This window comes from Nonomuraea solani (assembly GCF_900108335.1).
Classification (GTDB): domain Bacteria; phylum Actinomycetota; class Actinomycetes; order Streptosporangiales; family Streptosporangiaceae; genus Nonomuraea; species Nonomuraea solani.
Genome location: NZ_FNVT01000001.1, coordinates 550977 through 608647 on the forward strand (window position 1 = coordinate 550977; position 57671 = coordinate 608647).

A 57671-nucleotide genomic window follows, 5' to 3' on the forward strand; every position below is an offset into this window, starting at 1 on the left:
GTCTGCCTGCCGAGCTGCGCTCGGAGTGCTGTGATGGATGTCCTCGCTACGCTGCGGATCCATCACAGCCACGTCCTAGGTCTCACAGCGTTGGCTTGGTCGATCAAGGCGTGACGCTCCTGGCGAGTTTCGGCGGCTACGGCGAGTTTGCGGAAGATGGTCTCCAGGCGTCTGCGGAGCCCTGGTTCGGTGAACGGGGCGTCGGCCAGGCGCAGGTCCTTGGGCGGTGATGGGCTCGTCTCCAGCCAGTCCAGCGCCGAGCTCAGCACCTCCGCCGTCAGCAGGTCGCGGCGGCGCGGGTCGAGATCGGCCTGGCCGCTCACCCGGTCCGCCGCCCCCACCAGGTCGGACGGCTGGAGCGCGCTCAGGTCGGGCCGCCGCACCACCGAGGCCGCCAGCGCCACCTGCGCCGCCACCCGGTAGACCGAGCTGGCAGGCACCTCGTCGAGCACGCCCGTCCGGCCGCTCCTGGCCAGCCCGAACGCCGCGCTGACGTAGGTGTGGTCGGTCCGCCAGACGCCCTCGTACCAGGTGGCCGCCGGCTGACCCGCGCACTCCAGCGCGAACGCCAGCGCCAGCTTGGGCGCCGGCTCGCCCGGCAGCTCGGACAGGCACGCGTCGAACAGCGCCACCGCCTGGTCCGCCTGCCCCGTGGCCAGCGCGAGCACCCCCTGGTACCAGGTGACCCGCCAGTCGCCCGGCAGCTCCCTGGCCAGCTCGTTGAGCACGATCGGCGTCTCGGCCGCGGCGTCCTCGGCCAGCAGCCTGGCCCGCATCAGCTTCGTCTCGGGCGTCTGCGGCATCGCGGCGAGCTGGTCGAGCAGTTCCTTGCCGTCGCGCCCGAGCAGCCCGGCCAGCGCCCCGGCGGCCGGGTCGGCCGGATCGACCAGCGGCACCGGCAGCGCGCCCGCCACCGCCGCCGGGTCGAGCGGCCCGAACACCTGGTCGCCCGCCTCCGACAGCGCCGTCCCCACCGCGGTCCGCTCGGGCCCGAACATCGTCGAGGGCGCCGGGTACGGCACCCCGTTCTCCAGGGCGCTGACCTCCCGCAGCACCCCGACGAGCTGCTCCTCCATCTCCCACGCGCTCTGGAACCTGTCGGCCGGGTTCGGGGCGGTCGCCTTGCGCAGCCACCGGGTGAACGACGGGTGCCCGCAGTCCACCGGCAGCGGGTTGGCCTTGCCGCCCGACGCCGGGCTGAACCCGGTCATCGCCAGCACCGCCAGCGTCCTGCCCACGGTGTAGAGGTCGGAGGCGACGGACGACGGCTGGGAGTCCAGCTCGGGGGCGTGGTAGCCGGTCGTGACCCAGGACGAGCCCACCGGCGAGCCGAACGGCTGGACCGCGCCCAGGTCGATGAGCTTGAGCCGCTTGCCGACCCTGATCACGTTGGCCGGTTTGAGGTCGCAGTAGACCAGGCCGTTCTCGTGCAGGTAGCCGAAGGCGTGCAGGATCTCCCTGCCGTACATCAGGACCTCGCGCAGCGGCAGCGGGCCCTGGCGGCGCAGCTCGTGCAGCGACTGGCCGCCGACATATTCCATGACGATGTAGCCGAGCCCGGCCGAGCGCTGGAAGTTGAAGATCTTGACGATGTTGGGGTGGTCGACCGTGGTGAGGAACTTGCGCTCGGCCTCGGCCGCCGCCAGCGCCTCGGCGTCCATGGTGTTGAGCAGGCCCTTCAGCACGACCCACCGGCCGTCGAGGTTCTCGTCGGAGGCCAGGTAGATCCAGCCGAGCCCGCCGTGGGCCAGGCAGCCCAGCACGCGGTACTGGTTGGCCACCAGTTCGTCCTTGGCCAGCTTGGGGGTGAAGGAGAACTGCGTGCGGCAGTGCCGGCAGAACCCGTCCGTGAGCCCGGGCCGGCCGTCCCTGGAGCGGCCCACCGGCTGGCCGCACGCCGGGTTGGCGCAGTAGCGCTTCTCCTCGGGCACCTCGGGGTCGGCCATCACGGCGGTGGCCGGGTCTCGGTAGGGGACCGATGGCAGGTCCGCGAGGGTGGCCAGCACGCCGGCCCGTGACCTGCCGCTGCTCACCGGCGAGCTCACCGACCTGCTCACCGGCCGGGTGTTCTCAGGGGTGGAGATGGAGACGGACGCGGACGAGGGCACGGAGGCCGGTGAGGCGGTCTCCGCGTGCCCGCACAGGTCGCAGTAGCCCTCTTCGATCGTTCCCGTGCAGCCGGGCTGCGCGCAGCGGGTCATCGTGCACCTCCGTGTATCGCGCGCTGGTAGTTCTCGACGGCGGTGGCCGCCTTCGTCAGATCGCAGGGCGCACTCCACAGGATCGCGCGCGCCCGCTCGTACAGGTGCCCGGCGGCCGGGTCCTCGGCCAGCCCCTTGCGCACCGCCATCGCCTGGCAGGCGCCGAGCCGCCCGCGCAGCTCGTCACGCCGGCCGACCAGCCCGTACAGGGCCCTGGCCGTGGCCAGCGACTGGTCGGCGGCCTTGCGGGCCTCGCCCTCCAGCGCGGACAGCCGCCTGGCCCGCTGCACCCAGGTGTCGGCGGAGGCGTCGAGCGCGTCCATCTCGGCCACCAGCGCCTCGACCCGGCTGCGCGGCTGAGCCTGGGGCGGCAGGGCGATCTTGACGACGACCGAGCCGTGGGCCAGCCTGGCCTCGCTCTCGGCCCCTCGCACCCGGTCCAGGGCGGCCACCAGGTCTTCGCGGCGCCTGGCGTATTCGGCCTTGACCACGACGGCCAGCTCCAGCTCGGCCTGGAGGCCGGTCAGCAGCCGGGCCATCCGGTCGAGGTCCTGTTCGACGGCGGCGCCGAGCGGGTCCTCGACCACGTCGGCGCGCATCCGGCGCAGCTCCGTCTCGTGCGTGGCCGGTCCGCCGCCCTCGCCCAGCTCGCGTTCGAGCTCGCGGATCCGGCGCAGGGTGGCGTCGGCGTCGTCGAGGCGGGGCAGCACGGTGTTCCACACCGCGTCGATGTCGTTGAGCGTGGAGGTGACCTCGCGGAAGGCGTCGTCCATCCGGGCCACGGTCTGGTCGAGGGTCAGGCGTTCGTCGGCCTGGGGAAGGAGTGAGCGCTGCTCGACCGGCTTGGCGGCGGCCCGCAGCAGCACGGAGGCGCCCGTGAGCAGCTCGGTCAGCCGGGCGAGCTGGTCGGCGCCCAGCCTGGCGCGCTCGGCCCTGATCTGCTCGGCGTCGCGCAGCACGGCCCGGTAGGCGTCGTTGAGTGACCACAGCGTGGCCAGCGCCTCGTGCGCCGCGCTCCAGCGTCGTCCGGTGGCGCCGCGTAAGGAGGCGCCCTTCAATAAGCGATAGGTGGTGTGGGATTCGAGATCGAGCAGGTCGCCGGAGATGCGGTCGCGTTCGTCGGCCCGAGCTCGCAGCGCGTGCTCGGCGCCTTCCCTGCTCATAGGTGGTCCCAGGCTCATCACGCTCCCCGTGAAGAGGCCCCCCGATGCCCCTTTATATCGGCTCAACGGCGGTGCCAGACGATTAAGTTCCTTTGGCTCGGGGGGACCCCTGAGTTGTCCCTGATTCAACCCTGTACCACCTGCAATCCGCTTAAAGGATCTCGTAGCGTTCCATGCATGGGACGCATACTTCTGATCATCGCGGCGATCGTCGCCGCACTCGTACTGCTCGGCCCCCTCGTGGGCTTCGCTCTCACGCTGCTCAAGTGGGGCCTCATCATCGGCGCCGTGGCGTTCGGCGTCCTTCTCCTGTCGAAGTGGGCCAAGAGGACATAGCTTCTGGAGTCATCCTTCGTCATAGTTGGGTGATGGAAGCGCGGCCCGCGGTCGACGATGCCGCGCTCGGGCGCGAGGCACTCGACGTGCTCGAGGCGAACTGGACGGGCGCCGGTACGGTGCCCGCGCCGGGGCTTTACCCGCACCAATGGAGCTGGGACTCGGCGTTCATCGTCATCGGCCTGGCCAGGCACCGCCCTGATCGGGCCCGCGACGAGCTGGTCAGCCTGCTGCGCGGGCAGTGGGCGACCGGGATGGTGCCGCACATCGTGTTCCACACGCGGGAGGCGTACTTCCCGGGGCCGTCCGTGTGGCGCTCGCAGGACAACGACGCCGCGCCGACCGTGATGACCTCAGGGCTCACCGCGCCACCGCTGCACGCGCTGGCGCTCTGGTGGCTCTACCGGCACACCGGTGACGCCGCGTTCGTCAGGAAGGCGTATCCGCTGCTGGTCGCCCAGCACGAATATCTCGCCTCGGCCCGCGACCTCGGCGGCGCCGGCCTGGCCGCGATCGTGCACCCGTGGGAGTCGGGCATGGACGACAGCCCGGCCTGGGACCAGCCACTGGCCAACTTACCCGTGATCCGGTACGGCTACCGCAACGTCGAGCTGGACGAACGCCACCCCGACAGCGACCACGACCGCTACGTATGGCTCGCCATGCGTTACCGGGACGCCGGCTACAGCCCCGAATACCTGCGCGACGAGCACCCGTTCGCCATCGAGGACCCGATGTTCAACGGGATCTGGCTGGCCTCCTGCCAGGCGCTGGCGGAGCTGGCGCCGCTGGCGGGCGCCGATCCCAAGCCCCACGCCGAGCAGGCCGAGCACATCAGGCACGCCATGATCGACCGCCTCTGGGACGGCTGCTACTTCGCCAGGGACCTGCGGACCGACCGGCTGATCAAGGTGTGCACGGTCGGCGCGTTCGGGCCGCTGCTGGATCCCGGGCTGCCCGCCGCCCAACTCCAGGCGGCCGTCGAGGTCCTGGAGTCGGCCCGGTTCATGGGCGCCACCGGTTATCCCGTGCCGAGCTGCGAGATCAGGGCCGCGCAGTTCGACCGCACCCGCTACTGGCGCGGGCCCTCCTGGGTGAACACCAACTGGCTGCTGCGCAGGGCCGCCGCCGTGCACCAGCTCGACCAGCTCGCCCAGCAGCTCACCAACGGCACCCTGCGCCTTGTGCGGCAGGCCGGTTTCCGTGAGTGCTTCGACCCCTTCGACGGCAGCGGGCGCGGCTGCCGGGACTTCTCGTGGAGCGCGGCGCTGACCCTCGATCTGCTCGCCGATAACGTGGTGGAATGAGCTTTTTCCGCCGCCTGCCCGCCGACGTGCGCAAGTCCCTGAAGATCGATCCGGGGGAGCGGGTGCTGACGTTCGCCCTCACCGAGGAGGGTCACGTGGTCGCCACGAACCTCGCGCTCCACCTGCCGGACGGGACGCGGGTGCCGTACGAGGAGATCGACAGGGCGTCCTGGGACGAGGAGGGCCTGCGCGTCGTCACCACGAGCGGCGGGCGGCACGTCGAACGGATCACCGAGCCGCGCTCGCTGCCCGAGACCGTGCGCGAGCGCGTCAACTCCACGATCGTGGTGAACAAGCACGTCAGCCTGCCCGGGAGGGGCGGCGTGCGGCTGGTGGCCAGGCGCCCGCCCGGCGGCGAGGTGCTCGGCTGGACCTTCGTCTTCGACGAGGGGCTCGACCCCGAGGACCCCGGCCTGCGCGCGCAGGCGGAACAGGCCCTGGAGGGGGTCCGGCGCAGCATGGGCGTGTGAGCCGCAGGCGTGCGGGGGTGTACGGCTCACGCCCATACCGCGATCAGTAGGGAATGCCGCTCTCGCTGGGCTTCTGGTTGATGCCCTCTTCGCCGGGCCAGCCGGTGCCGGTGTCGTGACCGTCGGAGTGAAGGAACGGGATCCGCTGCTGCAGCGTGTCCCCCACCCTCATCCTGGCCATCCCGGCGACCTTCGACGCCTGCGCGCCGAACACTCCCGCGGCCTCCTGGACCCGGGGGTTGTCGGCGACGCGCTGGGCCGCCCGTTTGATCTGCTCGTACCGTTCGCGCCCTGCCCGGCTGCCCAGCACGTAGCCGATGGCCAGACCGACGGCAAATGTCATTCGATAACGCATTTTGCACCTCCGCTGTCTCCGGGCCTACCCCGATCGCGATGCGACACGCACTCCCGGAGTGCGCTAATCTATTCATGCGCACGACGGAGGGGCCCAACCGCCCCGGCGAAGTGCGCGAAAGCTCGATCCCGCGTAGCTCAATGGCAGAGCAGCCGGCTGTTAACCGGCAGGTTAGAGGTTCGAATCCCCTCGCGGGAGCCAGTAGGAAAGGCCCCTCCCAGACCCTGGGAGGGGCCTTTCGCTTGTGCTCAGGAGGTGCGGTCGCGCCTGCCGATGAGAACGCCCGGCCCAGGCCGAGGATGATTCGGGCGGCGGCCGTTCATCGGGGACTGCTGGTGTACGGCAAGCCGGGCGTCTCCGGCCGCGATGGGCCTGGGGCTTGGGCGGAGGCGTACCTGAAGGGCGCTTCGGGCGCCTTAAGCCTCGCTTCAGGTGCGGCGCGGCACCCTCGGGAGCGTTCAGTCGTCTCGGGGAGGAGATCCCAATGGTGAAGCGACGCCTCGCGATCGTCGTCACGGCCGCCGCGCTCGGACTGGGCGCCCTGGCCGCGCCCGCACTGGCCGACGACGGCTCGGTGAGGGTGCACGGCGGGTCGGGCGAGTACGGCGGTCCGGACGAGCGGGTGAGGTTCGGCGGCGAGCTCCGCTGCTGGATGAAGGACGGCAAGGTCGTACGGTTCCCCAGGGCCAAGGTGACCGAGCTCATCGACGAGCGGTATCTGGAACCCGAACTGGCCGAGACCGTCGTCGAGAACGGCGTGACCGTCGTGCCCGCCGACCGGCTGTCGATCACCGTGCCGGCCAGGGAGCTGCCGCACCGGGTGATCGGCAAGCGGTGGCACAAGGGCCGCGTCATCCACCTCACCTGCGTGTGGACCGAGGACTTCAGGAGGTAAGCGGCCGGGCGTCTCCGGATCTTCCGGAGGCGCCCTTCTATTTCACGCTATGTAACGCGATCATCACACGTTCTCACGTTAGCGGGACAGAAGCGCGCCGCCCCGGGGAAAATGGCCGGGCCGGTCCCTCGCGGGCCGGAGCCGCGGGCAGTCGTTGACGGAGGCGAGGAGAGGGCGCCTCCACCAGGACGTGCCGCCGACCCGGAATCGGCGGGGCGCTCCGCTGACGGAGAAGTGCTGGTTGACGCGTGCCTACCTGGATCAGGTCCCTTCGTCCCTTCGATGCCCTCGCCGCGCGGGCGGTGCTCGAACGCACCACCGACCTGCGGGAGGCGGAGCGGTTCATCAGGCTGTACCACGCCGAGCATCCCTCGCTGGGAGGGCTGCATGCCCGGCTGCGCGACGTCGCCAGGGACGTGGCGCGTTACGGGACCTACACGCACACGTACGAGGAATTGGCGTTCGGGGCCCGGGTGGCCTGGCGTAACAGCAACCGGTGCATCGGCCGGCTGTACTGGCGCTCGCTGCTGGTGCGCGATCGCAGGCAGGTGAGCACGGCCGAGGGGGTGGCTCTTGAATGCGTGGCCCACCTGCGCGAGGCCACCGGGACCGGGAAGATCAGGCCCACCGTCACCGTCCTGCCCCCCGACACCCCGGCCCTGCGCGGCCCCCGGGTGCTGAACGACCAGCTCATCCGTTACGCCGGGTACCGCACGTCCGGTGGTGTGGTCGGCGATCCGCGCAACGTCGCGCTCACCAAGATCGCCGAGTCGCTGGGGTGGCGTGGGCGGGGTGGCCGGTTCGACGTGCTGCCGCTGGTCATCGATCCGGGGATGGGGGATCGGCTGCTGTGCAACCTGCCGGGGGACGTGGTGCTGGAGGTGCCGCTGGTCCACCCCGAATATCCGTGGTTCGCGGAGCTGGGGTTGCGGTGGCACGCGGTGCCCGCCATCTCGGACATGTGCCTGGAGATCGGGGGCGTCTGCTATCCGTGCGCGCCCTTCAACGGCTGGTACATGGGCACCGAGATCGGGGCCCGCAACCTGGCGGACGCCGACCGGTACGACCAGCTCCGGCAGGTGGCGGAGCGGCTGGGGCTGGACACCACCAACGAGCGCTGTCTGTGGCGGGATCATGCGCTGGTGGAGCTGAACGTGGCGGTGCTGCACTCGTTCGAGCTGGCCGGGGTCACGATGACCGATCACCATACGGAGTCGCGCCGGTTTCTCACGCATCTTTCGCGGGAGGAGGAGGCGGGGCGGGTCTGCCCGGCGGACTGGTCGTGGATCGTGCCACCGCTGTCCGGCAGTGCCACCCCCGTGTTCCACCGCTACTACGACGGCCGGGTCCTGACTCCGGCCTTCGTCCACCACCGCTGACCCACCGCACTTCGGCTGAGGTCCTTTGAGGGACGGGGGAGGGAGCGGAGGTCCTTCAAGGGCGGAGGTTCCTCCGGAGGGGCGAGGAAGGGCGGAGGCCTCTCTGAGAGGGCGGGGAGGTCAGGCGGTCTCGGAGGGTGGTGAGTTCGGTGGGGGTCAGGCCGGCCGACGTCAGGTACGCCTCCGCGTCGAGTTCGCGCAGGAGCGACCCGATCACCTGGTCCGTGGTGGTGCCGGCGGCGGTCAGGCGGGCGCGTACGCGGAGGGCGTCGTCGGGCTGGCCGAGCAGGGCGTAGAGAGGGCTCAGGCGGGCCGTGGAGCGCTCGTAGTCGGCCAGGATGTCGCCCGGTGCCACCCCGGCCAGCGCGAGCAGCAGGATGGCGATGAGCCCGGTGCGGTCGCGGCCGGCGACGCAGTGCACGAGCACTCCGCCGGGCGGCGCCTGGGCGATGGCGCGCAGGACGCGGGCGCAGCGGTCGGGAGCGTTGTCCAGGAACGGCCGCAGATAGAGCGGCGTCCCGCCGTGCAGGTCGCGGCCCGTGTTCATGGGCACGCTGACCACGGTCATCCCGGGCGGCCGGTGGCCGGGCTCCGCGTGGTGCTCGCCGGGGGTGCGCAGGTCCACGATCGTCCGTACGCCGTGCGCCGCGGCCGCCGCCCACCCCTGCTCGGTGAGCCGGTCGGGGGTGTCGGCGCGGACCACGGCACCCCAGCGGGTGCGCCGCCCGGCCGCGGCCAGCAGGCCGCCCAGGTCGCGTACGTTGTGACAGCCGTCCCACACCAGATCCCGGTCCACATCGCCCACCGTATCCTTGCCTTCCCCGCCTAGAACATGGTTCTGTTAGCCCATGGCGGAACTCGTGCTCTCAACGCTCGACCAGGGCGTGCTGACGCTGACCTTCAACCGGCCGGACACGCTCAATGCCTGGACCGACGCCATGGGGCGGCGCTATTTCGACCTGCTGGCCGAGGCCGAGCAGGACCCCGGGGTGCGGGCCGTGGTGGTCACCGGCGCGGGCAAGGGCTTCTGCTCGGGCGCCGACTTCAAGACGCTGGCCGCCCTCCAGGCGGGCGACTACGACGAGACGCCCGACCCGCGGCCCCACACCTTTCCGACGACGATCCGCAAGCCGGTCATCGCCGCCGTCAACGGGGCCTGCGCGGGGCTCGGCATGGTGCACGCGCTCGTCTGCGACCTGGTGTTCACGGCCACCGAGGCCAAGTGGACGACCGCGTTCCCGCGCCGCGGCCTGATCGCCGAGTACGGGCTGTCCTGGGTGCTGCCCCGGCTCATGGGGCAGCAGCGGGCCATGGACGTGCTGCTGTCGGGCAGGGTGTTCAGCGGGCGGGAGGCGTACGAGATGGGCCTGGTCAACCGCGCCGTGCCGCTGGAGTCGCTGCTGGCCGAGACCCAGGAGTACGCCAGGGAGCTGGCCCGGCACAGCTCGCCGGCGTCGATGGCGGTGATCAAGCGGCAGGTGTGGCACGACTGGGACGTCACGCTGGAGGAGTCGGCCAAGACGGCCACCCAGGAGATGATCGCCTCCTTCGGCCGTCCCGACTTCGCGGAGGGCGTCGCCAGTTTCCTGGAACGCCGCCCGCCGAACTTCCCGCCGCTCTGAAGCCCTTCAGGCGTCCCGCCGCTCTGAAGACCTCAGGCCACCCGGCGGGCGCCCGGCGCCGGGATGGCGGGCAGGTAGCGCGGGGCCTGGAAGCCACGCTCGGCGTAGGCGGCCGAGACCGACTCCTGGACGCTCTCCAGGCGCTCCACCGGCACCAGGGCGATGGCCGAGCCGCCGAAGCCGCCACCGGTCATCCTGGCGCCCCGCGCGCCGCCCCTGAGGGCCGCCTCGACGGCCACGTCCAGCTCCGGCGACGACACCTCGTACTGGTCGCGCAGCGACAGGTGGGAGGCGTTCAGCAGGGCGCCGATCTCCGTGACGGCGCCCGCGCGCAGCAGGCCGATGAGGGCCTCCACGCGGTGGTTCTCCGTCACGACGTGCATCGTGCGCTTGCGCTCGTCGCCCTGCAGTTGGTCCAGGGCCCCGGCCAGGTCGGTCACGTCGCGCAGAGCCGCGACGCCGAGCTTGCGGGCGGCCGACTCGCACTCGGCGCGGCGCTTGGCGTATTCGCCGCCCGCGTGCTCGTGGTGCGCCTGCGTGTCGATGATGAGCATGCTCAGGCCGTGGGCGGCCAGGTCGAGCGGGATGTTCCTGGAGCCGAGCGAGCGGCAGTCGAGGAACAGGGCGTGGCCCTCCTGGCACAGCGCCGAGGCGGCCTGGTCCATGATGCCGCAGGGCATGCCGACGAAGTCGTTCTCGGCCTTCTGGCCGAGCAGCGCGATCTCCATGGGCGTCATGCCCAGGCCGTGCAGGTCGTTGATCGCCGAGGCGACGGCCACCTCCAGGGCGGCGCTGGAGCTGAGGCCCGCGCCCTGCGGGACGTCGCCGTCGATCGCGATGTCGGCGCCCGCCACCCGGTCGCCCAGCATGTCGAGGACGCCCACGACGTAGCGCGTCCAGCCCTTGGAGTCCGCGTGCGTCGCCATCGTGACGGGCTCGCCGGAGGACTGGAGCGACAGCAGGCGGATCGTGCCGTCGGTACGCGGCGTGACCGCGGCCGTCACCCCCCACGGCACCGCGAAGGGGAGAACGAACCCGTCGTTGTAGTCGGTGTGCTCGCCGATCAGGTTGACCCGGCCCGGCGCGTGCCAGACGGTCTGGGGGGACGAGCCGTAGGCGGCCGTGAAAGCTTCAATAACGCGCATAACCGAACACTCCTCAACAAAGGCCCGACCGTAGACTAGCGCCATGGAGGAACTCCTGGATCCAGGGCTCGGCCAGGTCCGGGTGTTCCTGATGCACGACGACAACAAGCCGCGCAAACTCAAGTACAACCTGGGCCATCGCAGGCTGCTGACCTTCGGCGGCGCCTACTCCAATCACATCAGGGCCGTGGCCGAGGCGGGAGCGCGGCACGGCATCGAGACGATCGGGGTCATCAGGGGCGAGGAGCGCCTGCCGCTGAACCCGTCCCTGGCCCACGCGGCCGCCTGCGGCATGACGATCACCTACCTCGACCGGGCCGCCTACCGGCTCAAGCACACCGACGAATCGCTGGCCGCGCTGCGCGCGCGGTGGGGCGACGACGTGGTGATCCTGCCGGAGGGCGGGAGCAACGCGGCGGCCGTGCGCGGCTGCGCCGAACTGCCGGGGGAGATCACCGAAGACTACGACGTTGTCTGCTGCCCGGTCGGCACCGGCGGCACGCTGGCCGGGATCTCGGCGGGGCTGCCCGAGGGCCGGCGGGCGCTCGGGTTCGCGGTGCTGAAGGGGGCCTCGTTCCTGGAGGGGGAGGTGGCCAGGCTGCAGCGGGAGGCGTACGGGCGCACGTGGGCGAACTGGTCGGTCAACCTGGACTACCACTTCGGCGGGTACGCTAAGTCCACGCCCGTCCTCGACGGATTTATCGCGAAATATCGCGTCGAAGGGATCTACGTGGCCAAGATGCTCTACGGGATCCTCGACCTCGCCCGGCAGGGCGCCTTCGCCCCCGGCACCCGCGTCGTCGCCATCGTCACCGGTCAGCCTTCCACGTTCGTGGCCGAATGAGGCGCCCCGACCGGCTTCGACTCCGGTGAGCCCCGCTGGCGCAGATAGATCGACAGCACTGCCATCGACAGCACGGCCAGCAGCTCCGACTGCCAGTTCTGCAGGCTGCGGTTCCAGAACTCGGGCGAGGTGACGTACGCGCCCCAGGCCACCGGATCGCGCAGGTCGCCGAGCCGCTCCGCGTTGTACGCCGCCTGCCCCGCCACCGACTGGGCCAGCCACGACAGCAGGAAGATGGTCCCCATCACGAGCCCGAGCGAGTTGCTGAACAACCACAGCCGCGGCCCCCTGACCTTCGCCCAGCGGGGGGCGTCGGGGCCCGCGTAGGGTCCGACCTGCTGCTTCTCGTCCGACTCCGCCCCGGCGTCCTCCGGCTTCTTGGACTCCGGGGAGCCCTTCTGCACGAGCCAGACGGTGAACACGATGAACAGGAAGAACTGCAGATACTCCGACTGCCAGTTCTCGGCCACGTCCACCGCGAACGACGAGGAGATCACGTACTCCAGGAACGAGACCGGCTCGGCGCCCTCGGCGACTTGCAGGTCGTTGAAGTCGAGCAGACCGGCCACCGCCTGCCCGCCCAGCGCCACCAGGAACATCACCAGGAACGCCAGGGCCAGTGAGTTCTCCTTGATCCACCTCAAAGCCTCGACCACCCGATGGCGAAGAAGGAGGCCAGGCCGACCACGATCAGCAGCAGGGTCAGCGTGAACATGACGCGCATCAGTCGTCCACCTCGCAGTCGTAAGGCAGGTCGCCCTCCGGCTCACAGCCCGCGGCCCTGATCCGCCAGCCGTCGCTGAAGCGGTGCAGGAAGAGCGTGTCGCCGGCCAGCCGGACCTGGGCCTCGTCGCCCCACACGCTGACCGCGGACACCGGGCCGCCCGGGCCGAACCCCAGCTCCCGCAGCGCCTCGGCGCAACTCTGGCCGCGGCCGGGCAGCTTCTCGGCGGTCCTGCGGGCGAGCAGCGCGCAGGCGGACTCCTCCTGGTGGGCCGCCAGGGCGGTGTGGAAGCGCTCGGCCGTCCGCGCGGGCCCCTCCGTGTCCACGGCGCAACCGGCGGCGGCCACGGTGGCCATGGTGGCCACGGCCAGCACGAGTGCGGCGAGCGGCATCCTCATGCGCCTCTCGCTACCCCGGAGGAACGCGTCTATCCCAGCTGGTCGAGCACGGGCGCCACCAGCGCGTTCAGCTCGCGGGCCAGCACCGTCACCGCGCGGTGGGCGCGCTGCTCGACCTCCTCGTGCGGCCCCTCGGGCTCCGGCGGCAGGTCGTCGAGCGGCACCGGGGCCTCGACGAGCAGCGTGGCCCGCAGGAACGGGATTCTCGCCAGGTCCTGCTGGGTCGGCTCGACGTACTGGCCGAAGGTCTCCTGCCAGCCCAGCCAGCCGCGGTCGCGCCACCAGGCCCGCGACCGCCGCAGCTCCTCCGGCAGCGGCGAGACCACCCTGACCCGGGCGTAGAGCCCGCCGTCCCAGGTGTTGCGGTGGCAGGTCGCCTCGAGGACGCGGCGGTCCCAGCGCACGAAGCCGGGGGTCAGCGACGGCGGGGTGGCGAGGTCCCATGCCGTGCAGGCGAACCGTACGGGCGCGATGTCACCCCACTCGAACTCGTCGAGGTTCTTTCGCACGTGTACGGCGTAGCGCCCGTCACGGTCTCTGTCGAACTCCTGATCGATCCAGAACGCCTTGCCCATGAGTTCTACGCTACGGCGCTCCCGGACTTCCCGGCGGAAGGACGGGAGATCTCGGAATGCGGTGTGACCCACGTGACACATGTGTAGCTTTTTCACATTGTTGTATGACCTTGGAGTGATGATGGCGTCAGAACAGCTCGACGCGGCCATGGACCATTGGAAATCGGGAGACCTCAACGCGGCCGCGGTGCTGTTCAGGCAGATCGCGGCCACAGGGGACCCGGAGGCGTCCCACCTGCTGGCGGGCCTGCTACAGGAACAGGGGGACCTGGACGGCGCCGAGGCGGCGCACCGGTCGGTGATCCAGTCGGGCGACCCGGTCTTCGGGCAACGCTCGGCCATCGCCATGGGGATGATGCTGGTCACCGCCAAGGAGTGGGCGGCGGCGCACCGGGTGCTGACGATCGCCTCGGACGGCGCCGACTTCGAGGTGGCCGCGCTCGCCGACACGGCGCTGGTGCTCGTGCTCACCCAGCTCGGCGACGCGCAGGGCGCCCAGGAGGCGCTGGAGCGGGCCCGCGTGTGCGACAGCCCCGCCGTGGCCGAGCTGGCCGCGCGGCTGGAGCTGCCGGAGTTCGACCAGGACCCGGCCTCGGCCCGCGACCTGTACGACGCCGCCGAGGACGAGGACGACTACCGGGCGCTGCTGACCAGCGGTGACCCCGAGGTGGTGTCGCTGTCGGCGTTCCGGCTGTACCAGCACTACGCCGAGGAGGAGGAGTTCGACTCGGCCCGCGAGGTGTGCGAGCGCGCCATCGCCGTCGGGCACCCCGACCACCTGGCCATGGCGCACAAGCTGCTCGGCGCGGTGCTCGTGGACCTGGGCGAGTACGCCGAGTCGGCGGCCGCCTACCGCGTGGCCGCCGAGGACCCGAGGCCCGACATCCGGCTGCCCTCGCTCATCGAGCTGGCCAAGGTGACCGCGCAGCTCGGCGACGAGGAGGAGACCAAGGCGATCTTCCGCCGGGTGATCGCCAGCGGCCAGCGCGACTACGCCGTGCAGGCCCAGGCGTGCCTGGCCCAGATGCACACCGAGGCGGGCGAGCCGGCCGAGGCCCTCGCCGCGCTGCGCGCCGTGCTGGAGGCCGGCGAGGACGAGTGGGCCTCCATCAGCGTCACCCTGCTCGGCCTGCTGCTCGAACAGCACCCCGAGGCGCACGACGAGATCATGGAGCTGGCCGGGCTGGCCGCCGGGCACGACGACCCCGACGCCGCGTTCAAGGCCGCGCTGCTGCTGGAGCACGCCGCCAGGCAGCAGCCGCTGGCCGACCCCGTCGAGGAGCAGGCGCTCCAGGACACCGACGACGGCCTGGCCCGGCTGAAGGCGGGCGACCTGGGCGAGGCCAGGCGGCTGCTGCGCCAGGCCATCGACTCCGGCGCGGCCGTCCAGTCGATCAGGGCCATGGTGATGCTGGCCGAGCTGGAGCTGGGCGAGGGCGACCGGGAGCAGGCCGACGAGCTGCTGACGTACGTGGCCGAGGGCGACGACGTGCTCCAGGGCTTCAACGCGGCGTTCCTGCTGCACCTGCTGCGCGAGTCAGGCGCGGAGACCCATCCCGTGCTCGGCGCGATGCTGGACCACCAGCGGCTGGGCCGGGAGGAGGGGCTGGTCCGGTACCAGGCGGCCATGGGGCATCATGACCCGGCGGTCTCCGCGATCGGCACCGCCGTGTTCGCGCAGGTGCTGGCCTCGATCGGGTACGACCTGTCCGACGCGGCCAAGCTGTTCAGGGCGGCGGCGGACAGCGGGGATCCGCTGGCGCTGTCGTACACGGCGGTGATCTGCAAGGACGTGCTGACCGACGAGGACGAGGCGGGCGGGCTGCTGCGCCGGGCCAGGGGCGAGGGGCATCCCGTGCTGGCGCCCTGGGTGGCGTACATGCTGGGCGGGCTCGTCGCCGAGGACGACCCCGGGGAGGCGCGGGCGGCGTACACGGCGGCGATGGAGAGCGGGCACAAGGGCCTGCGGATCGAGTCCGCCGCCGAGCTGATCGGGCTGTTCGAGCGGCAGGGCGACCTGCTGGCCGCCTGCCGCCTGCACGAGCGGCTGATCACCGAGGGCGAGCGGGAGCGCAGCGCGCTGCCGCTGGCCTACACCAGGGTCCGGCTGGACGACGTCGAAGGCGCGCGGGCCGCGCTCGACCTCGTCACGGACGAGCTCGGCGCGTTCGGACGGGCGCTGCTCGACGAGGACTTCGAGGCGGCGGCGCGGGCGTTCCCCGGCGGCGAGGCCGCCGTGATGGCGACCGCGCTCGCCATGGAGTGCGCGCACTCCTGGCAGCGCACGCGGCGCCCGGTCGCCGCCGACGGGGCACTTTCGCTGGTCGCCGCGGCCGGTCCGCCGGATCAGCGCCAGCGGGCCGGCTGTTTTCTCGGAGCCCTGCGCAACGACTCGGGTGACAAGCGCGGCGCCATCGACGCCTGGCTGGGGGCGGTGGGCGACGACGAGCACCTCAACGGGGTGGCGCTGCGCGCCGCGGGCAACGTGCTGAGCGAACTCGGAGAGTACGCCGAGGCCGCCGGCATCTACGCCCGCGTGCCGGACACCGGCGACGAGCGGCTCCGGGCCGAGGTGGCGCGGCGGCTGGGCGAGTCGCTGGCCGCCGGCGGCCGCGCGGAGGAGGCCCGCGAGGTGCTGGAAGGGGCGTTCGGCGGCGACGCCACGCTCCACCTGGCCCGGTTCCTGCGCGACCACGGCGACCACGAAGGCGCGCTCGCGGCCATGACCGCCGCGCCGCCCCGCATCTCGGGCGAGTCCGAGCGGCTGCTCGGCGGCCTGCTGGCCAAGACGGGCGACCTGGAGGCGGCCAAGGCGGCCTTCGAACGGGCGGCGGCCCTCGACCCCGAGTCCGAGCCGGAGACCATGCTGGCGGCGGGCCGCAGCCTGCTGGCGGCCGGCGACGCGGACGCCGCGCACTTCGCGCTCGAACGGGCCGCGGCGCAGGAGCACGACACCTACGCAGCCGCCGTCTCCCGCCACCTGCTCGGCCGGTCCCTGCCGGACGAGCTGCCCTGGGTGCTGGCGGCGGAGGGCGACCGGCGGGGCGCTCTGGCCGTCCTGACCGAGCGGGCCGGGTCCGAGCTGATGGCCGGGGTGCTGCTCGCGCTCGACGAGGAGGACGTACGCGAACTGCGCCGCCTGCTGGCGGAGGCCGCGCCCGGCGACCGGGCGGAGGCCGTACGGGAGGTCATGGCGAAGGCGCAGGCCATGGAGGACGACTCGGGCGAGCCGTTCTTCCAGCTCGTCACCGAACTGGGCGAGCCCGAGGCCGCGGCGGAGGCCAGGATCGAGCTCGGCGCCATCCTGGCGACCGAGGGCCACTACAGTCGCGCCGAGCTGTGCTTCCTGCCCGCGACCCGGCCGATCGCCGGCGCGGAGCCCGCCACCGTCGAGATGGCCTGGCGCAACATCGCCGTCGTCCGGCACCGGCGCGGCGACCTCGACGGCGCCGTGGAGGCCGCCAGGACCGCGCTGCCCGCCACCGCCGTCCTCGTCGCCGAACTGCTGGCCGAGCGCGGCGACGAGGCGGAGGTCCGTCAGGTGCTGGCCGGCGGAGCGGCGGACGGCGACCTCGACTGCCACCGCCGGCTCCTGATCCACCTGCTCCAGGAGCACGACTACGACGCCCTGGCGGCCGAGGCGGAGCGTGCCGTGGGCACCGGCGACCCGGAGACCGTCGCGCTCGGCTACTGGACCTGGGGCGACGCCTTCAAGGCAAGGGACGACATGGAGAACGCGGCCCTCATGTACGGCAGAGGCGTCGAGACCGGCCACCCCGGCACCACCCCCGGCCTGCGCGTCGACCTCGCCAGGGCACTGCGGGAGCTGGGCGACAAGACGGGCGCCGACCGTGAGGTGCGCGCGGCCATCGAGTCGGACGACCTGAACTCCGTGGCCAGAGGCGGCATGCAGCTCGGCATGTGGCTGCACGACGAGGGCGACGACCTCGCCGCCGCGCGGGCGTTCGCGGCGGCCGCCGGCACCGGCACCGACCTCGCGCAGACCGCGATGAACAACCTCGACGCCCTCGCCTACCAGGCGTGCCGGCGCGGCGAGCACGACGTCGCGATCGAGATCCTGTCCCTGATGGACGAGCGGGCCGCCGCCGAGCAGGGCCGCGAGCTGGGAGACCTGTGCGAGGACCCGGAGGCCGTGCGGCGCTACTACGAGCTGGCCGGTCCCGGCCCGTTCACCGAGCTGCGGGTGGCCGAGCGCCTGGAGGCCCTGGGCGAGCCGGCGCGGGCGCGCGCGATCTACGAGGGGCTGAACGACCACGAGGACGCCGACGTGCGGTTCGTGGCCGGGGGCAGGCTGCTCTCGCTGCTCGACGCCGAGGGTGACTCGGAGGCGTTCTACAGCCTGGCCGAGCGGCAGGCCGGGGACGCCGACAGCCCCGTACAGGGGGTGTTCGGGAGCCTGCTCGGCATGCTCCAGGACCGTCAGGGCGACACCGAGGGCTCGCTGCGCACGCTGCGGGTGGCGGCGGAGAGCGGGGAGCCGACCGCGCTCAGCGTGCTGGCGCAGACGCTGGTGAACGCCGGGGAGGTCGAGGAGGCGCGGCAGACGTACCTGCGGGTGCTGGAGGCCGGTGACGACGACCTGGCGGCGCGGGCGATGATCGCGATCGGGCAGACGTACCACGACGAGGACGAGACGCACGCGCGCGACTGGTACCACCGGGCCGTCGAGGCGGGCGAGGGGCACACCAGCGCGCTGGGCGCGATGTACCTGGGGTCGCTGGCCAAGCGGAAGCGGGACTTCGGCGAGGCGCTCACGTGGTACCAGCGGGTCATCGACGCCGGCGACTCGGAGTCCGGGATGGCCGCCGCGCACCTCGGGGAGCTGTGCTACTGGCTCGGTGACCGCGACGGGGCGCTGCGCTACTACGAGCTGACGCTGGGGCTGACCGAGCAGGACGACCTGGTGGCGGAGGCCGCCTTCCGCCTGGGCGAGATCCGGTACGAGCGCGGCGACCTGGACCTGGCCAGGCGGCTGCTGCGGACGGCCTCGGACACCCGTGACCCGGCCTTCGCCCCGGAGGCCGAGACGCTGCTCGGCAGGCTAGGGTAGCCACTTGCCCAACATTAAATGACCGATTAACCTCATTTGGTCAAATAAATGAGGTGAGACGATGGCCAGAGTCGGACGGCCGCCACAGGATCCCGCGCGTCAGCTCGAACGGGCGCACCGGATCCTCGACGCGGCCACCGAGCTCATCTTGCGCTGGGGCTACGACAAGACCACGATCGACGACGTGGCCAAGCGCGCCGAGGTCGCCAAGGGCACCATCTACCTGCACTGGAAGACGCGCGATGACCTCTTCGCCGCGCTGCTGCGGCGCGAGCGGGTGCTCATGCTGACCGACGTGCGCGACCAGAAGCCCGCGACGCTGAGCGAGTTGTTCGGGGAGTTCTCCCGGGCGCTGTTCCGGCGGCCGCTGCTGCGGGCGGTGCTGAGCGGCGACTCCGAGGTGCTCGGCAAGCTCACCCGCCGCAAGCGGACCCGCCCGACGGGGCTCGAACTCGGCGCGCCCTTCGACACGTACGTGACGGAGCTGGCCGAGCTCGGCGCGGTGCGCGACGACCCCGGCGACCACATCACGGTGATCGGCTCGATCGTCTACGGCTTCCTGTTCCTGCCGGACGGCAGGCCGGAAGGGGTCAGGCCGTCCGAGGACCGGATCGCCGACCTGGTGGCCGACACCATCGAGCGGACCCTGGGCGCGGGCCGCCCGCCGTCTGACGCGGACGCCGTCGCGCGGGCCACCCTCACCTTTCTCGACGCCACGGTGGAGGTCGCGCGGCAGCGGCTGGCGGACTCCCTGGGCTCTAAGGAGCGTGTGCAGTGAGGGTCGTTCTCCCTCTCGACGACGCCACGGCCGATCTCGCGACCGTAGGTGGCAAGGGCGCCTCCCTGGCCAGGCTGACCAGGGCGGGGCTGCCCGTCCCCGGCGGATTCCACATCACGACCGACGCCTACCGCGCGTTCGTGGCCGGTTTCCGCGAGGAGATCCTTCAGGCCGGTGACCCGGATCGCGTCGCGGCGCTGTTCGCCGGGCACGACATGCCGGGCGACCTCGCCGGCGAGATCCTGCGGGCGTACGCGGCGCTCGGCGACGACGTGCCCGTGGCCGTGCGGTCCTCCGCCACCGCCGAGGACCTGCCGGACATGTCGTTCGCCGGCCAGCAGGACACCTATCTCAACATCAGGGGCGACGCGCTGCTCGACGCGGTGAAGCGCTGCTGGGCCTCGCTGTGGAACCCGCGCGCGATCGCCTACCGCGACCAGAACGGCGTGCCGCACGACGACGTGGCGCTGGCCGTGGTGGTCCAGGAGCTGGTCGACGCCGACGCGGCCGGCGTCATGTTCACGGCCGACCCGGTGAGCGGCGCGCGGGACCGTACCGTCATCAACGCCTCCTGGGGGCTCGGCGAGGCGGTCGTCGGGGGCCAGGTCACCCCCGACACGACCGTGGTGTCCGGCGGCGCGGTCGTGGACGCGCGGACGAGCGACAAGACGGTCATGACCGTACGCACCTCCGGCGGCACCGAGGAGCGGCCCGTTCCCGGCGAGCTGCGCTCCCGGCGCGTCCTCGACGAGGCCCAGGCCGTGGCGCTGGCCGGGCTGGGCGCCCGCATCCAGGACCTGTACGGCACCCCGATGGACGTCGAGTGGGCTCTGCGCGACGGCGCGTTCGCCATCGTGCAGGCCCGCCCGATCACCGGGCTCAAGCCGCCGGTCGAGGAGTGGAACGACAGCCTCAGGGGCGACTACCTGTGGACCGGCGGCAACCTGGGCGAGGCCATCCCCGACGTCATGACGCCGATCACGTGGTCGTTCGTGCGGTTGTTCATCCATGAGGCCATGTACGCCTCCACGCTGCCCGGCTTCGACCTGGTCGGCAACATCGGCGGCCGCTTCTACATGAACCTGAGCGTCACCTTCTCCATCGCCAAGGCCCTGGGCATGCAGAGCAGGCTCGGCGCGGTCGAGCAGGTCTTCGGGAAGATACCGCCGGGGCTGGACGTGCCGATGCTGCGGGTCTCGCGCTGGGAGATCATCAAGCGGGTGCTGCCGATGGCCCTGCACATCCGGCGGCGGGTCCGCGACAACCTCAAGGGCATGCGCGCGTTCCTGGCCACGTCCAGGCAGCGGTGCGAGGAGCTGCGCGAGCGGATCGCCGCCACCGGCACCGGTCCCGAGCTGGCCGCGTTGTGGGCCGCCGAGATCGAGCCGCACGTGGTCACCTCCTGCCGCATGCTGGAGGCCGCGGGCCGCCAGGGCGGCGTCACCCTCGTCCACACCCGCGACCGGCTGCGCGAGATGATGGGCGAGGCCGACGCGGAGGCCATGCTGACCGGCGTCAACGCCGACGGCGAACTGGCCAGCATGGGCCCGGTGCTGGGGCTGTCCAGACTCGCCCGCGGCGAGATCACCAGAGACGAGTTCGCCCGCGCGTACGGACATCGCGGCCCCCACGAGTTCGAGGTGTCGATCCCCAGGCCAGGCGAGGACCCGGCGTGGATCGACGCCCAGCTCGCTGGCCTGCGCGACACGCGGGCCGGCACCGAGGCACTGCTCACGCGCCAGCGGGCGGCCAGGGAGGAGGCGTGGGCGCGCTTCGCCCGGCGTCACCCCCGCAAGGAGTCCGCGATGCGCGCCAGGGTCCGGCGGTGGAACGCGGTCGTGCGCGACCGGGAGAGCACGCGCTCGGAGAACATGCGGGCGTTCTGGGTGCTGCGGGCGTTCACCGTGCGGGCGGGGGAGCTGACCGGGATCGGCGACGATGTGTTCTTCCTGGACCTGCCGGAGCTGCTGGCCCTGCTGCGCGGGGACCGGACCGGGCTGGAGCGGGTGGCGGCGCGGCGGGCGACGTACGAGCGGTACGCCGCGCTGCCGCCCTACCCGGTGCTCATCGTCGGCCACTTCGACCCCGTGCGCTGGGCCGCCGACCCCGACCGGCGGGGCGACATCTACGACGCGCGCGGCGCCCGCGTGCCGGTGAGCGACACCGTGACGGGCTTCCCCGGCGCTCCCGGCGTGGTGGAGGGCATCGCCCGGGTGATCTCCGGGCCCGAGGAGGGCGAGCGGCTCAAGCCCGGCGAGATCCTGGTCACGACGCTGACCAACGTCGGATGGACGCCCATGTTCCCGAGGGCCGCCGCTGTGGTGACCGACATGGGGGCGCCGCTGTCGCACGCCTCCATCGTGGCCCGCGAGCTGGGCATCCCCGCCGTGGTCGGCACCGGCAACGCCACCATGCGCCTGCGCGACGGCGACCGGATCAGGGTGGACGGCGAGCGGGGCACGGTCGAGTTGCTGACCCCCCAAGATTCCGCCAAGCCGGCCACCGCCGGGACTGGCGTGTGATCACGTCGATGACCATGATCGAACAGTGGATGGCAGAGGACGAACGCGAGCTGGAGGCACGTTGCGCCCGCTTCAGGGTCGCCAAGCTGGCGCTGGAGCGCAGCGACGACGACGTTGGCGTGGACACCGATGAGACGGGTTCTGCGGCGTGACTGGGGTGAGCTGGTAGCCGAGGTCGAACACCGGCTGGGCGCCGTACGAGGGTTCGAGGAGCGGCAGGGCGGCTTCTCGTACGGCGTCCTCCCCGGCCCCGCACCTGAGTGAACGGCGTGAGCGCTCCCGCCGCGCCACCATCGGCCGGCTGCGGACGCGGTGGGCGGCACGTCCCTAGGCGTCGCGTTCCAGGACGGTCGAGCTGGATCTGATGAGGTCGTGGCCGCCGGGGCTCAGCGAGTTGACGAACAGGCGCTCGCCACCCGGCAGGGCCGCCAGCCGGAACATCAGGTCGCGGGCGACGATGCGCCACCGGCTGGAGGGCGCCATCCACTGGAGGAACCGCCGCCCGAACCCCTGCACGTCCGCGATGACCGGCGCCATCCGCTGCTGGTAACGCTCCAGCGCACCGGCCAGCTCCCCGTCCGCGCCGAGCTCGCCGTTCGGGGTGCGGTGGCCGCCGGTGGCGCGCTCGCCGCTCGCGGTCAGCTCGTCGGCGAGGACCCAGGCCGCCGCCATGGCCATGGACGCCCCGTGGCCGGCGAACAGCGACACCGCCTGGCAGGCGTCGCCCAGCAGCACGATCCGGCCCCGGTGCCAGCGCTCCATCTCCACCTGCGTCACCCGGTCGTAGTAGAGGGCGGGCGGGGAAGGGCAGCGTTCGAGGGCGTCGGGCAGGATCCAGCCGAGCCCGCCGAAGTGGCGGCGCAGGGAGGCGGCGGGGTCGGCGGGGATGGCCGGATCGGGCTCGCGGCGCAGGAACAGCAGGGCCAGGCGGTCATCGCGGAGCGCGTAGGCACCCGCCATCAGTCCAGGCTCGGTGCGCAGCTGGTAGCGGGTGCCGACCCGGCGGCTCAGCTCGGCGTCCGTCAGGACGTACGCCGCCACGTGGTGGCCCAGGTAGCGCGGCGCCACGTCGCCGAAGGCCAGCTCGCGCACCCGCGACCCGGTCCCGTCCGCGCCGACCAGGAGGTCCACCTCGCGCGACGTGCCGTCGGTCAGCCGCACCGACACGCCGCCGCCGGTCTGCTCCGCGGCCTCGACGCTGGTGCCGTACGTGATGGGAGCCCGCACGTCGTCCCCGATCGTCCGCGCCAGATCGCCCCTGAGCAGGCTGACCACCTCGTCCAGGGTGGACGTCAGGATCAGCCGGCTGGTCTGCCGGCCGTCGCGATCGACGTAGCGGATCTCGTCGACCGGATGACGGACGTCGAACAGCCGGGACCGCAGCCCCATCCGGTCGGCGACCTCAAGGCCGGGGCCGTAGAAGTCGATCATGTAGCCGCCGTCGCGGAACCCCGGCGCCCGCTCGACCAGCTCCACCTCCCAACCGGCCCGTTCGAGATGCCAGGCCAGCGTCAGCCCGGCGATGCCGGCGCCGCAGATGAGTGCTCTCACGCTTCCTCCTTCAGGGAACCGAACGCCGGGGAGCCGAACGCCGGGGAGCCGAACGCCGGGGAGCCGAACATGGCGCGCAGGGGTCCGGCCAGCGCCGCCGGGTCGAGGCCGGGATCGAGCGCGCGGTGCAGCATGATCCCGTCGATCGACGCCGCCAGCACCGTGGCCGCCGCGGCCGCGTCGCCCTGGTAGCCGCGCTCGGCCAGCCAGGACGCGACGCACGCGCGGAACCGGCCGATCTGCTCGGCGAGGGGCTCGCGCAGCTCCGGCAGCCGGGTGGCGGCCAGGAACATCTCCACCATCAGCAGCGAGGCCGGATCGGTGCCGCTGTAGCGCGACAGCTCGCCGAGCAGCCAGTCCACCCCGTCGGCGATGCCGGGACGCGCGGACAGCTCGGCGGCGAGTGCGTCGAGCAGGCCGCCGGTGAAGCCGAGGCCGGCCGCGACGAGCAGGTCCGTCACCGAGGCGAAGTGGTAGTGCACCACGCCGGGCGCGACCCCGGCCCGCTCGGCGGCCAGGCGGGTCGTGACGGCGCTCCAGCCCACCTCCGGCACGAGGACGACAGCGGCGTCGAGCAGCCGCTGCCGGGTCTCCTTTCCGCGTTCCACGGAGTTGCGAGGCATTGCGCTCCCTTGGGCAAACGAGTTGGGCGGACGACTTGGGCAAACGGTTTGGGCAATTGCCCAAACTGTACAACATGCCAAGGCCCGCAGGGTGTTCGGGACGGGAAAGTCAGCCGACGTGGATGCCCGGGCGCAGGGCCGGATCGGGTTCGGCCGTGCGGATGATCTCGCGTACCACCGGGGCCGTGTCGCCGCGGCCGAGGATCAGGTAGCGGAGCAGGTGCGTCAGCGGCGACCCTTCCGCCCACTCGAAGTAGCAGTGCGGCCGCACCCCGGTGGCGTCGCGCAGGGCGAGCAGGATGGCGGCGATGGCGTTCGGGACGGCCGGGCTCTCCGCGCGCAGGATGCGGTGGCCGCCCACCTCGACCCCGCTTACCCGCAGCACGTCGCTGAAGTCCGACGGGTCGATGACATCGACCTCCAGGAACAGCACGTCGGCCCGGCCGGGGACCGGGTTGATGCCGCGCTGTTCGGCCTCCTTGGCGTCGTACTCGGCCTTGTCGCCGGGGTCGCGCCGGTTGGCGATGATGTTGAGGGCGCCGTCGTGGGCGACCGAGCCGGCGATGAAGCGCCGCGCCGCCTCGTCGAGTTCGAGCCGGTCGGCCCGCAGTTCGGTGGTCCGCGAGACGCGCGAGACCAGGGAGACGACGATGATGCCGAGGATGAACAGCCCGGAGATGGCGATGCCGTCCGGCTTCTCCCTGATGTTCTCCACCAGCGCGTACAGCAGCACGAGCGTCAGCACGAGATAGCCCGTCACGGACCACCGCCGCTTGCGCCGGACGGCGGAGATCGTCACCGCGACCGCGCCGGAGACCATCATGGCCAGGATGCCCGTGGCGTAGGCGCCGGCCTGGGCGTCCACGTCGGCGTCGAACGCGATCGTGAGCACGACGCAGACGCCCGTGTACACCAGCACCACCGGACGTACGGCGCGGCCCCAGTCGGGCGCCATGCCGTAGCCGGGCAGGTAGCGCGGCACGATGTTGATCAGCCCGGCCATCGCGGAGGCCCCGGCGAACCAGAGGATGAGGATGGTGCTGATGTCGTACGCCGTGCCGAACACCTCGCCCAGCCGTTCGTGCGCCAGGTACGCCAGCGCCCGGCCGTTGGCCTCCCCACCGGGCCGGAACTCCTCGGCCGGAATGAGCACCGTGGTCACGAAACTGGTCGCGATCAGATAGACGCTCATGATGAGCGCGGCCACGGTCAGCAGCTTGCGGGTGTTGCGGATGCGCGACGCCAGCCGCTGCTCCTCCGTCTTCCCCTCGGCCGCCACCAGCGGCATCATGCTCACGCCGGTCTCGAACCCCGACAGCCCCAGCACCAGCAGCGGGAAGGCCAGCACCGCCGGGCCGATGACGCCGCCCAGACCGCCGCCCCCGCTCGTCAGCGCGGAGGTCCAGCGCGACAGCGCCTCGGGCTCGCCCAGCACGTCGGCGACCCCCACGGCGACGACCACGGCGTTGAGCCCGAGGAAGAGCGCGACCAGCGGGATGGCCACCCCGACCGCCTCGGTGAAGCCCATCAGGAACACCCCGCCGAGCACCAGCAGCAGCACCACGGTGATGGCCACCGCGTGCCCCTCCAGGAAGTGGGGCGCGTAGGGGTTCTCCAGGACGTGGACCGTCGCGTCCGCCGCCGACAGGGTGATCGTGATGATCCACGACGTGGCCACGAAGCCCAGCAGCACCAGGACGAACAGCTTGCCCCGCCAGAACGGCAGCAGCCGCTCCAGCATCGCCACCGAGCCCTGCCCGTGCGGGCTCTCCGCGGCCACCCGCCGGTACATCGGCAGCATGCCCAGCAGCGTCAGCGCCACGATGAGCAGCGTGGCCAGCGGTGACAGCGCCCCGGCCGCCAGGGCGGCGATGCCCGGCAGGTAGGCCAGGGTGGAGAAGTAGTCGACGCCGGTCAGGCACATGACCTTCCACCACGGCTGTGGCTCGGCGTGCTCCTCGGCCGCCTCGGGCCCGACGGGCGGGACCCGATGCTCCAGCAGCCAGCGCGTCAGCGCGTTGGACGGGCCCGCCGGGCCACTCGGGATCTCGACCACCGCCGGGACGGGGGTTCCACCGTTGGCGTTCACCCGGACTTCCTCTCGTCGTGGACGCTGACCATGTCAGAGTTTCGCATCCGCCCCTTCCCACGACTCGCGGCGCGCGATAAATCGCTTGCCCCCGCGAGAGACGCTCTGGTGTGCTGGCGGCCGGCCGTCGATCGAAGGAGCACTGAAATGCGGGCAACGTCTGTGTCCCCCCAGGAAAGGAAGAGCCATCTCTACGGAGGACATGACGTTCGGTGCGTATGCTCAATTTGGGGATCTTGGCGCATGTAGACGCCGGTAAGACCAGCCTGACCGAGCGGCTGCTCCATGCCGCCGGAGCCATCGACGAGGTCGGCAGCGTCGATGACGGCAACACCCAGACCGACTCCCTGGCGCTGGAGCGGCAGCGCGGCATCACGATCAAGTCCGCGGTCGTCTCCTTCGTCATCGGCGGCACCACGGTCAACCTGATCGACACCCCTGGCCACCCCGACTTCATCGCGGAGGTGGAGCGGGTGCTGAGCGTGCTCGACGGCGCCGTCCTGGTCGTCTCGGCCGTGGAGGGCGTGCAGGCCCAGACGCGCGTGCTCATGCGCACGCTGCGCAGGCTCGGCATCCCGGCGCTCGTCTTCGTCAACAAGATCGACCGGCGCGGCGCACGGTACGACGGCGTGCTGCGCGAGATCACGGGCAAACTCGTCCCGGCCGCCGTCGCCATGGGCGTCACCACCGGGCTCGGGACGCGGGCCGCCGCGTTCACGCCCTTCGACGGCGCGGCCGGGTTCGAGGGCCTCGTCGAGGTGCTGGCCGAGCAGGGGGAGGAGCTGCTGGCCGCGTACGTGGACGACGAGAGGTCCGTCTCCTACGCGCGGCTACGCGCCGAGCTCGTGGCCCAGACCGGGCGGGCGGTGGCGCATCCGGTGTTCTTCGGTTCGGCGATCACCGGCGCCGGCGTGGACGCGCTGATCGCGGGCATCGAGGAGCTGCTCCCGCCCGCCCAGGACGACCCCGGCGGGCCGGTCGCGGGCACCGTCTTCAAGGTCGAGCGGGGCCAGGCGGGGGAGAAGATCGCGTACGTGCGCATGTCCGGCGGCACGCTGCGCACCCGGGACCGGTTGCGGTTCGGCGGCGGCCGGGAGGGCAAGGTCACCGGGATCAGCGTCTTCGACGGCGGCACGTCGGTACGCGCCCAGCAGGTCACGGCCGGCCGGATCGCCCGCCTGTGGGGCCTGACCGACGTCCGTATCGGCGACCACGTCACCTCACTGGAAGGCGGCGCGGACGCGGTGAGGCCGGCGTCGGAGGGGCACTTCGCGCCGCCGACCCTGGAGACCGTCGTGGTGCCGCGCCGCCCGGCCGACAAGGGCGCGCTGCACCTGGCGCTGGCCCAGCTCGCCGAGCAGGACCCGCTGATCGGCCTGCGCCAGGACGACCTGCGGCAGGAGGTGTCCGTCTCGCTCTACGGCGAGGTGCAGAAGGAGGTCGTGCAGGCCACGCTCATGGCCGACTTCGGCCTCGACGTCACCTTCCGCGAGACCACCACGATCCGCGTCGAACGCCCCACGGGCACGGGCGCCGCGATCGAGGTGATCGCCAAGGCCCCCAACCCGTTCCTCGCCACCGTCGGCCTCCGCGTCGAGCCGGGTCCGGTGGACGGTGGAGTGGAGTTCCGGCTGGAGGTGGAGCTCGGGTCGCTGCCGTACGCGTTCATGAGAACGATCGAGGACACGGTACGCGACACGCTCAGGCACGGCGGCCTGCACGGCTGGGAGGTCGTCGACTGCGTGGTCACGCTCACGCACTCGGGCTACTGGGCCAGGCAGAGCCACATGGGCGGCGGCTTCGACAAGAGCATGTCGAGCACCGCCGGCGACTTCCGCAACCTGGTCCCGCTGGTCCTCATGGCCGCGCTCAAGCGGGCGGGCACCACGGTGTACGAGCCCATGCACCGCTTCCGCCTCGAACTCCCGCCCGACACCCTCGGCCCGGTGCTCCCCGTGCTGGCCGGGCTCGGCGCAATCCCGCGCACCCGGCAGGATGCGCTGGTCGAGGGGGACATCCCGGCCGCCGGTGTGCACGAGCTGGAGCGACGGCTCCCGTCCCTGACCCGGGGCGATGGCCTGCTGGAGTGCGGCTTCGACCGCTACCAGCCCGTACGCGGCCCGATCCCCGTCCGCCCGCGCACCGACCACAACCCGCTCGACAGGAAGGCGTATCTCCTGCACGTCGTCCGCCGGGTCTAGGCGCCGTCCTTGTCGGAGTCGGCGGCGAAGACGATGACGCCCAGGTAGCCGTCGTCCTCCTGCGTGACCTTCAGCAGCATGCCCTCCTTGTAGATGTTGTCGTTGTCGTTGAACGTGTCGCGCCCGGTGTGCTCCGCGTACGGCGCCTTCGCCATGACCACGCTGTTCAGCTTCTCGTCGAACATGACCTGCGTGGTCAGCACCCGCTCGCTGCTGAAGTGCACCATGGCGTGGATGTGGATCGTGCGCCCGCGGTACCAGCCCGGCCAGATGGTGGTGAACTCGACGATCCCGTCGGCGTTGGTGACCTGGGCGCCGCGCAGGTAGCGCTTGTCGTCGGTGGGGGTCAGATCTCCCATATCACCGCCGCCGCCGGTGGGCGCGTCGCCCGGGGGAGGGTTGCCGCCGCCCCCGCCGCCCCCGCCGGTCGACTGCGACTCGGCCCCCGAGTAGAGCCCGGCCGCGTCGCAGTGCCAGATCTCGACCACCGCGTTGCCCAGCGGCTTACAGGTCTCGCTGTCCTGGACCTTGATGGCGACCCGCAGGCGGGTGCCCTCCCGGTCCTCGCGGATGTCGCTGCGGATCTTGTCCGCGTCGAAGTAGTAGGGGCCCTGGGTCGTGGTGGCGGTCAGTGTGCAGGTGCTCGCCTCGGAGAAGAGCGAGGTGAGGTCGCTCGCGGTGGTGGCCGTCGGCGTCACGCTGGCTCCCGTGGAGGTGGTGACGGCCGCGGTGCCGGAGTCGCCGCAGGCGGCCAGGAGGCTGCCGAGCCCGAGTGAGCTGATGCCGGCGAACAATCGCCGCCGGCTGACCCGCTGGCCTTCGTGATCGTGTCCCACTGTGTCCCTCTTTGACGGTCCGATGCTTCGGACCACACAGTAGGACGCGCCCTCTTGGCCTCCCCTTTGCCGCGGATGAAGTTCTCATGAGGAAGGCGCGGACAGCACGATGGCGCCCAGGTAGCCGTCGCCCTCCTCGGTGACGCGCAGCAGCAGGCCGTCGTGGAAGAGGCCGTCGCCGTTGTTGAAGGTGTCGCGCCGTCCTTCGCGCCGCGTGTACGGCGGCCGCGCGAAGACCCGGTCGTTGAGCTTCTCGTCGAACATGAGCTGCGTGCTCAGCACCCGTTCGCCGGCGACGTGCACCATGACGTGGATGTGGACCGTCCGGCCCGGATACCAGCCGGGCCAGATGGTGGTGAACTCGACGGTGCCGACGGCGTTGGTGACCTGGGCGCCGCGCAGGTAGCGCTTGCCGTCGGTGGGCTTCATGTCCTTCATGTCCGGCACACTGCCGCCGGTGCCCGGTGGCGCGCCCGCGTCGTTCTTGGACTCCTTCTCCGCCCCCGAGTAGAGGCCGGTCGCGTCGCAGTGCCAGATCTCCACCACCGCGTCGCGCAGCGGCCGGCACGACGTGCCGTCCTGGACCTTGATGGCCAGCCGCAGCCGCACCCCCGGCCGGTCCTCGCGGATGTCGCTGCGGATCTTGCCGGCGTCGAAGTAGAAGGGGCCCTGCGTCGCGCTCGGCGTGAGCGCGCACGTCCCCGCCCTCGCGAAGACGGACTCCGGTGCCAGGGCGACACCGCCGAGTCCGAGTGAGCCGATGCCGGTGATCAGCCGCCGCCGGCTGACCCGCTGACCTTCGTGATCGTGTTCCACGTCCTGAACCTTTCACGATCCCGCCGGGTTTCCCCGCAGGCTCGATCCTCGTGTCACGCGAAAAGAGCAGCGTCCGAAAGCCTTTTCGGCGATATCAAACTGTAATCATCTGCGCCGGAGCTGATCAGCGGCGGCGACGATAGCGGGGCCCAGCTCACAGGCCCTGCAATCGCACGCATTGGCTCATTGACAGGCCCTATCTAGCCGGTCTACGTTCCCGAAAACCTTTTAGGTCAGCCCGAGCCGATGATGTTAGCGCTCACAGTCCACTAGGGGCGAACTCATGAGACGACGATGGGCGGCGGCCCTCGCCGCGGCACTCCTGCTCCTCCTCGGCAACGTCCGGCCCGCGTGGGCGGGCCCGCCGATCACCACGGCGATCTACACGGCCGACCCGGCCGCGCTGGTCGTCGGCGACACCCTGTACGTCTACACCGGCCACGACGAAGCCCCCGCGGGTGGCGGCAACTTCGTCATGCGCGACTGGCACGTCTACACCTCCTCCGACGCCACCACGTTCACCGACCAGGGCGCCAAGCTCGCGATCTCGAACTTCTCCTGGGCCGGCGCCGACGCCTGGGCCAGTGAGGTCGAGCGCGGGGCCGACGGCCGCTATTACTGGTACACCTCCATCAACGGCAACGGCCCCGGCTGGATGAACATCGGTGTGGCCGTCGGCAACAGCCCGACGGGCCCGTTCACCGACGCCATCGGCGGCCCGCTGATCAGCGACAGCACGCCCAACTCCTCGCCGCTGAACATCGACCCCACCGTCTTCACCGACGACGACGGCCAGGTCTACATGTACTGGGGCTCCTACTACGGCCTGCGCGCCGTCCGCCTGAACGCCAACATGACCTCCACCTCAGGCTCGGTGATCACCCCGAGCGGCGTGTCGAACTTCTGGGAGGCCCCCTGGATGTTCAAGCGCAACGGCGTCTACTACCTGGCCTACTCGGCCAACGACTCGGCCTGCTCGCAGCCGGGCTACGCCTGCATCAGGTATGCCACCGCGAGCAACCCGCTCGGCCCGTGGACGCACCGCGGCGTCGTGCTCGACCAGGTCTCCTCGACCACCAACCACCCGGCGATCATCGAGTACAAGGGCCAGTGGTACATGGTCTACCACAACGCCGCCGCCCCGGGCGGAGGCAACTTCCGCCGCTCGGTCACCCTCGACAAGCTCTACTTCAACGCCGACGGCACCATGCAGAAGGTCGTGCAGACCGGCGGCCCGACCACTCCGGGCAACCTGGCGGCCGGCGCCACGCCGTCCACCTCCTACGTCTCCCCCTGGGAGACGCTCGGCGCGATCAAGGACGGCTACACCCCGGCGAACTCCCAGGACCACAGCCACGGCGCCTACGGCAACTGGGACCACCAGGGCACCGAGTGGATCGAGTACCAGTGGCCCACGGCGCAGACGATCCGCAGGTCGGAGGTGTACTGGTTCGATGACAACTTAGGCATCGACCTACCGGCCTCCTGCCAGCTCCAGTACTGGAACGGCAGCGCCTACGTCAACGTGCCCGGCGCGGCGGGCTGCGGCGTCGCGGCCAACACCTTCAACGCCACGACCTTCACCCCGGTCAGCACGACCCGGCTCCGGCTGAACATCACCTCACGAAGCGGCTTCTCGACCGGTGTGCTCGAATGGAGGGCCTTCTCATGAGGCGCGCCCTGATGGCCCTGCTGCTCATCGCGGGCCTGGTCGTCGCGGGAGCGCCGGCCCACGCCGACCAGACCATCGGCTACCCGTCCTTCAGCGGCCCGGCGATCCCGGCGGCGCCGGGGTCGTACACGACCGGCAACATGATGCAGGCCATCTATGACGCCGAGAGCTCCGGCACCGACTTCTGGATGGACCGACTGCTGGCCCGCTCCGGCAACGACCCGGCGGGCACCTGGCTCATGACGCGCGGACGGGCGCTGTTCATGAAGACCCACACGCCGGGCACGCTCGGGTTCGCCGGGCAGTCGGCGTACTGGGAGAGCATCAACAACAACAACGCCTTCACCGTGGCCGTCACGCCCGGCACGTTCACCGAACAGGTGAGCAGCCGCTGGCAGGCGCCGAGCCACTGGAAGAGCCGCCACACCAGCGGCTCGGTCACCATCAACCAGACCAAGTTCATCACCGAGAACAACGTCGCCGTGGCCAACCTGGCCATCACCAACGGCGGCACCGGCTCGACGACGCTGCAGGTCAGGGCCACCTCCCCGTACGCGACCAGCGGCAGCGGCAGCGAGCTGACCGGCCAGGTGAACGCCTACAACAACCTGACCACCCTCTACCCCAGGCTCACCGGCGACGGGTTCACGGTGTCCAGCGGCGGGCTCAACAGGTCCGTCACGATCGCGGCCGGGGCGACCGTCACCGTCAAGGTCGTCATGGGCTTCGTCACGAACGAGATCCCGGCCTCCCGCACCGACTACGACGCCTACGCCGGCTACTCGGCCGCCACCGCGTTCGCCACCCACGTGCGCGCCTACAACAAGTGGTGGGCCGACAACGTCCCCTACATCGACCTGCCCGAGCCGGCCATCAAGAAGAACGTCTACTACCGCTGGTGGCTGATGCGCTTCAACCACCTCGACGCCGACATCCCCGGCCAGACGTTCCAGTTCCCGATCTCCACCGAGGGCGTGCTGGGCTACAACAACGCGATCGTGCTGACCCAGCCCATGCACATCGACGATCTCAAGTATCTGCGCAACCCGATCTACTCCTACGGCGACTGGCTGAGCGCCGGCCAGGTCTCCAAGAACGGCCGCTTCCTGGACAATCCGGGCGACCCCGAGAACTGGTCCAACAGCTACACCCAGTACATCGGCGAAGCCGCCTGGAAGAGCTACCAGATCCACGGCGGCCAGCCCGCCATCGCCGCCAACCTGGCCCGCTACGCCGAGCAGGACGTCAAGGGCCAGCTCTCCTACTACGACACCGACAACAACAAGCTCATCGAGTACGACTGGGGCGCCCTGACCGGCAACGACGCCGACGCGGTGTCGTTCCACTGGAAGCCCGGCCGCATGGACCGCGCCGAGGGCGCCTACCAGTACAGCGGCGCGCTGGCCGCCGCGCAGGCGTACGAGGCGATCGGCAACACCACCAAGGCCACCGAGATGCGCACGCTGGCCACCCAGATCCAGAACGCGATCGTCAACGTGCTCTGGAACCCGGGCAGGCAGCTCTTCGAGCACCGGCTGAAGTCCACCAACGAATGGGTGCCGTGGAAGGAGATCAACAACTATTACCCGTTCGCCGTCGGCGCGATCCCGAACACGGCCACGTACAAGCAGGCCCTGCGCCTCTTCGACGACCCGGCGCAGTATCCGATCTTCCCCTTCTACACCGCCAACCAGGCCGACAAGGCGGCCTCGGGCACCGGCAGCAACAACTTCTCCACGATCAACTCCACCGTGCAGTTCCGCCTGCTCTCCTCGGTGCTGCGGAACTACCCCAACGAGTGGATCGACACGACCTGGTACAAGAAGCTCCTCTACTGGAACGCCTGGGCCCAGTACGTGGGCGGCAACACCCAGTGGCCGGACGCCAACGAGTTCTGGGCCGACTGGAACGGCTCCTCGATCGCCTACCGCTCCTGGATCCACCACAACATCCTGGGAAGCAGCAACTGGACCGTCGTCGAGGACGTCGCCGGGCTGCGGCCGCGCAACGACGCCAAGGTGGAGCTCTCGCCGATCAACATCGGCTGGACCCACTTCACCGTCAACAACCTGCGCTACCGCAACGCCGACCTGACCATCGTCTGGGACGACCCGGCCGACGGCGTCGTCCGCTACCCGGGCGTGCCCGAGGGCTACTCGATCTACATCAACGGCAGCCGCGCCGCCACGGTGTCGTCGCTGGTCCCGTTCACCTGGGACCCGGCCACCGGCGCCGTCACCACGTCCGGCACGGTCACCCACAACGTGGCCGTCCCGGGGCTGCAGTCACCGTCGCAGGTCAACCACACCAGCGCCCGCATGGTCGACATGCTCAACAAGGCCGGCGTCGACCTGACCGCCAACCTCACCAACCTGGCCGCCGGCGCCACCGCCACGGCCTCCACCACCGCCGGGGGCAGCTCCACCGCGGGCGCCGTCGACGGGTTCCCGATCAACGAGCCGTTCTGGGGCGGCACCACCGCGGGACAGGACTGGTACGAGCTCAACCTCGGCTCGGCCCGCACCCTGAACGAGGTCCGGCTCTGGTTCAAGGACAGCCGCCCGGCCAGCTCCACCTACCGGGCCCCGGCGTCCTACGACATCCAGTACCACAACGGCAGCGCCTGGGTCAGCGTGCCCTCCCAGGCCAAGTCCCCGGCCACCCCTCGGGGCAACTACAACGTGGCGCAGTTCACCGCGGTCACCGCCCAGCGGATCAGGGTGCTGGCCACGGCGGCCTCCGGCGCCAGGACCGGGCTCACCGAGATCAAGGTCTACAACCGGGGCGGGGTCCAGCCCCCGTCGAACCTGGCACCGTCGGCCACCGCGACCGCGTCGTTCACGTCGTCGTGGGAGAGCGTGGCCGCCGTCAACGACGGGATCGATCCGCCCTCCTCCAACGACACCGTCAACCCGCGCTGGGGCTGCTGGCCGGAGACCGGACAGCAGTGGGTGGACCTCACCTGGTCCTCGGCTCGTAACCTGAACCGGGCCGAGGTGTACTTCTTCGACGACGACGAGGGCATCGATATGCCGGCGTCGTGGAAGCTGCAGTACTGGAACGGCAGCGCGTACGTGGACGTACCCGGCGCTTCGGCGTACCCGCTGACGAAGAACGGTTACAACAACGTCACCTTCACCGCCACGAGCACGACCCGGCTGCGGGTGCTGCTCACCGGTAACGGGACGAATTCCGTCGGCCTGCTGGAGGTCAGGGCCTACGGGGCGTAGAAAAGAAGCGGGACGTGCCCTCATCGGACACGTCCCGCTCTTGTCTTCTCCCTGCCCGCAAAGGCGTAATGAGTTTCTCACTTTGCGTGACCTTCTGGTGGGGTTTCCGGCAAGCTGCTGCCATAACTTCAGCCGAAGGGTGGCGATCACGATGGCAGGCAAGTGGCAGGCGGGCAATCTTCCGGCCGAACTGACGAGCCTGATCGGCCGTCGGTCCGAGCTCGACCAGGTGCGCCGGGCCTGCCGGCGCTCGCGGCTGGTGACCCTCACCGGCGTGGGCGGCGTCGGCAAGTCCCGCCTGGCGCTGCGGGTCGCCGCCGGCCTGCGGCCCGAGTTCGGCGGCGGGGCCTGGCTGGTGCAGCTGTCCCCGCTCGACGACGGCACGCTGCTGCCGCACGCGATCGCCGAGGCGCTCAGGCTCACCGACCAGACCACCCGCCCCATGGTCGAGGTGCTGGCCGAGCACCTGCTCGGTAAGGAGGTCCTGCTCGTCCTCGACACCTGCGAGCACCTGGTCGACGCCTGCGCCAGGACCGTCGAGACCCTGCTCGACGCCGTGCCGGGGCTGACCGTGCTGGCCACCAGCCGGCGCCCGCTGGAGGTGCGCGGCGAGCTCGTGATCGTGGTCGAGCCGCTGCCGGTCCCGCCCGAGGGCACCACGGCCCTGGCCGCCGGTGACGCGGTGGACCTGCTGGCCGAGCGCGCCGCCGAGACCATGCCCGGCTTCGACCTGGCCGACCACGACCAGGAGGCGGTCGCCCGCCTGTGCCGCCGGCTGGAGGGCATCCCGCTGGCGATCGAGCTGGCCGCGGCGCGCCTGCGCGAGCTGCCGGTCCAGCACCTGGCCGACCGGCTCGACGACCGGTTCGCCACACTCGCCACCGACCCCGAGTCGGCGTCCGAGACGGGCCCGCCGTGGCACCAGGCGCTGCGCACCGCGATCGGGTGGAGCCACGAGCTGTGCGAGCCCGCCGAGCGCCTGCTCTGGGCGCGCGTGTCGGTGTTCGCCGGCGACTTCGACGCCGGGGCCGTGCGCCAGGTGTGCGCCGACGACCTGCTTGCCGAGGCCGACATCGGGCAACTGCTCGACGCGCTGGCCGACGAATCCGTCCTGACCTGGCTGCCGACCGGCGCGGGCGAGCGCTATCGGATGCTGGACACGCTGCGCGAATACGGCGCCGGCTGGCTGCGCAGCCTCGGCGAGGAAGACCGCTTCAAACAGCGCCACCGCGAGCACTACCTGTCGCTGGCCACCCGGGGCGCGGCGGGCTGGCTGGGGCCGGGCCAGACCTCCTGGTACGACCGCATGATCGGCGAGCACGACAACCTGCGCGCCGCCCTGGAGGTCGCGCTCGCCGCCAAGGACGGCCTGCCCTCCCTGGAGCTGGCCGGGACGCTCGCCTTCTTCTGGTACGGCTGCGGCTACGCCAAGGAGGGCCGCCACTACCTGAGGCAGGCCATCGACCTGGGCACCAGGCCCGGCCCCGCCCTGGTCCAGGCACTGTGGGCCGACGGCCTGCTGGCCGCCACGCTGGGCGACGCCGACGCGGTCGAGAACAGGGCCACGCAGTGCGAGCGGGCCGCGCTCCCCGGCGACGCCTACGCGGCCAGGTGCGTCAAGACGCTCAGGGCGTCGGCCGGAGTGATCCGCGGCGACCTGTTGCAGGCGATGGCAGAGTCGGAGAGCGCCTACCTGACGCGCTGGGACGGCTCCGACCTGACGATCGCCAACCTGCTGGCGCTGATCTGCCGCGCGCACGTGTTCATCGTCGAGGGCCGCATCGACGAGGCCGTCGACGTCCTGGAAGACCTGCGCGCGCTGTGCGACCAGCGCGGCGAGCAGCACATGCGCTCCCACGGCGACCTGCTGCGCGGGCAGGCCGAGCTGGCCGGCGGCCGCCTCGACGCCGCCGTCGGCTTCGGCCAGGAGGCCCTGCGCACCAAGCAGCGGCTGCACGACAGCTTCGGCATCGGCCTGACCGTGGATCTGCTGGCCCTGGCGGCGGGCGCGGCCGGGCGGGCCGTACGCGCGGCGCGGCTGCTCGGCCTGGCCGAGCGGATCTGGAGCACCCACGGGCAGGCGCGGGCCAACGTCCCCGCCTGGATCGCCGCCCGGCAGGCGTGCGAGGAGCAGGCCCGCGAGACGCTCGGCGACAACGCCTACCACGTGGCCTACCACACCGGTTTCGACAGCGACATCGACGCGGGGATCGCGTTCGCCCTGGAGCCCGAGGGCGAGGGCCTGCACAACGGCACCTGATCAGCGCAGACGCCCGGCTCCGGCGCCCGCGGGGACCAGGTGCCGCAGAGCCTTGGCCGGGTGCACGCGGGGCACCAGCGCCGGGGTCCAGCCGGCGTCCGTGCCGAGCGCCGTGCCGTTGGCGGCGTTGTACGCGGCCACCACGTCCGTCGCCACGCCGTCCACCAGGTTGTCCTTCGCGGTGATCGCGGTGCCGCCGAACACCGTCAGGACCTTCGCCGCCGCGATGCCGTCGAAGGCGTTGGCCTCGGCGTAGACCTGGGAGCCGACGCCCACGCCGATGCTGTAGCCGTGCCCGGCGCCGCCCTCGTAGTAGTTGTTGTAGACGTGCACCTGGCCGAACCGGACCCGGGGCGTGCGCTGGCCCAGGGCCTGGAAACGGTTGTGGTGCAGGGTGACCTTGAGCTTGTCCGCCTCGGCGTACCGGGTGGGATTGTCGGTGTTGCCGATCAGGGTGACCTTGTCGTGGCCGCTCAGGTGGTTCCAGGAGAGCGTCACGTAGTTGGAGCCGCGCACGACGTCGAGCAGCCCGTCGTGGACCTGGAACGGGCGGCCGAAGTAGCGCGGCCGGCCCGAGTCGGGGTTGTCGCCGTCGTTGAGGGTGTTGTGGTCCAGCCAGACGTGCGTGGCGGCGGAGACCTCGACGTTGTCGAAGGAGGCGTTCCAGTTGCCCTCGGCGCCGTCGGTCGGGTCCCACTGCGGGAAGCAGTCGGAGGTATCGGTGATGGTGAGGTTGCGGACGATCACGTTGTCGGCGTTGCTCACGCGCAGGCCGAAGCTCTTGAGCGCCGCGCCTCTGCCCACGCCCATCAGGGTGACGTTGGATCCGACGGTGATCGTCACGTGCTGGGCCATCTTGTTGTACGACGCTCTGCGCGCGTCTTCGAGCGGACCTGACGGCACGCTGGCCCGGCCCCAGACGGCCGGATCGTAGGCGGCCAGGTAGGCGGGCAGGCTGTAGCCGTCCACCGCGTAGTCCGCGCAGGTCAGCGGGTTGCCGGAGGCGTCGGTGTCGGCGTCGATGGCGCCCTTGACGTAGACGATCTTCGGGGTGTTGTCGGCCGGGTCGCCCAGCGCGCCGAGGAGCTGGGCCCTGGTCGAGACGGTGTGGACGTCCTCGGGGCGGGCGGCCGAGCCGCCGGTCGTGCCGGTGGTGGCCGCCGCCCAGCCGTCGTCGCGGGGCAGGGTCTCGCGGCCGGGCTCGGGGCGCGGGCCTCGGGGGCCGCGCCTGAACGGGCTCCAGCCGTCGGTGCCCGCCAGGTGGTTCTCCGGCTCGAAGGCCCTGGCCTGCTCGGGGGTGAGCTGTGGGCGGTCGTCGTTGACGCCGGCGCCGGGACCGTGGTTGCGGTATTCGGACAGGCGGGCCTCCCGCCAGTTCAGGCCGGACATGTCGGTCCAGGGGGCGGCCTTGACCTGCTGGCCCAGCCACGACTCGCGCACCAGGACCTGGCCGCGCGCCGTCGCCGAGCCGCCGGCCGGCCACGGGCGGCCCAGGTGGACGGTGCGGGCGGGCGCATCGCTGGTCAGGTGGCTGCGGTAGATGAGGAAGCCGTACGGGTTGCTCAGCTCGGTGCTGGCGGCGGTGACGTAGCCGTTGTTGTCGGCGCTGCCCCGGGTCAGCGCCTTGATCACGCAGCCGTCGAACACGGCGGTGGCGCGGCCGAAGATGAAGTCGACGTCGCCCTCGACGTAGCAGTCGCGGAAGTACTGGCGGGCGACGGTGGTGGCGGAGGCGGTGTTGGCGTACAGGGTGTCCTGGTTGCCGAGGAACCTGACGTTGTCGTAGACCTGCCGGTCGCCGGTCGTGCGTACCGCGACGGCCTGGCTGGGGCCGTTCGCCGCCTCGTCGTAGGCGTTTTCGAAGGTGAGGTTCTTGGCGGTGAAGTCGGGAGCGCTGATGACGTACGAGGCGCTGCCCGAGGTGCCGTAGGGGCCCGAGCCGTCCGGTTTGGGGGTGGCGGCGGAGACGTCGTAGGTGAGCACGACCTCGCGCGGGTCCCGGGTGTCGCCGGCCAGCGTGATGTGCGGTTTGTCGGCCGGGATGACGACCTGCTGCCGGTAGGTGCCCTTGCGGACCAGGATGGTGACGGGCCGGGTGTTGCCGGCGGGCACGGCGTTCACGGCGTCCTGCACGGTCGCGTGGTCGCCCGAGCCGTCCGCCGCGACCACGAGCGTGCCGCGGCCGGTGGCCGCCGCCGCCGGCAGGGCGGTCGCGAACACGGTCAGGGCGATCAATGGGGGGAGTAACTGAAGTCGCATGCCCAACCTCGCAATCGGTTGCACGAAACGCTGGCGTAACTCGCGCACCTCGTCAATGCTCTGCAGTGAAACTGCACCTTTCCTGCAACAAGCGGTTGCAGTGCTCTTGACCGGCGATCGCCCGGGCTTCTACAGTCCGCCTGATATTTATCGGCGTATCCCTGAAAGTTTCAGAGGAGTACCGTGCGCGCCCTTCGGATCCTGCTGACCGCCGTGCTGTTATGCCTCGTGCCGGCGGTCCCCGCGCACGCGGCCGACCTCACATACGACTTCGAGGACGGCACCACGCAGGACTGGGGGCCGCGCGGCGACGGCGTGTCCGTCACGGTGGCGGCGGAGGCCGCCCGTACGGGCACCGGCGGCCTGCTCACCACCGGCCGCACCGCCACCTGGCACGGCGCCTCGATCCCGGCGCCCCTCGTCAGGGGTGTGGGCTACGAGGTGACCGCGTACGCGCGGATGGCAAGCGGGCAGCCGGCCGGCACGATCGCGATGACCGTGCAGCGCACGCCGACCGGCGGGAGCACCACGTACGAGCGGGTCGCGGCGGCCACCGTGACCGACGGCGGCTGGGTGCGGCTGTCGGGCACGTACCTGTTCACCGCCGAGTCCACCGGCGTGCAGCTCTACGTGGAGAGCACCGACGCCACCGGGAGCTACCACCTCGACGACGTCGTCATCCGCCCGCAGGGCGATCCTGCCCACGAGCCGATCACCAGCGACTTCGAGGACGGCACCGCGCAGGACTGGTCGCCCAGGGCGGCCGCCGTCCTCCAGGCGGGTACGACCGCGCACGCGGGCACGGGCGGCCTCACGGTGACCGGTCGGTCGGCCTCCTGGGACGGCCCCGCGCTCAACGTGCTCGGCCGAATGGGCAAGGGCGACAAGTACGCCCTGTCGGTCTGGGTGCGGCTCGGCCCGGACACCCCGGCGGGCCGGCTCGGCCTGTCGATCGAGCGCAGGAGCGGCGGCACTCCGAGCTACGAGCGCATCGTCCCGCCCAAGGAGGTGCCGGCGGGGGAGTGGGTGCAACTCGCGGGGACGTACACGCCGGCCTATGACGTGGAGTTCCTCAGCCTGTACGTCGAGTCCGACACCGGCACCTTCCCCTTCCACCTCGACGACTTCACGATGCGCTGGATCGAGCCCAAGCCCATCCAGACCGACATCCCCCGGGTCAGGGACGCGGTGCCGTTCACCATGGGCTCGGCGTTCACCCGGCCGGACACGCTCGGCGTGCACGGCGAGCTGCTCGCCAGGCACTTCGGCAGCCTCACCCCCGGCAATGAGCTCAAATGGGACGCCACCGAGCCCAGGGAGGGCGAGTTCACCTTCACCGACGGCGACTACCTCGTGGACTTCGCCACCTCGCACGGCATGCAGGTGCGCGGGCACACGCTCGCCTGGCACAGCCAGACGCCCGACTGGGTGTTCGCCGGCGCCACCAAGGAGGTGCTGCTCCAGCGGCTGGAGACGCACGTGCGCACGCTCGTGACCCGGTACAAGGGCAGGATCGCCGCCTGGGACGTGGTCAACGAGGTGGTGGACGAGAACCAGCCCGACGGCCTGCGGCGCTCCCCGTGGTATCAGATCACCGGGCTCGACTTCATCCGCACCGCCTTCCGGGTCGCCCGCGAGGCCGACCCGGACGCCAAGCTGTTCATCAACGACTACAACACCGAGTTCCCGCGCAAACGCGAGGCCCTGTACAGCCTGGTCAAGCGGCTCAAGGACGAAGGCGTGCCGATCGACGGCGTCGGCCACCAACTGCACCTCAACATCGAGCACCCGGCCGCCTCCTCCGTCGAGGCCACCATCGAGCGCTTCGCGACGCTGGAGGTGGACCAGCAGGTCACCGAGCTGGACGTGAGCGTCTACACCGACTTCGTCTCCTCCTACGACACGATCCCGCCCGAACTGCTGATCCAGCAGGGACACCGGTACAAGGAGCTGTTCGACGTCTTCCGCCGGCACGCCGCCGACCTCGGCTCGGTCACCGTGTGGGGCGAGTCCGACGACGTGAGCTGGCTGCGTACGTGGCCGATCGCGCGCCTGAACGCGCCGCTGCTGTTCGACGACGACCTGCAGGCCAAGCCCGCCTACTGGGGTGTGGTGGACCCGGCCAGGCTGGCGCCGCTGGTGCGCAGGCTGGAGGCGCCCGCCGGCACGCCCAAGGTGGACGGCAGGCGCGACCTCGAATGGGACCTGCTGCCCGACGCGCCGATCGCCCGGGTCGGAGACGTGTCGGCCGGCTTCCAGGCCCGCTCGTCCGCCGCCGGCCTCTACGTGCTCGCCGAGGTCACCGACCCGACCGCCGACCAGGCCGACCGGGTGACGTTCACCGTGAACGGCACCGCCCGCAGCCTGGGGCGCGGCGACCGGGGAGTCCAGCGCACCGCCACCGGCTACCGCGCCGAGGCCCTGGTCGGCAAGGGCACGGACGTCGAGGTGACGGTACGCGACCGGGGCACCGCCATCTCCTGGACCGGCAAGGTCACCCCGGTGCCCGCGATCAAGCTCACCTCCGCCGCCCACCGCGCCGCCCCTGCGATCGACGGCGTCGTGGACCGGGCGTGGGGGTCGGCTCCCGAGATCCGCACCGCGACCTGGATCGAGGGCTCGTCCGGCGCGACCGCCAAGGTGCGCTCGCTCTGGAGCGGATCCACCCTGTACGTCCTGGCCCAGGTCGCCGACCCCGTCCTGAGCGAGGAGTCGGCGAACCCGTGGGAGCAGGACTCCGTCGAGATCTTCGTGGACCCCGGCAACGGCAAGACGAAGGGCTACGAGGACGACGACGGGCAGTACCGGGTGAGCTTCTCGGGCAAGGTCACCGTCGGCGGGACGTTCGACGCGGCCGGGGTCAAGGACAAGGTGCGGGCGGCGGCCAAGGTGGTGCCCGGCGGCTACGTGGTCGAGGCGGCGATCACGCTGCCCACCGTCACGCTCGCGGAAGGGGCGCTGCTGGGGTTCGACGCGCAGGTCAACGACGCCGCGGCGGGGGCTCGTACGAGTGCGGTGACCTGGAACGACGCCACCGGCCGCGGCTACCTCGACACCGGTCACTGGGGCGTGCTCCGCCTGGCCGGGTGAGGCGCGACTACCATGTGATCGTGAACGCGAGCCCCCGACCTGTCCGCAAAGGGGCCCTCCCGAGCATCCGCGACGTGGCCGCCGCGGCCGGCGTCTCGCACCAGACCGTCTCGCGCGTGCTGAACGAGTCACCCCGGGTGCGGCCCGCCACCCGCGCCGCGGTCCTGGCCGCGATCGACCGGCTGGGCTTCCGCCCCAACCGGGCCGCGCGGGCCCTCGGCCTCGGCCGGGCCAGCGGCGTCACCGTCGTGACCTCCAACACCATGCTGTACGGGTACGCCGCCACGCTCCAGGGCATCGAGGAGGCCGCCAGGACGGAGGGCGTCGCCCTGAGCATCAGGGTCGTGGAGTCGGCCGAGGTCCGGCAGACGGTCGACTACGTGAGCGACCCGAGCGCGGGCGGCCTGGTGGTCATCGCGTTCGACCCCCTCGGCACCGCGGTGGTGGAGGCGCTGCCGCCGCACATCCCGGGCATCGTGGCCGCCGAACCGGTCGCGCCCGACCTGGGCCGCGTCTCGATCGCCCTCGACGAGCGCCGCGCCGCCGCCGACGCCACCCAGCACCTGCTCGACCTCGGGCACCGCACGGTCCACCACGTGGCCATCCCGTCGGAGGGTCAGGCCGGGGGCCGCCAGGCGGGCTGGCGCGACGCGCTCCGGCAGGCCGGGGCCGAGCTGCCCGAGGTGCTGGGCTGCGGCTGGGACATCGCGTCGGCGTACGAGGCGGGGCAGCGGCTGGCCCGCTCACCCGAGGTCACCGCGATCCTGTGCGGCAACGACGACATCGCGCAGGGGGTGCGGCGGGCGCTCTTCGACGCGGGCAAGGACGTGCCGGGCGACGTCAGCATCGTGGGCTTCGACGACATCCCGGGCTCGGCCTTCTGGACCCCGGCGCTGACCACGGTCCGCATGGACTTCGCGGGGCTGGGCCGGGCCTGCTTCCACGCGGCCCTGGCCGAGCTGGGCGGCCGGGCCCAGCCGGAGATCTCGCTGGTGCCGCCCCGCCTGATCGTCCGCGAGTCCACCGCCCCGCCTAAAGGGCGGCCTTGATCGTGCTCACCCGGTCGTGCGGCGGCCCGGCGGGCACGTGGATGAGGTCGTAGCCGAAGGCGCGGTAGGTCTCCTCGTGCACGCGCTCGAACTCCAGGGAGTCCTCGAAGCTGATCCGGCGGGCGTCGGTCGGCTCGCAGAAGCCCAGGTTGCGGACGAAGAACACGTTCCGCTCGTAGGTGTGCTCGCGGGCGATCCGGTCGATCTCGGCGGACAGGGCCGGGGAGATGGGGTGACCGACGAAGGTGCTGAGGGCGTACGTGCAGACGGGTGAGCGGTCGAAGAACTGCACGTCCGACGTGGCATCGACCGGCTCGGCCGCCCGGCGTCGCTGCAGGGCCACGATCCGGTCGATGAAGGACGGCTCGGTCCACGGCTCGTCCTCGCCGCGGGCGTGCGCGTCCGCGATCACCGCCGTGGCCGCCTCCTCGACCGTCGGGTAGCCGAGGGCGGCCAGGTGGCGCAGGATCGTGGTCTTGCCGGAACCAGGGGTGCCGGTCAGGATGTAACGCTTCATGGAAGGGCCTTTCTGGGCATGGCTCCGCGCCGCCGGAAAAGGGGAGATTTTGCTCGGATAACCCACGAGCGCCGGCACGCGGTCAGAACGCGGCCGTGACCCCAGATTACCGACCCGCCTCCCGGCCGGAAAGACTCACCCCATGCCACCTCTCGCCGCCCTCACCGCCGCCGACCTGCTGCGCTGGAACCGGGCGCTCGGCACCGACGAGCTCGGCACCATCGCCCTCCTGCGGGCCAGTTGGTCCGGGTCCCGGCTCTGGAACTGGGCGTCCTCCCAGGACCCCGCCGAAGTATGGTGGTGACGTGCGGAAACGGGGTTACTTCGTGGTTGTGCGGTTAGGCGGGCGGACCGAGTCGCGGACGACGATGTGCGTGCCGAGGACCACGTGCTGGCGTTCCTTGCGGTTGAGGGCCAGCCGGACCGCCGTCCGGCCCAGCTCCTCCGTCGGGATGTGCACGGTCGTCAGGCCGGGTTCGAGGTCGGCGGCGAACGGGATGTCGTCGTAGCCGGCCAGCGACACGTCGTCCGGCACCCGCAGCCCGGCCTCGCGCAGCGCCGCGAGCACGCCGATGGCCACCATGTCCGTGGCCGCGAACACCGCCGTGAACTCCGCCCCGAGCGCGATCAGCCGGCGGGTGCCCTCGTAGCCGTCCTGGCGGCCGAAGCCGGTGGGGACGATCAGGGCCGGGTCGTGCGGCACGTCGAACGACTCGTGCGCGCGGACGAAACCGCGCACCCGGTCGAGCTTGGTGGTGCTGGCGTCGTCGGGGGAGTCGGCGCCCAGCAGGGCGATCCTGCGGTGGCCCTGCGACAGCAGGTGGCTGGTCATGGCGTAGGCGCCGCCCTCGTTGTCGTATTCGACCACCGTCGTCGGCACGTCGCGGCCCAGCGGCGGGCGGCCGCACAGCACGAGCCGGGAGCCGGCCTTGTCGAGGGCGTGGGCGAAGTGCGTCATGCGCTCGACGTAGGCGTCGTCGAGCGAGCCGCCGCCGACCAGGATGACCGCGTCGGCGCGCTGCTCGCGCATGGCCTCGACCACCGCCAGCTCCCTGGCCGGGTCGCCGTGGGTGGTGCACACCATGCACAGCCGCCCCTCGGCGGTCGCCTGCTGCTCCACGCCCTTGGCCACGTACGCGAAGGACGGGCCGGTGACGTCGTCGAGCACGAACGCCACCATCTTCGTGCTGGCCCCCGACAGCGCGCGGGCGTGCACGTTGAGCACGTAGTCGAGCTCGCGCATCGCGCGCAGCACCCGCGTCCTGGTGGCCTGGGCGACCGGGTAGTCGCCCTTGATCACCCTGGACACCGTGGTGGCCGACACCCCGGCCCGCCTGGCCACGTCGCGGACGGTGACCCGCTCGTCGTCGGCGCTCAGACCTTTGGTGCTCAATTTTCGCGACAAGGCCGGCCCTTCACGGTCTTGGAATCTGACCGAAGTCTATGGCCGTTGACATCGGGCCGGTATCCCGCCGGCACGTCTCAGGCGACCCGGTCGAGATCGTCATCGGTCACCTGGTGGGCGAGGGGGAAACCGGCGGCCAGGCGTTCGAGTTCGTCGAGCACGGTGGCGCCCATCCTGGCCAGCTCGTTGCCCTGCGAGCCCGCGATGTGCGGGGTCAGGAACGCGTTGGGCAGGTCGTACAGCGGGGAGTCGGCGGGCAGCGGCTCCGGCTCGGTCACGTCGAGCACCGCCGACAGCCGCCCGGACCGCAGCTCAGCCTCCAGCGCGCCGGTGTCCACCAGGGAGCCGCGCGCGGTGTTGACCAGCACCGCGCCGTCCGGCATCAGCGCGAGCCGGCGCCGGTCCAGCATGTGCCGGGTCTCGTCGGTGGCCGGGGCGTGCAGACTGACGATGTCGCACGTGCTCAGCAGCTCGTCAAGGCCCACCTGGGCGACGCCTTCGACCCGCGTGTACGGGTCGTACAGGCACAGTTCGAGATCGTGCGGCGCGAGCAGGCCGAGCACCCGGCGGCCGATGCGGGAGGCGCCGACGATGCCGACCCGGCGGCCGTAGTTGCCGACGGCGGGGTGGACCTCGCCGAGCCGGAACCAGCGCCGCCGCCGGTAGTCCTCGCGCAGCGCGAACACGCCCTTGCCGGCCAGCAGGACGGCGGCGACGGTGTACTCCGCCACGGGGACGGCGTTGGCGTCGGCGGCCGAGGAGACGAGCAGCCCGCGCTCCCAGCAAGAGGGCGTGATGATGCCCTTCACCGAGCCGGCCGAGTGCAGCGCGGCCCGCAGCCTGGGCGCGGCGGCCAGCACCGCGTCGTCGAGCGGCGGGCAGCCCCAGCCGGTGATCAGGACGTCCACGCCGGGGAGCACCTCGGCCAGCCGCGGATCGTCGAAGCGCTCCGCGACCAGCGACACGTCGATGTCGGCGATCCCGCGCAGCCGCTCCAGGGCGGGCGCGGGAAAGAGCGTCGCGAGGTGTTCCGCGCGCATGGCGAACAACGCCTTGGGGCGGTGAAGCACGGGGTCTGGCCTCCGTTCGGAGCACGTCTATAGAAACCGGTGTCTACCGTAAGAGCGCATCCGGCTTCAGGTCAATGTGCCAGGACAACGGCGTTATAGGACCGTGAATGTAACGGATATGTAACACGTCCTTGTGGTCGACGGCGCGTCGTCGTAGCGTTCGCAGCGACCGGTTTCTATGACCGGAGGCAGGCAGGTGCCGCCGGTGATCAGTCCTCTGGCAGTGTTCGGGTTCTCCGCGCTGAACAAGGAAGGAACGAAGATGATCCGCAACCCCGTGCTGCCCGGCTTCCACCCCGACCCGTCCATCCTGCGGGTCGGCGACGACTACTACCTGGCCACCTCGACGTTCGAGTGGTATCCCGGCGTCCGCGTCCACCACTCGCGCGACCTGGTCAACTGGCGTTCCCTCGGCGGATTGCTCAACGAGCCGCGGCTGCTCGACCTGTCCGGCGTGCCGGACTCCGGCGGCGTGTGGGCGCCCGACCTGACCTACGCGAACGGGCTGTTCCACCTGGTGTACAGCGTGATGGACAACTACGCCCACGGCTACAAGGACGTCGCCAACTACCTGGTCACCGCGCCCGCCATCGAGGGCCCCTGGTCCGACCCGGTCAGGCTGCCGGGGCGCGGGTTCGACGCCGCGCTCTTCCACGACGACGACGGCACCTCCTACCTGCTCAACATGGTCTTCGACTCCAGGCCAGGGCGCGGGTTCGCCGGGATCGAGCTGCAGCCGCTCGACGGTGGCAAGGCGCGGCTCATCGTGGAGAACCGGAGTGTGAGCGAGGGGCCGCACATCTACCGGGCCGGCGGCTGGTACTACCTGATGCTGGCCGAGGGCGGCACCGGCTACGAGCACCGCGTGAGCGTGCTGCGGTCCCGTTCGCTGGAAGGCCCGTACGAGGACGACCCCGCCGGGCCGATGCTCACCGCCCGTCACGACCCCGGCCTCGACCTGCAGAAGGCCGGGCACGGCTGCCTGGTCCAGACCCAGGACGGCGACTGGTACCTGGCGCACCTGGCCGCCCGCCCGTACACCACCAGGGGCAGGTGTGTCCTGGGCCGGGAGAGCGCGATCCAGCGCGTCGAGTGGCAGGACGGGTGGCCGCGGGTGGCCGGGGGAGTGCCCGCCGTCGAGGTGCCCGCCCCCGCCCTGCCGCCGCACCCGTGGGAACCCGCCGAGGAGGAGTGGAGCACGCTGCGCCGGCCCGCCTCGCCCGGCTGGGTGAGCTTCGACGGCGGCCGGATCACGATCGAGGGCGGCCAGTCCCCGTACGGGCTGCGCGCCCCCAGCCTCGTCGCCCGCCGCGTCACCAGCACCAGGTGCGCGTTCGAGACGACCATCGACTTCGAGCCGGCCACCGTGCACCAATGGGCCGGAATCACCGCCTACTACAACTCCCGCAACTGGTACCACCTCGCCCTCACCCCCGACGGCCTGCTCCTGACCGGCAGCGACCGCGGTGCCAGGACCGTGCATTACAGCGGGGGTGCCGCGACGCGCCTCGGGCTGGAGTTCGACGGCCCGGTGCTGCGGTTCTCCGCCGACGGCGAGACCATCCCCGTCGATTTGGACGCCACGGTCCTGTCCGACGAGAACGCCGACGAGATCATCGACGGCCAGATCCGCTCCTTCGGCTTCACCGGCGCGTTCGCCGGCTTGTGGGTGCAGGACCTGGCGGGCGAGGGGTGCCGGGCCACCTTCCGCGAAACGACGTACCGGGCGCGGTGATGTTCGCGCTCACAACCCCCCGAGGAGAACACATGAGACGCTGGCTCGCCGTCGCGGCGGTGCTGACCCTGACCGCGTGCGGCGGCGACCCCGGCACGTCGTCCCAGCCCATCGGCCAGGGGCAGGCGGGTCCGGTCACGCTGGACTACTGGACCGACAAGCAGGGCTCGGAGGTCGCGGTCGCCGCGTTCAACGCCGCGCACAAGGACGTGCGACTCAAGTACGTCAAAGTGCCCGCCACCGACCTGGTCAAGAACCTGCGCAACGCGCACAAGGCCGGCGACAAGGCCGCGATGCCGTGCCTCGTCCAGACCGACAACCGCAACGGTGGCCAGCTCCTCGCCGAGGGTGTGATCAAGGACATCACCAAGGAGGTCGGCGGGAGCGCGGCCAAGTTCTCCCCGGGCGGGGTCGAGGCGCTGACGCTGGCCGGGATCACCTACGGCGTGCCGGACAAGCGCGACCCGCTGTTCAGCATGTACCACAAGCCGATCTTCGAGAAGCGCAAGCTGAAATATCCCACGACGTGGGAGGAGCTCATCGAGATCGGCAAGAAGGACCTGAAGAAGGACGGCATCGCGGTCTTCAACCTGGCCGGCGAGGACCCCTCGACCCTGATGGGGCTGGCCTGGCAGGCGGGCGCCCGCTGGTACACCGTGCAGGGCGACGCCTGGAAGATCAACTTCACCGACGACGCGTCGAAGTGGTCGGCCGGCATCATGCAGCAGCTCCTCGACGACGACCTGGTCGAGAAGATCTCCTACGCCGAGTACGCCGCCATGATGCAGGAGTACGACCAGGGCAAGATCGCCATGCGCCAGGTCTCCACCTGGCAGCTCGCCGGCCACCAGCGCAACATGAAGGACTCGCTCGGCGACTGGGAGGCCGGCCCCAACCTGCTGGTCAAGGGCCAGAGCGAGCCCGTCTCCGCCGCCGACACCGGCGCGCTGTCGGTGCCGTCGCTGTGCGAGGACACCGCCAAGGCGGCCGAGGCGGCGATCTGGCTGGCGACCGAGAGCACGTCCGTGGCCGCGATGGCCGACCCGGTGGCCGGCTCCGGCTGGTATCCGGCCGTCGCCGACCCGGCGCCCTACCTCGACGCGGTGGTGCCCAAGCAGCTCTGGGGTGAGCACGCCGAGGCCGGCAAGAAGGTGATCGCCGAGTCGGACAACTTCGCCTCCGGCTGGGTGTACGGCCCCAACTCCACCGCCATGTACGAGGAACTGGCCGACAAGTGGGGCAAGGCCATGAACGGCGAGATGAAGGTCGAGGACGTGCTGACCCACATGCAGCGCTGGACGGTCGACGACCTGAAGCGGAAGGGCGTCAAGGTCGTCGAATGAACGCCGTGAGGGGGGCCGGCGCGGCTCCCCTCACCCCTGGTCAAGGAACCTCATGTCTACTCAGCGCAAGGGCGCGGCCTTCTCCGCGCCGTTCTTCGCCGGCTTCGCCTGCCTGTTCGTCCTCCCGCTGCTGTACGCCGTCTACCAGAGCCTGTTCACCATGCGGGCCTCCGGGCTCGGCATCGGGCCCCGGCAGGAGGTGTTCACCGGGTTCGGCAACTTCGCCCGCGGCCTGTCCGACACCACCTTCTGGGCGGCCGTGGCCAGGGTGAGCGTCTTCGCCGTCGCGCAGATCCCGATCATGCTGGCGCTGTCGCTCACGATGGCGCTGCTGCTCGACGCGGTCAGCAGGCGGGTGGCGCATCGGTACCGGCTGGCGTTTTTGGTGCCGTACATGATTCCCGGGATCGTGGCGGCGCTCATGTGGATGTACATCTACAGCCCCCGCCTGGGCCCGCTCATGGATTTGACCGGGATCAACTTCTTCGCCTCCGAGCTGATCTGGGTCTCGATGGGCAACCTGCTCACCTGGGTCGGCGCCGGGTTCAACATGCTCATCGTCTACGGCGCGCTGCAGGCGGTGCCGCGCGAGATCTTCGAGGCCGCCCGCATGGACGGCGCCTCGGAGCTGCGCATCGCGCTGTCCATCAAGATCCCGTACGTGCGGGGCGCGCTCGTGCTGACCGGCATGTTGTCGATCATCCACATGCTGCAGATCTTCAACGAGCCGCTGCTCTTCCGCAACGTGGTGCCCGAGGTCGTCACCAAGGACTTCACGCCGATCATGATGATCTACTACGAGGCCTTCGACAGCAACGACTACAACTACGCCGCCGCGCTGTCGATCATCCTGGCGGTCATCGTCGGCGTCATCTCCATGCTCTTCTACCGCGTCACGAACAGGGCCCAGCGACCATGACAGAAACCGCCATCCGGTCACGCACGTCGCAGGTGCTCACGCTGTTCGGCCTGGGCCTGTTCGCGCTCTACTCGGTCGCGCCCGTCTGGTGGCTGATCGTGTCGGCCACCAAGTCGCAGACCGACATGCTGTACGGCAACGCCCTCTGGTTCGCCGAGTTCAACCTGGGCCGCAACCTGGAACAGGTCTTCACCTACGGCGACGGCGTCTTCCTGCGCTGGGTGCTCAACTCCTTCCTGTACGCGGGCGTCGGCGCCGCCGTGTGCACCCTGATCTCCCTGGCCGCCGGCTACTCGCTGTCCCGCTTCAGCTTCCGCGGCCGGGGAGCCGGCCTGGCCCTGGTGATCGGCTCGTTCCTCATCCCGAGCGCCATGCTGACCATGCCGCTCTACCTGCTGTTCGCCAAGGTCGGCCTGGTCGACACGGTGTGGGCGGTGCTGCTGCCGGCCTTCATCAGCCCGTTCTCGGTCTACCTGTCCAAGGTGTACGTCGACGGCGCCGTACCGCCCGAACTCCTGGAGGCCGCCCGCGTGGACGGGGCCGGTGAGCTGCGGATCTTCTTCCAGATCGTCACCCGCCTCATGACCACGGGCGCCGCCACCGTGTTCCTGCTCGCCTTCGTCAGCAACTGGAACAGCTTCTACCTGCCGCTGACCATGCTGCGCGGCGAGGACAAGTGGCCGCTCAGCCTGGGCCTGTACGCCTGGAACCTGGTGCGCACCGAGGCCGAGACCGACCTGACCGCCCTCGTGCTCACCGGCTCCCTGCTCGCCATCGTCCCGCTCGCCGTCTTCATGGTCGCGATGCGCCGCTACTGGCAGTCGGGCGTCACCCTGGGCAGCCTCAAATGACCTGAGGGGAGCGCTCCCTGTGAACCGGCCGAAGCTGACCGCCATCGCCCGCGAGGCCGGCGTCTCGCCGTCCACCGTGTCCAAGGTGATCAACGGCAGGGCGGACGTCTCGACGCCGACCAGGGTCCGCGTCCTGGACATCCTGCGCCGCCGCGGGTACCGGCGGCGCACTCCGCCCAACCACTGGCTGTTCGACCTGCTCATCGACGACCTGGCCGCACCGTACGCCGGTCAGGTCGTCGAGGGCGCCGAACGGGCCGCCCGGCGGGCGCGGGCCGACGTGGTGGTGTGCACGCCGGGCCCGGGCTGGCTGGGCCGGGTGGCGGCGCGGGGGAGCGCGGGCGTGCTGCTGGCGGGCGTCCGGCTCACGCCGCCGCAGGAGGTCTGGCTGGCCGAGCACCGGCTGCCGGTGGCCACGATCGACCTGTCGCGGCGGCCGCTGGACGAGCTGTGCATGGCCGCGCTGGCTTCTCTCATCGAACGCGCGCCCGCTCTGGAGCTCAGCCTCGGCTGGGAATAGCCCTGCTGGCCTTCCACAGATCCGGCTCCGACGTCAGCGCCGAGCCCGAGGTCAGGATGCCCCGGCCCCGGTAGGCGCGCATGATGCGCACGTGCTCAGGCAGCCGGACGAATCCGCGCAGCGCCTCTTCGTCGCGCCAGACCGACACCGAGCCGATCCGCCGCCGCCCCAGGTCGACCCACAACCACAGCCCGACCGCGCCCTCCAGCGAGGGCCAGTGCCGCGACAGCCGCCACCCGGCCAGCACCGCCCGCGGCAGGCCGGCCAGGCCGTGGAGCTGGAAGTCCGTGCGGCTGACGAGCACCGGCCCGTCACCCCGGGGGTGCGGGCCGGCGATCCAGCGTGACCTCATCTTTCTCATGGCCCGGACTCTAGCAGAAATAAAACCGATCGGTCGTTCTCATTTATTGGACCGGTTCCACCCGCACGTCGTCCACCTGGAACGTCCCCGACGACCCGCGCAGGCCGAAGGTCAGGTCCAGGTTGTCGCCGTCCGAAGGGGTGTACTCCCGCTCGAACCGGGCCCAACCGGCCGTGTCTCCGGCGGGCAGCCAGTTGCGCTGCTCGGCGCCCACCCCGGTCCCGCCCTTGAACGAGCGCACGAAGACGTACGCCCCGACCGTCCGGCCCGGCACGTAGTCCGTCAGCCGGTAGTCGAAGGACACCTTGTAGCGGGTGCCCGGCGTGGCGGCGATCGGGGAGACCCCGGCCTTCCTGCTGTTCACCCACAGGTTGTGTGCGGCGTTGCCGGTGGTGTCCGTGCTGGTCAGGAACAGGCCCTGGGCGCCGTGGTGCGCTCCCTCCGCGCCGATCACCCGCCGGTACGTGGCCGGCGCCGACCCGCCCGCCGCCCAGATGTCCGGCTCGCCGGCCTCGAACCCGTGCCGGAACACCGGAACCAGCAGCGCGTACGCGTCGTACACCCGCTTGACCCGCGCCCCTTCGTCCCCCGTGTCCGCCTCCGCCGCGTCGAGTTCCGCGGTGAACCTCGCGTGGCTCGCGGCGGTGTAGCCGTCCGCCTTCAGCGCCCTGGCCTGGGCCAATGCCGCCTGGACGCCCTCGCCGGTGACCATGACGGCGTCCGAGGCGGCCCCGCCCGCGGCGACCCTGAAGTACAGCGCGCCCGCCAGGACCTGATCGTTGTGGGCCAGGGTGGTCGCCGGGATCTTCGTCCAGCCCGGCGACGTCAGCGGATCGGTGGCCGCCACGGCGGCGTCGGCCGTCCGGTAGACGTCGTAAGCCATGGCGTGTTTCGGCTTGGCCCACAGCACGGTCACCGCGCCGCGCTCGCCGCGTACCGCCGTGGCCGCGACCACGTCCCTTGAGCGCCGCTCGACGCTCACCCCGGCGAACGTGGCGTCCTCGGCGGCCGCCACCCCGGCGTGGATCACGTCCACCATCGGCACCACCAGCGCGCCGACGCTCACCCACGTGCGGCCGTCGGCGGAGGCGTAGCCGGTGACCTGCTGCGAGTCCGCCGCCCTGACCAGCTTGAGATGCCGGAACGCCGGCCCCTTGACCGTGTACGGGCTGCGGGTCACACCGCCCGCGTTGTTGCTGCCCGCCAGGCCGGATCCGGCGTCGGCGCGGGTGTCCAGGCTGCGGGCGCGCAGGGCCAGGTTGCCGTCGGCGTCCGGGCCCAGCCACACGTACCGGCCGACCGGGCCGGTGCCGTCGCGCAGGATGACGCCGCCCGTGCCGTCGCGCAGCTCGGCGCGGACCTCGGCGCCGCCGGCGACGAGTTTGCTCGCCATGAGGTAGGAGTCCTCGGCGAAGCGCCGGTAGATGACGGAGTCGTCGCCCTCGCCGAAGCCCTTGCCGTTCGCGCCGGAGATCGTGATGCCGGTGCCGTCCGTCGTGGTCTTCCCGGCGGTCGCGCCGACGAGGTCGTCGCGCCAGCCGCTCGGCAGACCGGGCGTGTGCGAGGCGGTGACGCGCGCCTCGACCGGGTTGGATCCCTGGATTCGGTAGTGGTAGGTGCCCTCGTCCGGCACCCGGTCGATGTGCGAGGTGCCCGTGACCTCGGCGATCTTCGTGAAAGGGCCGTCCTTGCCGGTGGCGCGGCTCACCGTGTACGACCGCACGCCCGCCGCCCGCCAGCTCAGGCCGACCTCGCGGGTGCCCGGCGTGGCCACCGCCACGTCCACGGCGGCGGCCGGCTCGGCGCCGGTCGGGTCGCCGGGCAGCTTGAGCACCACCGCGCTCTCCGGGCCCAGCCGCACGGAGCTCCTGGTGACCCGCACCGGCTTGCCCGACACCAGGTCGGGCACCTCGCCGCCCCAGTTCCCCGCCGGGAGCGGCACGGTGAACGACTGCTCGTTGCCGAACTCGGCGCGGGTGGTGTTGACGGCCAGGACGTACCGGCCGTAGCGGGCGGTGATCAGATTGGGATAGCCGCTGTACGGATGGTCCTGGGCGTAGTTGTCCCGGTTAACCGGGCCCACGCCCGGCTGGTACGTGACCGGGATCAGCTCGCCGGTCCAGGCCAGCGGTGGCGTGCCCGGCGGGGAGGTCCAGTCGTGGGCCAGGATCTGCTGCACCGAGTTCGGGCCGCGCAGATAGTAGGCCCTGCTGTCCATCCGGGCCTGGGTCGGCAGCTCGGTCAGGTGCTCGTAGCCGCCGGCCTGCACGTGCAGCCGTCCGGAGCCGGTGTAACCGATGTTGCGTTCGTTGAGCGCGGCGTACAGGTGGGTGTCGCCGTCCTTGACGTTGATGAGCAGGTTGTCGATGTCCGCCCAGACGGCGGGCCGCTGGTGGGCCGCCCGGTCCACGCCCAGCGCGGCCAGCTCCGCGCCGGTGTAGCGGGCCGGGTCGGTGTGCGGCAGCAGCACGCCCGTCGCCGGGGCGGCGGTCACGTGGGCGTACTCCTCGCTGAGGCGCAGGTCGTACTTGTGCTTGGAGAGCACGCCGTCGAAGTAGGGGAAGAACTGGTTGTCGGCCAGTTGCTGCTGCATGTAGCCGACGGCCGCCCGGGCGTACGCGCGGTAGGGGTCCCACTTCCTGCCCTGGTAGCGCTCGGGATGGTCGGCCATGTGCCGGGCGAGCCCGGCGAAGGCGAACGCCTGCGGGGTGCCCACCTCCGTCGCATAAGCGGATTTACCGGGATAAGCGCTGTTGCGCCAGTCGACCACCTGCTGCATGGTCATGATCCGGTTCCCGGCCGCGTCGGTGCCCTGGTAGCGGGTCTGGCCCCGGGCGTACACGTTGCGCAGCGACAGCTTGAGTATCTCGTCGTTGAGCCGCTCGTCGCCCTTGTGGCCGAGCGTGCGGTAGAACCAGGACGGCAGGTAGTTGGTGGATTCGCCGTAGTTGCCGACGTAGCCGTTCTCGCGGGTCAGGCCCGCCGCCGTGACGCCGGTGTAGTGCTCGCCGTACGGGACGCGCCGGACGATCCGGCCCTTGCCGTCGACCTTGCTCCTGGCCAGGCCCCTCATCACGACCCGCAGGTAGTCGTCGGTGTACTGGGCCGTCCTGTCGTGGTGGAACAGCGAGTGGTAGAGATCGAGGTCCTGCCCGTCCGGGCCGACCAGCACTTCTTCACCCAGGAACGGTTCCCAGCCGAGCGCCTCGCCGACGATCCTGTTGCCGCGCTCCTTGCCCTCGTAGAACTTCGAGCCGATGACGCGCAGGCCCTCGTGCGCCTTCCACGCGCCCTCGTAGGTGTACATCACCTGGTTGTAGATGTAGGACAACCGGCTTCTGGCGAAGTCGAAGTTGGCCTTGAGCACGCGCTCCCACGCCTCGCCCCGGGTCAGGCCGGGGCCGCCCGCGATGCTGTTGGGGCCGTCCTGGGTGCCGGTCGCGAACGGCTCTTTCAGGAACTTCTCGAACTCCGCGCGGTCGATCAGGTTCTCCACGATGTAGAGCGCCTCGCCGAGCGCGCCGTAGTAGCCGCCCCAGTCGGACTGGTGGCCGCCGTTGCCCAGGCTCTTGACGTCGCCGTAGTACTGCCGGGTGAAGGCGTCGATGGAGGCGTAGATCCGCCGCAGCCCCTTCCGCTTGTCCTGGGTCGGCGACCAGTCCATGAGCAGGGACTCGGCGTAGAAGCGCAGCTCGTCCTGGTAGCGCACGATCGACATGGTCGCCGCCGGGTCGGCGTCCACCCGGGCCTCCAGCGCCTGGACGTCGGCGATCTGCCGGGCCCGGTAGGCGTCGATCTTCGCCTGCTCGCCCGCCCGGCCCAGCGCCGGAGCGACCTGGGTGGACGGCCGGTGACCGCTGCTCTCGCCGGTCACCTCCGGGGTGGTGTGCGTGAAAGCCTGGAAGAAGCGGCGGGAGCTCTCGGTGGACCTGGTGGTCAGCGTGGGGTGATACGTGCGCAGCGCGATCCGCGCCTCGGTCCTGCCCTGGGTGGCCGGCAGCGGCAGCAGCGCGGTGCCGTAGAAGAAGCGGCCCGGCAGCGCGTTGCCCCGGGTGCCGACGTTGATCGGCTCGTGGTCGCCGTTGCCCCGGTAGCTCGCGTACTCACCGTCGACCATGACCACGGTCTTGTACGCCGAGTCGTCGCCGCCCCACATCTTGACCGTCAGGTGGTTCTGCCGGACGGGATCCACTTTCACCGTGAAGGCCAGGTCGCCGAGGTGGTAGCCGGGCGGGTCCAGCGGCCGCGACACCCTGGCCCCGTCCACCACGCCGGTGGACTCGCCGGTGAAGGCGTGCGCCCGCTCGGAGGCCGCGTCGCCGAAGACGATCTCGTCGAGCCGGTCCGAGGCGTGGGCCCGGGCGGCGGCGGGGGCAGGGACGGTTAACAGGGCCGCGGCGAGCGCGACGGCCAGGAGCCCGCGCCATGATCGTTTCATTGTCGCCATTTCGCTAGCGGGTGCAGGTGAGGGTGCCGAAGCCGAGGTGGTCGAAGCCGCCGCTGTTCGGGCCGTAGTGGCCGCCGCCGCCCTCGGGGCGTCCCTTGGCGGCGTACGCGGTGATGCCCGGCACCGACAGCCCGCGCCGGACGGCGTAGTGGTGGTGCAGGACCTCCCAGATCGGCCGGTCGCCGCCGCGCCCGGCGGCGGAGATCGCGGTGTGGGAGCGCGGTGCGCAGTTGGTGCCGGTGCCCCAGTTGTAGGTGGTGAACGGCACGCTCTGGCCGAGGTTGTAGCGGGCGACGTACTCGGCGGCGCGCATGAAGCGGTTGCCGTCGTAGCCGTACAGGTCCTGGCCCTGGTTCCAGGCCATCTCGCAGAAGGAGCCCATGAGGCCGATGCCGAGCAGCGCGTGGCCCTGGTCGCGGCCGCTTTCCTGCCACTGCGCGAGCCCGCCCGCGTGCGAGAACGGCACCGCCTTGGTGATCGCGCCGTTGCCCGCACCGCTCTTGAAGTAGGTGACCGCCTGGCCGAACTTGGCCTGGTCGTCGCAGAAGATCCCGATGGCCAGCACGGAGGCCATGGAGCACAGGTCCCAGTTGGCCCAGTAGTTCGTGATGCAGGCGCCGTTGTGCCTGGTCAGGAAGTCGTTGTTCATCGGGTAGAAGATCCGGAGCAGCATGTTCTTGAACCGGGCGAGGTCGAAGCCCGCGTAGCCGCGCATGATCTCGCCGACGTTGGCGAGCTGGTAGCCGTAGATGCCCGCGGCCAGGAACCGGTCGGCGTTGCCCGCGATCGTGGTGAGCGTGCCCGACCAGGCGTTGAGGATGTCGCGGGCGGTGTCGCCGTGGGCGGTGCTGCCGCTGATCTTCCAGCGCAGCGCGTTCTGGTAGGCGGCGGCGATGTCGCGGTAGAGCTGAGGGTAGTTCTGGCCGGTTCCGCCCCGCACCACGGTCGCCACCGGGCGCGGCGTCCAGCCGCTCTGGGCGAAGGAGTTGCCGGTCAGTTTGTCCCAGCCCGCCTTGTACGGTTGCGCCCCCGCCGCGACCCG

General features: G+C 71.3%; 44 protein-coding genes and 1 tRNA gene (1 of these 45 only partly in view). 25 read left to right on the forward strand and 20 right to left on the reverse strand.

The window, feature by feature from the left end:
• Nucleotides 1–62: 62 nt before the first annotated feature.
• Nucleotides 63–2201 carry a serine/threonine-protein kinase gene (locus C4V41_RS02540; protein WP_103954064.1) on the reverse strand — a complete coding sequence of 713 codons (2139 nt, stop codon included), beginning with the start codon at nt 2199–2201 and terminating at the stop codon, nt 63–65.
• A complete protein-coding gene (locus C4V41_RS02545) occupies nt 2198–3364 on the reverse strand; it encodes a coiled-coil domain-containing protein (RefSeq protein ID WP_103954065.1) in 1167 nt (388 codons plus the stop codon). The genes C4V41_RS02540 and C4V41_RS02545 overlap by 4 nt, the downstream gene beginning before the upstream one ends.
• 177 nt (nt 3365–3541) lie before the next feature.
• On the opposite strand from C4V41_RS02545, the gene C4V41_RS61630 reads away from it, so the two are divergent.
• From C4V41_RS61630 to C4V41_RS02555, 3 genes are read left to right on the forward strand one after another with little or no spacing between them, the layout of a single operon-like run.
• The gene (locus C4V41_RS61630) at nt 3542–3700 is read left to right on the forward strand and encodes a hypothetical protein (RefSeq protein WP_160150143.1); all 159 of its coding nucleotides are present in this window, start codon (nt 3542–3544) and stop codon (nt 3698–3700) included.
• 32 nt (nt 3701–3732) lie between these two features.
• Nucleotides 3733–5007: an amylo-alpha-1,6-glucosidase gene (locus tag C4V41_RS02550; RefSeq protein WP_200823700.1), complete on the forward strand. Its 1275-nt coding sequence runs from the start codon at nt 3733–3735 to the stop codon at nt 5005–5007.
• A complete protein-coding gene (locus C4V41_RS02555; RefSeq protein ID WP_103954067.1) occupies nt 5004–5477 on the forward strand; it encodes a hypothetical protein in 474 nt (157 codons plus the stop codon). Before C4V41_RS02550 ends, C4V41_RS02555 begins: the two co-directional genes overlap by 4 nt.
• A gap of 43 nt (nt 5478–5520) precedes the next feature.
• On the opposite strand, the gene C4V41_RS02560 is transcribed toward C4V41_RS02555, so the two are convergent.
• The gene (locus C4V41_RS02560) at nt 5521–5832 is read right to left on the reverse strand and encodes a hypothetical protein (RefSeq protein WP_103954068.1); all 312 of its coding nucleotides are present in this window, start codon (nt 5830–5832) and stop codon (nt 5521–5523) included.
• A gap of 126 nt (nt 5833–5958) precedes the next feature.
• On the opposite strand from C4V41_RS02560, the gene C4V41_RS02565 reads away from it, so the two are divergent.
• The 3 genes from C4V41_RS02565 to C4V41_RS02575 all read left to right on the forward strand — a co-directional run bounded on the left by C4V41_RS02565 (nt 5959) and on the right by C4V41_RS02575 (nt 8106).
• Nucleotides 5959–6033: transfer RNA gene (locus C4V41_RS02565), tRNA-Asn, on the forward strand.
• Between the two features lie 283 nt (nt 6034–6316).
• A complete protein-coding gene (locus tag C4V41_RS02570) occupies nt 6317–6727 on the forward strand; it encodes a hypothetical protein (RefSeq protein WP_103954069.1) in 411 nt (136 codons plus the stop codon).
• A gap of 248 nt (nt 6728–6975) precedes the next feature.
• Complete coding sequence (locus C4V41_RS02575; RefSeq protein ID WP_103954070.1) at nt 6976–8106, forward strand: nitric oxide synthase oxygenase; 1131 nt, start codon at nt 6976–6978, stop codon at nt 8104–8106.
• 55 nt (nt 8107–8161) lie between these two features.
• Here the strand turns inward: C4V41_RS02575 and C4V41_RS02580 are convergent, their stop codons facing one another.
• Nucleotides 8162–8902, reverse strand: a complete 741-nt coding sequence (locus C4V41_RS02580) for a tyrosine-protein phosphatase (RefSeq protein WP_235029867.1) — start codon at nt 8900–8902, stop codon at nt 8162–8164.
• A 52-nt stretch (nt 8903–8954) separates the two neighbouring features.
• On the opposite strand from C4V41_RS02580, the gene C4V41_RS02585 reads away from it, so the two are divergent.
• Nucleotides 8955–9728, forward strand: a complete 774-nt coding sequence (locus tag C4V41_RS02585) for an enoyl-CoA hydratase-related protein (protein WP_103954072.1) — start codon at nt 8955–8957, stop codon at nt 9726–9728.
• 32 nt (nt 9729–9760) lie between these two features.
• Here the strand turns inward: C4V41_RS02585 and galK are convergent, their stop codons facing one another.
• On the reverse strand, nt 9761–10873 hold the full coding sequence (galK, locus tag C4V41_RS02590; protein ID WP_103954073.1) for a galactokinase: 1113 nt from the start codon (nt 10871–10873) through the stop codon (nt 9761–9763).
• Nucleotides 10874–10916: 43 nt separating this feature from the next.
• On the opposite strand from galK, the gene C4V41_RS65220 reads away from it, so the two are divergent.
• Complete coding sequence (locus C4V41_RS65220; RefSeq protein ID WP_103954074.1) at nt 10917–11717, forward strand: 1-aminocyclopropane-1-carboxylate deaminase/D-cysteine desulfhydrase; 801 nt, start codon at nt 10917–10919, stop codon at nt 11715–11717.
• On the opposite strand, the gene C4V41_RS02600 is transcribed toward C4V41_RS65220, so the two are convergent.
• The 3 genes from C4V41_RS02600 to C4V41_RS02610 all read right to left on the reverse strand — a co-directional run bounded on the left by C4V41_RS02600 (nt 11690) and on the right by C4V41_RS02610 (nt 13414).
• On the reverse strand, nt 11690–12361 hold the full coding sequence (locus C4V41_RS02600; protein WP_200823701.1) for a DUF6766 family protein: 672 nt from the start codon (nt 12359–12361) through the stop codon (nt 11690–11692). The genes C4V41_RS65220 and C4V41_RS02600 overlap by 28 nt on opposite strands.
• A gap of 79 nt (nt 12362–12440) precedes the next feature.
• A complete protein-coding gene (locus tag C4V41_RS02605) occupies nt 12441–12839 on the reverse strand; it encodes a hypothetical protein (protein WP_146103496.1) in 399 nt (132 codons plus the stop codon).
• Nucleotides 12840–12868: 29 nt separating this feature from the next.
• On the reverse strand, nt 12869–13414 hold the full coding sequence (locus tag C4V41_RS02610; protein WP_103954076.1) for a hypothetical protein: 546 nt from the start codon (nt 13412–13414) through the stop codon (nt 12869–12871).
• A gap of 118 nt (nt 13415–13532) precedes the next feature.
• On the opposite strand from C4V41_RS02610, the gene C4V41_RS02615 reads away from it, so the two are divergent.
• From C4V41_RS02615 to C4V41_RS65225, 5 genes are all read left to right on the forward strand, one after another.
• Nucleotides 13533–18485, forward strand: coding sequence for a tetratricopeptide repeat protein (locus C4V41_RS02615; protein WP_103954077.1), 4953 nt, complete (start codon nt 13533–13535; stop codon nt 18483–18485).
• A gap of 61 nt (nt 18486–18546) precedes the next feature.
• Nucleotides 18547–19263 (forward strand): TetR/AcrR family transcriptional regulator, encoded by a 717-nt coding sequence (locus tag C4V41_RS02620; RefSeq protein WP_103954078.1) that lies wholly within the window; start codon nt 18547–18549, stop codon nt 19261–19263.
• A complete protein-coding gene (locus C4V41_RS02625) occupies nt 19260–21785 on the forward strand; it encodes a PEP/pyruvate-binding domain-containing protein (protein ID WP_103954079.1) in 2526 nt (841 codons plus the stop codon). Before C4V41_RS02620 ends, C4V41_RS02625 begins: the two co-directional genes overlap by 4 nt.
• 8 nt (nt 21786–21793) lie before the next feature.
• Nucleotides 21794–21937, forward strand: a complete 144-nt coding sequence (locus tag C4V41_RS61635; RefSeq protein WP_160150144.1) for a hypothetical protein — start codon at nt 21794–21796, stop codon at nt 21935–21937.
• Complete coding sequence (locus tag C4V41_RS65225; RefSeq protein ID WP_268808517.1) at nt 21915–22049, forward strand: hypothetical protein; 135 nt, start codon at nt 21915–21917, stop codon at nt 22047–22049. Before C4V41_RS61635 ends, C4V41_RS65225 begins: the two co-directional genes overlap by 23 nt.
• A gap of 63 nt (nt 22050–22112) precedes the next feature.
• On the opposite strand, the gene C4V41_RS02630 is transcribed toward C4V41_RS65225, so the two are convergent.
• The 3 genes from C4V41_RS02630 to C4V41_RS02640 form a co-directional block, all read right to left on the reverse strand.
• Entirely contained in the window at nt 22113–23336 is a 1224-nt protein-coding gene (locus C4V41_RS02630) for an FAD-dependent oxidoreductase (protein ID WP_103954080.1), read from the reverse strand.
• On the reverse strand, nt 23333–23959 hold the full coding sequence (locus C4V41_RS02635) for a TetR/AcrR family transcriptional regulator (protein ID WP_103954081.1): 627 nt from the start codon (nt 23957–23959) through the stop codon (nt 23333–23335). Before C4V41_RS02635 ends, C4V41_RS02630 begins: the two co-directional genes overlap by 4 nt.
• A 109-nt stretch (nt 23960–24068) precedes the next feature.
• On the reverse strand, nt 24069–26048 hold the full coding sequence (locus C4V41_RS02640; RefSeq protein WP_103954082.1) for an amino acid transporter: 1980 nt from the start codon (nt 26046–26048) through the stop codon (nt 24069–24071).
• A gap of 212 nt (nt 26049–26260) precedes the next feature.
• Here C4V41_RS02640 and C4V41_RS02645 point away from each other — a divergent pair, with 212 nt between their 5' ends.
• Nucleotides 26261–28249 (forward strand): GTP-binding protein, encoded by a 1989-nt coding sequence (locus tag C4V41_RS02645; RefSeq protein ID WP_103954083.1) that lies wholly within the window; start codon nt 26261–26263, stop codon nt 28247–28249.
• Here the strand turns inward: C4V41_RS02645 and C4V41_RS02650 are convergent.
• Nucleotides 28246–29085, reverse strand: a complete 840-nt coding sequence (locus tag C4V41_RS02650) for an intradiol ring-cleavage dioxygenase (protein WP_103954084.1) — start codon at nt 29083–29085, stop codon at nt 28246–28248. The two genes, C4V41_RS02645 and C4V41_RS02650, sit on opposite strands and share 4 nt — an antisense overlap.
• An 84-nt stretch (nt 29086–29169) precedes the next feature.
• Nucleotides 29170–29901 carry an intradiol ring-cleavage dioxygenase gene (locus C4V41_RS02655; RefSeq protein ID WP_103954085.1) on the reverse strand — a complete coding sequence of 244 codons (732 nt, stop codon included), beginning with the start codon at nt 29899–29901 and terminating at the stop codon, nt 29170–29172.
• Between the two features lie 283 nt (nt 29902–30184).
• On the opposite strand from C4V41_RS02655, the gene C4V41_RS02660 reads away from it, so the two are divergent.
• The 3 genes from C4V41_RS02660 (at nt 30185) to C4V41_RS02670 (ending at nt 37063) form a co-directional block, all read left to right on the forward strand.
• The gene (locus tag C4V41_RS02660) at nt 30185–31573 is read left to right on the forward strand and encodes a glycoside hydrolase family 43 protein (RefSeq protein ID WP_103954086.1); all 1389 of its coding nucleotides are present in this window, start codon (nt 30185–30187) and stop codon (nt 31571–31573) included.
• On the forward strand, nt 31570–34803 hold the full coding sequence (locus tag C4V41_RS02665) for a galactose-binding domain-containing protein (RefSeq protein ID WP_103954087.1): 3234 nt from the start codon (nt 31570–31572) through the stop codon (nt 34801–34803). The genes C4V41_RS02660 and C4V41_RS02665 overlap by 4 nt, the downstream gene beginning before the upstream one ends.
• Nucleotides 34804–34954: 151 nt before the next feature.
• On the forward strand, nt 34955–37063 hold the full coding sequence (locus tag C4V41_RS02670) for an ATP-binding protein (protein ID WP_146103498.1): 2109 nt from the start codon (nt 34955–34957) through the stop codon (nt 37061–37063).
• On the opposite strand, the gene C4V41_RS63935 is transcribed toward C4V41_RS02670, so the two are convergent.
• Entirely contained in the window at nt 37064–39322 is a 2259-nt protein-coding gene (locus C4V41_RS63935; protein ID WP_235029869.1) for a pectinesterase family protein, read from the reverse strand.
• Nucleotides 39323–39505: 183 nt separating this feature from the next.
• Between C4V41_RS63935 and C4V41_RS02680 the strand changes: the two genes are divergently transcribed.
• Both C4V41_RS02680 and C4V41_RS02685 read left to right on the forward strand, forming a co-directional pair.
• Complete coding sequence (locus C4V41_RS02680) at nt 39506–42412, forward strand: endo-1,4-beta-xylanase (protein ID WP_103954089.1); 2907 nt, start codon at nt 39506–39508, stop codon at nt 42410–42412.
• Between the two features lie 20 nt (nt 42413–42432).
• Nucleotides 42433–43461 (forward strand): LacI family DNA-binding transcriptional regulator, encoded by a 1029-nt coding sequence (locus C4V41_RS02685; protein ID WP_200823703.1) that lies wholly within the window; start codon nt 42433–42435, stop codon nt 43459–43461.
• On the opposite strand, the gene C4V41_RS02690 is transcribed toward C4V41_RS02685, so the two are convergent.
• The gene (locus tag C4V41_RS02690) at nt 43445–43978 is read right to left on the reverse strand and encodes an AAA family ATPase (RefSeq protein ID WP_103954090.1); all 534 of its coding nucleotides are present in this window, start codon (nt 43976–43978) and stop codon (nt 43445–43447) included. The two genes, C4V41_RS02685 and C4V41_RS02690, sit on opposite strands and share 17 nt — an antisense overlap.
• 142 nt (nt 43979–44120) lie before the next feature.
• Here C4V41_RS02690 and C4V41_RS61640 point away from each other — a divergent pair, with 142 nt between their 5' ends.
• Complete coding sequence (locus tag C4V41_RS61640) at nt 44121–44282, forward strand: hypothetical protein (protein ID WP_160150145.1); 162 nt, start codon at nt 44121–44123, stop codon at nt 44280–44282.
• 15 nt (nt 44283–44297) lie between these two features.
• Here the strand turns inward: C4V41_RS61640 and C4V41_RS02695 are convergent, their stop codons facing one another.
• Together C4V41_RS02695 and C4V41_RS02700 are read right to left on the reverse strand one after the other, a co-directional pair.
• Nucleotides 44298–45371: a LacI family DNA-binding transcriptional regulator gene (locus C4V41_RS02695; RefSeq protein WP_200823704.1), complete on the reverse strand. Its 1074-nt coding sequence runs from the start codon at nt 45369–45371 to the stop codon at nt 44298–44300.
• An 89-nt stretch (nt 45372–45460) separates the two neighbouring features.
• On the reverse strand, nt 45461–46453 hold the full coding sequence (locus tag C4V41_RS02700) for a hydroxyacid dehydrogenase (protein WP_103954091.1): 993 nt from the start codon (nt 46451–46453) through the stop codon (nt 45461–45463).
• 205 nt (nt 46454–46658) lie between these two features.
• Here C4V41_RS02700 and C4V41_RS02705 point away from each other — a divergent pair, with 205 nt between their 5' ends.
• From C4V41_RS02705 to C4V41_RS02725, 5 genes are read left to right on the forward strand one after another with little or no spacing between them, the layout of a single operon-like run.
• A complete protein-coding gene (locus C4V41_RS02705) occupies nt 46659–48188 on the forward strand; it encodes a glycoside hydrolase family 43 protein (protein ID WP_327535671.1) in 1530 nt (509 codons plus the stop codon).
• 32 nt (nt 48189–48220) lie between these two features.
• Entirely contained in the window at nt 48221–49531 is a 1311-nt protein-coding gene (locus C4V41_RS02710; RefSeq protein WP_160150146.1) for an ABC transporter substrate-binding protein, read from the forward strand.
• A 52-nt stretch (nt 49532–49583) separates the two neighbouring features.
• A complete protein-coding gene (locus C4V41_RS02715; protein ID WP_103954093.1) occupies nt 49584–50450 on the forward strand; it encodes a carbohydrate ABC transporter permease in 867 nt (288 codons plus the stop codon).
• On the forward strand, nt 50447–51301 hold the full coding sequence (locus C4V41_RS02720) for a carbohydrate ABC transporter permease (RefSeq protein ID WP_103954094.1): 855 nt from the start codon (nt 50447–50449) through the stop codon (nt 51299–51301). Before C4V41_RS02715 ends, C4V41_RS02720 begins: the two co-directional genes overlap by 4 nt.
• A gap of 19 nt (nt 51302–51320) precedes the next feature.
• A complete protein-coding gene (locus tag C4V41_RS02725; protein WP_103954095.1) occupies nt 51321–51821 on the forward strand; it encodes a LacI family DNA-binding transcriptional regulator in 501 nt (166 codons plus the stop codon).
• On the opposite strand, the gene C4V41_RS02730 is transcribed toward C4V41_RS02725, so the two are convergent.
• The 3 genes in view from C4V41_RS02730 to C4V41_RS02740 are tightly spaced (at most 43 nt apart) and all read right to left on the reverse strand, a layout consistent with a single transcriptional unit that may run on beyond the window.
• Entirely contained in the window at nt 51802–52182 is a 381-nt protein-coding gene (locus C4V41_RS02730) for a hypothetical protein (RefSeq protein ID WP_146103500.1), read from the reverse strand. The genes C4V41_RS02725 and C4V41_RS02730 overlap by 20 nt on opposite strands.
• Before the next feature lie 43 nt (nt 52183–52225).
• On the reverse strand, nt 52226–56620 hold the full coding sequence (locus tag C4V41_RS02735; RefSeq protein ID WP_103954097.1) for a carbohydrate binding domain-containing protein: 4395 nt from the start codon (nt 56618–56620) through the stop codon (nt 52226–52228).
• 13 nt (nt 56621–56633) lie between these two features.
• Nucleotides 56634–57671, reverse strand: the 3' portion of a protein-coding gene (locus tag C4V41_RS02740) for an alginate lyase family protein (protein ID WP_103954098.1). 132 nt of this gene lie beyond the right edge of the window; the window shows 1038 of its 1170 coding nt (coding positions 133–1170); its start codon lies beyond the right edge, outside the window; its stop codon occupies nt 56634–56636.

Coding starts and splice junctions, on each gene's coding strand:
- C4V41_RS02540 (WP_103954064.1), bottom strand. CDS start 2,201: ATGACCCGCTGCGCGCAGCCCGGCTGCACGGGAACGATCGAAGAGGGC.
- C4V41_RS02545 (WP_103954065.1), bottom strand. CDS start 3,364: ATGAGCAGGGAAGGCGCCGAGCACGCGCTGCGAGCTCGGGCCGACGAA.
- C4V41_RS61630 (WP_160150143.1), top strand. CDS start 3,542: ATGGGACGCATACTTCTGATCATCGCGGCGATCGTCGCCGCACTCGTA.
- C4V41_RS02550 (WP_200823700.1), top strand. CDS start 3,733: ATGGAAGCGCGGCCCGCGGTCGACGATGCCGCGCTCGGGCGCGAGGCA.
- C4V41_RS02555 (WP_103954067.1), top strand. CDS start 5,004: ATGAGCTTTTTCCGCCGCCTGCCCGCCGACGTGCGCAAGTCCCTGAAG.
- C4V41_RS02560 (WP_103954068.1), bottom strand. CDS start 5,832: ATGCGTTATCGAATGACATTTGCCGTCGGTCTGGCCATCGGCTACGTG.
- C4V41_RS02570 (WP_103954069.1), top strand. CDS start 6,317: ATGGTGAAGCGACGCCTCGCGATCGTCGTCACGGCCGCCGCGCTCGGA.
- C4V41_RS02585 (WP_103954072.1), top strand. CDS start 8,955: ATGGCGGAACTCGTGCTCTCAACGCTCGACCAGGGCGTGCTGACGCTG.
- galK (WP_103954073.1), bottom strand. CDS start 10,873: ATGCGCGTTATTGAAGCTTTCACGGCCGCCTACGGCTCGTCCCCCCAG.
- C4V41_RS65220 (WP_103954074.1), top strand. CDS start 10,917: ATGGAGGAACTCCTGGATCCAGGGCTCGGCCAGGTCCGGGTGTTCCTG.
- C4V41_RS02605 (WP_146103496.1), bottom strand. CDS start 12,839: ATGAGGATGCCGCTCGCCGCACTCGTGCTGGCCGTGGCCACCATGGCC.
- C4V41_RS02610 (WP_103954076.1), bottom strand. CDS start 13,414: ATGGGCAAGGCGTTCTGGATCGATCAGGAGTTCGACAGAGACCGTGAC.
- C4V41_RS02615 (WP_103954077.1), top strand. CDS start 13,533: ATGATGGCGTCAGAACAGCTCGACGCGGCCATGGACCATTGGAAATCG.
- C4V41_RS02620 (WP_103954078.1), top strand. CDS start 18,547: ATGGCCAGAGTCGGACGGCCGCCACAGGATCCCGCGCGTCAGCTCGAA.
- C4V41_RS61635 (WP_160150144.1), top strand. CDS start 21,794: ATGACCATGATCGAACAGTGGATGGCAGAGGACGAACGCGAGCTGGAG.
- C4V41_RS65225 (WP_268808517.1), top strand. CDS start 21,915: ATGAGACGGGTTCTGCGGCGTGACTGGGGTGAGCTGGTAGCCGAGGTC.
- C4V41_RS02635 (WP_103954081.1), bottom strand. CDS start 23,959: ATGCCTCGCAACTCCGTGGAACGCGGAAAGGAGACCCGGCAGCGGCTG.
- C4V41_RS02660 (WP_103954086.1), top strand. CDS start 30,185: ATGAGACGACGATGGGCGGCGGCCCTCGCCGCGGCACTCCTGCTCCTC.
- C4V41_RS02665 (WP_103954087.1), top strand. CDS start 31,570: ATGAGGCGCGCCCTGATGGCCCTGCTGCTCATCGCGGGCCTGGTCGTC.
- C4V41_RS02670 (WP_146103498.1), top strand. CDS start 34,955: ATGGCAGGCAAGTGGCAGGCGGGCAATCTTCCGGCCGAACTGACGAGC.
- C4V41_RS63935 (WP_235029869.1), bottom strand. CDS start 39,322: ATGCGACTTCAGTTACTCCCCCCATTGATCGCCCTGACCGTGTTCGCG.
- C4V41_RS02690 (WP_103954090.1), bottom strand. CDS start 43,978: ATGAAGCGTTACATCCTGACCGGCACCCCTGGTTCCGGCAAGACCACG.
- C4V41_RS61640 (WP_160150145.1), top strand. CDS start 44,121: ATGCCACCTCTCGCCGCCCTCACCGCCGCCGACCTGCTGCGCTGGAAC.
- C4V41_RS02710 (WP_160150146.1), top strand. CDS start 48,221: ATGAGACGCTGGCTCGCCGTCGCGGCGGTGCTGACCCTGACCGCGTGC.
- C4V41_RS02715 (WP_103954093.1), top strand. CDS start 49,584: ATGTCTACTCAGCGCAAGGGCGCGGCCTTCTCCGCGCCGTTCTTCGCC.
- C4V41_RS02720 (WP_103954094.1), top strand. CDS start 50,447: ATGACAGAAACCGCCATCCGGTCACGCACGTCGCAGGTGCTCACGCTG.
- C4V41_RS02730 (WP_146103500.1), bottom strand. CDS start 52,182: ATGAGAAAGATGAGGTCACGCTGGATCGCCGGCCCGCACCCCCGGGGT.
- C4V41_RS02735 (WP_103954097.1), bottom strand. CDS start 56,620: ATGAAACGATCATGGCGCGGGCTCCTGGCCGTCGCGCTCGCCGCGGCC.